This is a genomic window from Vibrio sp. 10N.247.311.49 (assembly GCF_041467655.1).
Lineage (GTDB): Bacteria > Pseudomonadota > Gammaproteobacteria > Enterobacterales > Vibrionaceae > Vibrio > Vibrio crassostreae_C.
On the sequence record NZ_JBFSVA010000005.1, the window covers coordinates 195,909 to 251,928 of the forward strand.

47 protein-coding genes, 2 tRNA genes and 1 riboswitch are annotated in these 56,020 nt (G+C 44.5%); of the genes, 24 read left to right on the forward strand and 25 right to left on the reverse strand.

The annotated features are described in order from the left end of the window. Positions 1-112: 112 nt before the first annotated feature. Together AB6E54_RS07870 and yfbV are read right to left on the reverse strand one after the other, a co-directional pair. Positions 113-1,078 (reverse strand): ABC transporter substrate-binding protein, encoded by a 966-nt coding sequence (locus AB6E54_RS07870; RefSeq protein ID WP_017062167.1) that lies wholly within the window; start codon positions 1,076-1,078, stop codon positions 113-115. Between the two features lie 302 nt (positions 1,079-1,380). Continuing rightward, complete coding sequence (gene yfbV, locus AB6E54_RS07875; protein WP_017062168.1) at positions 1,381-1,833, reverse strand: terminus macrodomain insulation protein YfbV; 453 nt, start codon at positions 1,831-1,833, stop codon at positions 1,381-1,383. A 341-nt stretch (positions 1,834-2,174) separates the two neighbouring features. Between yfbV and AB6E54_RS07880 the strand changes: the two genes are divergently transcribed. Then, complete coding sequence (locus tag AB6E54_RS07880; RefSeq protein WP_010437209.1) at positions 2,175-3,371, forward strand: acetate kinase; 1,197 nt, start codon at positions 2,175-2,177, stop codon at positions 3,369-3,371. Positions 3,372-3,518: 147 nt separating this feature from the next. Continuing rightward, positions 3,519-5,684 (forward strand): phosphate acetyltransferase, encoded by a 2,166-nt coding sequence (gene pta / locus AB6E54_RS07885; protein ID WP_017069189.1) that lies wholly within the window; start codon positions 3,519-3,521, stop codon positions 5,682-5,684. Between the two features lie 82 nt (positions 5,685-5,766). Here the strand turns inward: pta and AB6E54_RS07890 are convergent, their stop codons facing one another. From AB6E54_RS07890 to moaA, 11 genes are all read right to left on the reverse strand, one after another. Beyond that, a complete protein-coding gene (locus AB6E54_RS07890) occupies positions 5,767-6,705 on the reverse strand; it encodes a glutathione S-transferase family protein (RefSeq protein WP_136978363.1) in 939 nt (312 codons plus the stop codon). Positions 6,706-6,910: 205 nt separating this feature from the next. Further along, entirely contained in the window at positions 6,911-7,897 is a 987-nt protein-coding gene (oppF, locus tag AB6E54_RS07895) for a murein tripeptide/oligopeptide ABC transporter ATP binding protein OppF (protein WP_009848634.1), read from the reverse strand. Next, positions 7,894-8,865: an ABC transporter ATP-binding protein gene (locus AB6E54_RS07900; protein WP_012603544.1), complete on the reverse strand. Its 972-nt coding sequence runs from the start codon at positions 8,863-8,865 to the stop codon at positions 7,894-7,896. The genes oppF and AB6E54_RS07900 overlap by 4 nt, the downstream gene beginning before the upstream one ends. Before the next feature lie 42 nt (positions 8,866-8,907). Further along, positions 8,908-9,810, reverse strand: coding sequence for an oligopeptide ABC transporter permease OppC (gene oppC / locus AB6E54_RS07905; protein ID WP_017062173.1), 903 nt, complete (start codon positions 9,808-9,810; stop codon positions 8,908-8,910). Positions 9,811-9,825: 15 nt separating this feature from the next. Beyond that, positions 9,826-10,746: an oligopeptide ABC transporter permease OppB gene (gene oppB, locus AB6E54_RS07910; protein WP_017062174.1), complete on the reverse strand. Its 921-nt coding sequence runs from the start codon at positions 10,744-10,746 to the stop codon at positions 9,826-9,828. Positions 10,747-10,860: 114 nt separating this feature from the next. Then, positions 10,861-12,492 carry an ABC transporter substrate-binding protein gene (locus AB6E54_RS07915; RefSeq protein WP_017062175.1) on the reverse strand — a complete coding sequence of 544 codons (1,632 nt, stop codon included), beginning with the start codon at positions 12,490-12,492 and terminating at the stop codon, positions 10,861-10,863. A gap of 652 nt (positions 12,493-13,144) precedes the next feature. Next, positions 13,145-13,600, reverse strand: a complete 456-nt coding sequence (gene moaE, locus AB6E54_RS07920; RefSeq protein WP_372107068.1) for a molybdopterin synthase catalytic subunit MoaE — start codon at positions 13,598-13,600, stop codon at positions 13,145-13,147. A gap of 2 nt (positions 13,601-13,602) precedes the next feature. Then, on the reverse strand, positions 13,603-13,848 hold the full coding sequence (gene moaD, locus AB6E54_RS07925) for a molybdopterin synthase sulfur carrier subunit (RefSeq protein WP_017063465.1): 246 nt from the start codon (positions 13,846-13,848) through the stop codon (positions 13,603-13,605). Further along, positions 13,845-14,324, reverse strand: a complete 480-nt coding sequence (moaC, locus tag AB6E54_RS07930) for a cyclic pyranopterin monophosphate synthase MoaC (RefSeq protein ID WP_372107070.1) — start codon at positions 14,322-14,324, stop codon at positions 13,845-13,847. The genes moaD and moaC overlap by 4 nt, the downstream gene beginning before the upstream one ends. A gap of 12 nt (positions 14,325-14,336) precedes the next feature. Beyond that, entirely contained in the window at positions 14,337-14,849 is a 513-nt protein-coding gene (gene moaB / locus AB6E54_RS07935) for a molybdenum cofactor biosynthesis protein B (RefSeq protein ID WP_004734027.1), read from the reverse strand. 86 nt (positions 14,850-14,935) lie between these two features. Then, complete coding sequence (moaA, locus tag AB6E54_RS07940) at positions 14,936-15,925, reverse strand: GTP 3',8-cyclase MoaA (RefSeq protein WP_372107071.1); 990 nt, start codon at positions 15,923-15,925, stop codon at positions 14,936-14,938. Then, positions 15,914-16,066, reverse strand: a riboswitch (molybdenum cofactor riboswitch). It overlaps the preceding gene by 12 nt. Before the next feature lie 194 nt (positions 16,067-16,260). Here moaA and AB6E54_RS07945 point away from each other — a divergent pair. Then, positions 16,261-17,148 carry a YvcK family protein gene (locus AB6E54_RS07945; RefSeq protein WP_017062178.1) on the forward strand — a complete coding sequence of 296 codons (888 nt, stop codon included), beginning with the start codon at positions 16,261-16,263 and terminating at the stop codon, positions 17,146-17,148. A 74-nt stretch (positions 17,149-17,222) separates the two neighbouring features. Here AB6E54_RS07945 and luxU read toward each other — a convergent pair whose 3' ends face one another. From luxU to uvrB, 3 genes are all read right to left on the reverse strand, one after another. After that, positions 17,223-17,567, reverse strand: coding sequence for a quorum-sensing phosphorelay protein LuxU (gene luxU / locus AB6E54_RS07950; RefSeq protein ID WP_017062179.1), 345 nt, complete (start codon positions 17,565-17,567; stop codon positions 17,223-17,225). Positions 17,568-17,591: 24 nt separating this feature from the next. Further along, positions 17,592-18,980: a quorum-sensing sigma-54 dependent transcriptional regulator LuxO gene (gene luxO / locus AB6E54_RS07955; RefSeq protein ID WP_004734031.1), complete on the reverse strand. Its 1,389-nt coding sequence runs from the start codon at positions 18,978-18,980 to the stop codon at positions 17,592-17,594. 302 nt (positions 18,981-19,282) lie between these two features. Then, a complete protein-coding gene (gene uvrB / locus AB6E54_RS07960; RefSeq protein WP_372102871.1) occupies positions 19,283-21,313 on the reverse strand; it encodes an excinuclease ABC subunit UvrB in 2,031 nt (676 codons plus the stop codon). A 508-nt stretch (positions 21,314-21,821) separates the two neighbouring features. On the opposite strand from uvrB, the gene AB6E54_RS07965 reads away from it, so the two are divergent. From AB6E54_RS07965 to nth, 8 genes are all read left to right on the forward strand, one after another. Then, positions 21,822-21,897 (forward strand) — tRNA-Asn (locus AB6E54_RS07965). Between the two features lie 487 nt (positions 21,898-22,384). Further along, the gene (gene rsxA / locus AB6E54_RS07970) at positions 22,385-22,963 is read left to right on the forward strand and encodes an electron transport complex subunit RsxA (protein WP_004734039.1); all 579 of its coding nucleotides are present in this window, start codon (positions 22,385-22,387) and stop codon (positions 22,961-22,963) included. 2 nt (positions 22,964-22,965) lie between these two features. Continuing rightward, a complete protein-coding gene (gene rsxB / locus AB6E54_RS07975) occupies positions 22,966-23,559 on the forward strand; it encodes an electron transport complex subunit RsxB (protein ID WP_004734040.1) in 594 nt (197 codons plus the stop codon). 11 nt (positions 23,560-23,570) lie between these two features. After that, positions 23,571-26,006, forward strand: coding sequence for an electron transport complex subunit RsxC (gene rsxC / locus AB6E54_RS07980; RefSeq protein ID WP_372107073.1), 2,436 nt, complete (start codon positions 23,571-23,573; stop codon positions 26,004-26,006). Then, positions 26,006-27,052: an electron transport complex subunit RsxD gene (gene rsxD / locus AB6E54_RS07985; protein WP_017063459.1), complete on the forward strand. Its 1,047-nt coding sequence runs from the start codon at positions 26,006-26,008 to the stop codon at positions 27,050-27,052. The genes rsxC and rsxD overlap by 1 nt, the downstream gene beginning before the upstream one ends. A gap of 13 nt (positions 27,053-27,065) precedes the next feature. After that, complete coding sequence (rsxG, locus tag AB6E54_RS07990; RefSeq protein WP_017061171.1) at positions 27,066-27,695, forward strand: electron transport complex subunit RsxG; 630 nt, start codon at positions 27,066-27,068, stop codon at positions 27,693-27,695. After that, on the forward strand, positions 27,695-28,387 hold the full coding sequence (locus tag AB6E54_RS07995) for an electron transport complex subunit E (protein WP_372107075.1): 693 nt from the start codon (positions 27,695-27,697) through the stop codon (positions 28,385-28,387). Before rsxG ends, AB6E54_RS07995 begins: the two co-directional genes overlap by 1 nt. A gap of 164 nt (positions 28,388-28,551) precedes the next feature. Further along, on the forward strand, positions 28,552-29,187 hold the full coding sequence (nth, locus tag AB6E54_RS08000) for an endonuclease III (protein WP_017061172.1): 636 nt from the start codon (positions 28,552-28,554) through the stop codon (positions 29,185-29,187). A 180-nt stretch (positions 29,188-29,367) separates the two neighbouring features. Here the strand turns inward: nth and AB6E54_RS08005 are convergent, their stop codons facing one another. After that, positions 29,368-32,121 (reverse strand): cation-transporting P-type ATPase, encoded by a 2,754-nt coding sequence (locus AB6E54_RS08005; protein ID WP_017061173.1) that lies wholly within the window; start codon positions 32,119-32,121, stop codon positions 29,368-29,370. Positions 32,122-32,892: 771 nt separating this feature from the next. On the opposite strand from AB6E54_RS08005, the gene gloA reads away from it, so the two are divergent. Together gloA and AB6E54_RS08015 are read left to right on the forward strand one after the other, a co-directional pair. Beyond that, complete coding sequence (gloA, locus tag AB6E54_RS08010; RefSeq protein ID WP_004734046.1) at positions 32,893-33,309, forward strand: lactoylglutathione lyase; 417 nt, start codon at positions 32,893-32,895, stop codon at positions 33,307-33,309. A 199-nt stretch (positions 33,310-33,508) separates the two neighbouring features. Continuing rightward, complete coding sequence (locus AB6E54_RS08015; protein ID WP_004734047.1) at positions 33,509-33,943, forward strand: DUF2753 domain-containing protein; 435 nt, start codon at positions 33,509-33,511, stop codon at positions 33,941-33,943. 95 nt (positions 33,944-34,038) lie between these two features. On the opposite strand, the gene motY is transcribed toward AB6E54_RS08015, so the two are convergent. Further along, the gene (motY, locus tag AB6E54_RS08020; protein WP_017063457.1) at positions 34,039-34,920 is read right to left on the reverse strand and encodes a flagellar protein MotY; all 882 of its coding nucleotides are present in this window, start codon (positions 34,918-34,920) and stop codon (positions 34,039-34,041) included. A gap of 188 nt (positions 34,921-35,108) precedes the next feature. On the opposite strand from motY, the gene rnt reads away from it, so the two are divergent. Both rnt and AB6E54_RS08030 read left to right on the forward strand, forming a co-directional pair. Then, positions 35,109-35,753: a ribonuclease T gene (gene rnt / locus AB6E54_RS08025; protein WP_372107077.1), complete on the forward strand. Its 645-nt coding sequence runs from the start codon at positions 35,109-35,111 to the stop codon at positions 35,751-35,753. 65 nt (positions 35,754-35,818) lie between these two features. After that, complete coding sequence (locus AB6E54_RS08030) at positions 35,819-37,144, forward strand: Na+/H+ antiporter family protein (RefSeq protein ID WP_029235135.1); 1,326 nt, start codon at positions 35,819-35,821, stop codon at positions 37,142-37,144. A 191-nt stretch (positions 37,145-37,335) separates the two neighbouring features. Here the strand turns inward: AB6E54_RS08030 and AB6E54_RS08035 are convergent, their stop codons facing one another. Together AB6E54_RS08035 and AB6E54_RS08040 are read right to left on the reverse strand one after the other, a co-directional pair. After that, the gene (locus AB6E54_RS08035; protein WP_372099925.1) at positions 37,336-37,965 is read right to left on the reverse strand and encodes a DsbA family protein; all 630 of its coding nucleotides are present in this window, start codon (positions 37,963-37,965) and stop codon (positions 37,336-37,338) included. A 98-nt stretch (positions 37,966-38,063) separates the two neighbouring features. After that, positions 38,064-38,402, reverse strand: coding sequence for a Grx4 family monothiol glutaredoxin (locus AB6E54_RS08040; protein WP_004741702.1), 339 nt, complete (start codon positions 38,400-38,402; stop codon positions 38,064-38,066). A 269-nt stretch (positions 38,403-38,671) separates the two neighbouring features. Here AB6E54_RS08040 and sodB point away from each other — a divergent pair, with 269 nt between their 5' ends. The 3 genes from sodB (at position 38,672) to AB6E54_RS08055 (ending at position 40,969) form a co-directional block, all read left to right on the forward strand. Then, positions 38,672-39,256, forward strand: coding sequence for a superoxide dismutase [Fe] (gene sodB, locus AB6E54_RS08045; protein WP_004734050.1), 585 nt, complete (start codon positions 38,672-38,674; stop codon positions 39,254-39,256). Between the two features lie 247 nt (positions 39,257-39,503). Beyond that, positions 39,504-40,007: a VC2046/SO_2500 family protein gene (locus tag AB6E54_RS08050; RefSeq protein ID WP_372107079.1), complete on the forward strand. Its 504-nt coding sequence runs from the start codon at positions 39,504-39,506 to the stop codon at positions 40,005-40,007. 278 nt (positions 40,008-40,285) lie between these two features. Next, positions 40,286-40,969 carry an SDR family oxidoreductase gene (locus AB6E54_RS08055; RefSeq protein WP_372107080.1) on the forward strand — a complete coding sequence of 228 codons (684 nt, stop codon included), beginning with the start codon at positions 40,286-40,288 and terminating at the stop codon, positions 40,967-40,969. A 186-nt stretch (positions 40,970-41,155) separates the two neighbouring features. Here AB6E54_RS08055 and adhE read toward each other — a convergent pair whose 3' ends face one another. Continuing rightward, positions 41,156-43,861, reverse strand: coding sequence for a bifunctional acetaldehyde-CoA/alcohol dehydrogenase (gene adhE, locus AB6E54_RS08060; protein ID WP_372107081.1), 2,706 nt, complete (start codon positions 43,859-43,861; stop codon positions 41,156-41,158). Positions 43,862-44,499: 638 nt separating this feature from the next. On the opposite strand from adhE, the gene AB6E54_RS08065 reads away from it, so the two are divergent. Next, entirely contained in the window at positions 44,500-45,138 is a 639-nt protein-coding gene (locus AB6E54_RS08065) for a YchE family NAAT transporter (RefSeq protein WP_004734056.1), read from the forward strand. 149 nt (positions 45,139-45,287) lie between these two features. Beyond that, positions 45,288-46,130, forward strand: a complete 843-nt coding sequence (locus tag AB6E54_RS08070) for an ion transporter (RefSeq protein ID WP_029235134.1) — start codon at positions 45,288-45,290, stop codon at positions 46,128-46,130. Positions 46,131-46,282: 152 nt separating this feature from the next. Here the strand turns inward: AB6E54_RS08070 and asd are convergent, their stop codons facing one another. Continuing rightward, positions 46,283-47,401 (reverse strand): aspartate-semialdehyde dehydrogenase, encoded by a 1,119-nt coding sequence (asd, locus tag AB6E54_RS08075; protein WP_017629874.1) that lies wholly within the window; start codon positions 47,399-47,401, stop codon positions 46,283-46,285. Between the two features lie 500 nt (positions 47,402-47,901). On the opposite strand from asd, the gene nhaC reads away from it, so the two are divergent. Then, positions 47,902-49,338 carry a Na+/H+ antiporter NhaC gene (gene nhaC / locus AB6E54_RS08080; RefSeq protein WP_017063453.1) on the forward strand — a complete coding sequence of 479 codons (1,437 nt, stop codon included), beginning with the start codon at positions 47,902-47,904 and terminating at the stop codon, positions 49,336-49,338. A gap of 96 nt (positions 49,339-49,434) precedes the next feature. Here nhaC and AB6E54_RS08085 read toward each other — a convergent pair whose 3' ends face one another. From AB6E54_RS08085 to yejK, 3 genes are all read right to left on the reverse strand, one after another. Further along, on the reverse strand, positions 49,435-50,613 hold the full coding sequence (locus AB6E54_RS08085; protein ID WP_372107082.1) for a chemotaxis protein: 1,179 nt from the start codon (positions 50,611-50,613) through the stop codon (positions 49,435-49,437). 76 nt (positions 50,614-50,689) lie between these two features. Next, positions 50,690-52,060: an Hpt domain-containing protein gene (locus AB6E54_RS08090; RefSeq protein ID WP_017079529.1), complete on the reverse strand. Its 1,371-nt coding sequence runs from the start codon at positions 52,058-52,060 to the stop codon at positions 50,690-50,692. A gap of 105 nt (positions 52,061-52,165) precedes the next feature. After that, positions 52,166-53,170, reverse strand: a complete 1,005-nt coding sequence (gene yejK, locus AB6E54_RS08095) for a nucleoid-associated protein YejK (RefSeq protein ID WP_017061190.1) — start codon at positions 53,168-53,170, stop codon at positions 52,166-52,168. A gap of 84 nt (positions 53,171-53,254) precedes the next feature. Here yejK and AB6E54_RS08100 point away from each other — a divergent pair, with 84 nt between their 5' ends. The 3 genes from AB6E54_RS08100 to AB6E54_RS08110 all read left to right on the forward strand — a co-directional run bounded on the left by AB6E54_RS08100 (position 53,255) and on the right by AB6E54_RS08110 (position 55,548). Beyond that, positions 53,255-53,482, forward strand: coding sequence for a YejL family protein (locus tag AB6E54_RS08100; protein WP_004734063.1), 228 nt, complete (start codon positions 53,255-53,257; stop codon positions 53,480-53,482). A gap of 28 nt (positions 53,483-53,510) precedes the next feature. Then, positions 53,511-55,319 (forward strand): DUF3413 domain-containing protein, encoded by a 1,809-nt coding sequence (locus AB6E54_RS08105; protein ID WP_017065981.1) that lies wholly within the window; start codon positions 53,511-53,513, stop codon positions 55,317-55,319. A gap of 138 nt (positions 55,320-55,457) precedes the next feature. Beyond that, a tRNA-Ser gene (locus tag AB6E54_RS08110) sits at positions 55,458-55,548 on the forward strand. Positions 55,549-56,020 lie beyond the last annotated feature (472 nt).

Genomic DNA, 56,020 nt, shown 5'->3' on the forward strand with positions numbered 1-56,020 from the left:
AAAATAGAGAAGCGCCAACATATAGAGCAGGTGAGTTTGTTATCTGAGCCCATTTCAATGCTGTTAATAATATGACTTATGGCCTATTAGCTCACCTAACACCAAACTCAATTCACCGGCTAATGACCGCACGCTCAATCACAGATTGAGGCACTGTCACGCCAAGCTCACGAGCAGCATCTAGGTTGACCACCAGCTGAGAGCTCTGCGCAGTTTTGACACTCAACTTCCCGGGCTTCTGTCCTTCCAGAATGGCTGCGACATAATCCGCGGTCTGAACCCCAACATCATAATAATCTAGACCTAAACCAGCAATCGCTCCCTTTCCGACATAAGATGTGGCGCCTGCGACGACTGGCGTATCTGCGTGGTTAGCCGCTTTGATAAGACCCTCCATGCCGCTTGCAACCGTATTATCGGTCAAGGCATAGATAACATCGGACTTCTTAGCAATGGATTCTGCTTTTGCTTCGACATCGTCAACAGTCAGCGCTTTTTCGGTGTGAAGTGTATAACCGAAATCTCGAGTTGCCTTTCTCAATAACCCAACTAACGCAACGGCATTTGCTTCTGCTGGGTTGTAAACTACACCGATTGAATTAGCTTCAGGGAGCAGTTCTTTGATTAATGACACATGCTGAGTGATCGGAGATAAGTCAGAAAGCCCCGTGACATTACGCCCCGGCTTTTCTAATTGTTTAACGAGCCTAGCGCCGATAGGATCCGTAACCGCGGTAAACACGATAGGAATCGAGCGAGTCGCCGACACTAAGGCTTGTGAAGTCGGTGTCGCGATACCAACAAGTACATGTGGATTTTCACTGACGAGCTCTCTGGCAATCTTGGCTGCCTGAGCCGGGTTACCATTCGCCATTTCATAGGAGAATTCTAAGTTCTTACCGGGTTCATAACCATTGGCTCTCAATCCTTCAAGAAGCCCTAAACGTGTCGCATTCAGATCTGGATGGTCAACAACTTGTGAAACCGACACTTTGGCAACGTTTGCCATTGCATTGCCAGTCCATAGCAACATCAAGCAACTTAAAACCGCTGCCAATACCTTTCTTACAGAACTCATTATCGCTCCCTGAATCAAGCTCTACCCGTCATTACTCGCTCAAAGAGAACAACATCAAAATCACTATTGACATTATTACCAGTAACCATTGATAACTTGAAGTGATATTTAACAAAAATACAACAAAGCTCGAGTTATGTGAGAAAGGTTATATTGACTTCGGAGGAAGGTAAGAAACCAAGTGAATAAGGACAGGTAAGCTAAACGGAAAGTAAGCGAGGTAACAAAAAGAGGAGCAAATCTGAGAACAAGCTATAGAAGATGAATAGTTGTTCTCAGACAAGAGGGAGAGCTGGGATTCTTTAGAACCAACGCTCCATTGAGGATTTATCTAACTGACGAAAGGCACGATTTAAAATGATTGCCAATTCTTTATAGCGAGGGCGCGGCTTCATAGGCTCTAACGCAAAACCCGTTTCAGTGATCTTTTCATGCAGTTCGCGGTACCACGATACTAGCGCCGGCGGAAGTTGTGTATTTGAGCGATTGCCCAACCACCACATACCTTGTAGCGGCAAGCTGATCGCAAACAAAGCCATAACCACAGCCTGTGGCATCGCTTGGTAATTATTAAAGACCATTTGTGTAAGAACACTGATAGCGGCAATCGCAGGCATCACTTTCACGCCAAAACGGGTCGCTTTAATAATGCGTTGTTCTGGGAAGATCGCGTTTAACTCTTTTCGGACGGGCCAGAGATCCATGTACTTTTGGCCATCTTTTAAACTACTAGCTAAACCAACTCTATTGCTCATATGAGTCTCCCATTAAAAAAAAGTTGAAATCATCAACTAAAAACACAAAAATTTGACGAAAAATAATATTCTTTCAAATTTTTTTGTTATATTTGCACAATATCGCTATTATTTGCAGACCTCAATCTCATTGTTGCCCTTATTTACAATTTAAGCAACTTTGAGAAGACTTCTGCAAGGAATGCACAAGCCTCTTTTTGATAAAGAGCGCTTTCACTTTATACGGAAATTAACGTTTTTTTGACCAAGGTTAGTACGCAAGCCTATGTGCTTCGACTATTCTTGAGATTAATTTTCATCCTTAACTGATTTCGATCAGAAAAATAAACAGGTAGTCATTAATGTCTAAGCTAGTTTTAGTTTTAAACTGTGGTAGTTCTTCTCTTAAATTCGCTGTTGTTGATGCAGAAACAGGTGCAGAGCACCTAACTGGTCTTGCTGAGTGTCTAGGTCTTCCAGAAGCTCGTATGAAGTGGAAACTTGATGGCAAGCATGAAGCACAACTAGGCGCGGGCGCAGCTCACGTAGAAGCACTATCTTTCATGGTAGAAACTATTCTTGCTTCTAAGCCTGAGCTTAAAGCTAACCTTGGCGCTATCGGTCACCGTATCGTTCACGGTGGCGAGCAGTTCACTTCTTCTGCACTTATCACTGATGAAGTGCTTAAGGGTATTCAAGACGCTGCGACTTTCGCACCTCTTCACAACCCAGCTCACCTTATCGGTATTGAAGCGGCTCAACAAAACTTCCCAGGCCTTAAAAACGTTGCTGTTTTTGACACTGCATTCCACCAAACAATGCCTTCTGAGTCTTACCTATACGCTCTGCCGTACAACCTGTACAAAGAGCACGGCATCCGTCGTTACGGCATGCACGGTACTTCTCACCTATTCATCACTCGTGAAGTTGCAGGCCTACTAAACAAGCCAGTTGAAGAAGTTAACATCATCAACTGTCACCTAGGTAACGGCGCTTCTGTATGTGCAATCAAGAACGGTCAATCTGTAGATACTTCTATGGGTCTTACTCCTCTTGAAGGTCTTGTAATGGGTACTCGTTGTGGTGACCTAGATCCTGCGATTATCTTCCACCTACACGATGCTCTTGGTTACTCTGTTGAAGAAATCAACAACATGCTGACTAAAGAGTCTGGTCTTGCTGGTCTAACTGAAGTGACTTCTGACTGTCGTTTCGTTGAAGACAACTACGGTGAGAAAGAAGAAGCAACTCGTGCAATGGACGTGTTCTGTCACCGTCTAGCTAAGTACGTTGCTGGTTACACTGCAACTCTAGAAGGTCGTCTAGACGCAATCACTTTCACTGGCGGTATCGGCGAGAACTCTGGCCCAATCCGTGAAATGGTTCTTAACCGCCTAGGCATCTTCGGCATCGAAGTTGACGGTGAAGCTAACCTTAAAGCTCGTTTCGGCGGCGAAGGTACTATCACTACAGCTAACAGCCGTATCCCTGCAATGGTTATCTCTACTAACGAAGAGCTAGTAATTGCTGAAGACACTGCGAAACTAGCAGGTCTTTAATTGATTTTCCTGACTAGCTTCACTCGAAGCTAGTCAGTTTTTCATATCAAGAAAATGGGGCTCAACTTCTATTCCTACCCCAATTTTAATATCGGTGGGAATAGCAGTTGAGCTTTTTTTATTTCCAATAGTTAAAGGTGTTCGTCAATGTCCCGTACTATTATGCTTATCCCTACAAGCGCTGGTGTTGGTCTTACTAGTGTTAGCATGGGTGTTCTTCGCGCTATGGAGCGTAAAGGCGTAAGTGTTTCTTTCTACAAGCCAATCGCTCAGCCTCGTAGCGGTGGTAACCAACCAGATCTAACGTCTACTATCATCAGCGCAAACAGCGACATTAAGATTGGTGAGCCAATCGCAATGACTAAAGCTGAAGCTTTGATCGGTAGCGAAAAAATGGACGAGCTTCTTGAGTCTGTTGTTGAGCAATACAACAAGATCAACAAAGACGCAGAAGTAACGCTAATCGAAGGTCTAGTACCTACTCGTAAGCACCCATTTGCTAACCAAGTGAACGCGGAAATCGCAAAAACACTTGGCGCGGAGATCGTATTCGTTGCGACTCCTGGTACTGACAACCCTACGCAGCTTAAAGAGCGTATCGAAGTAGCATGTTCTAACTTCGGCGGTACTAAGAACAAAAACATCAAAGGCGTAATCATCAACAAGCTTAACGCTCCTGTTGATGAAGCTGGCCGTACTCGCCCTGACCTATCTGAAATCTTTGATGATGCAGACAGCGCTCAGCAAGCGAACCTTGAAGTAATGCAAATCTTCAATTCTAGCCCTATCCGTGTTCTTGGCTGCGTGCCATGGAGCATCGACCTAATCGCAACTCGTGCGGTTGATATGGCTAAGCACCTTAACGCTGAAATCGTTAACGAAGGTGAAATCTCAACTCGTCGTATTAAGAGCATCACTTTCTGTGCACGTTCTCTACCGCACATGATTGAGCACTTCAAACCAGGCTCACTGCTAGTAACTTCTGCAGACCGTCCTGACGTTATCGTTGCTGCGGCTCTTGCTGCGAAAAACGGTGTTGAGATTGGCGCAATCCTGCTTACTGGCGGTTACGACATTCCAGAAAGCATTGCTAACCTTTGTGCACCAGCATTCGCTTCAGGTCTACCGATCTTCAAGGCTCAAGGTAACACTTGGCAGACATCTCTAAACCTACAGAGCTTCAACCTAGAAGTTCCTGCAGACGATAAAGAGCGTATCGAGTTCGTTAACGATCACGTTGCAAGCCACATTGATGGCCCTTGGATTGATTCTCTATCTGAAGGTACTCAAGGCATCCGTCGTCTAAGCCCACCAGCATTCCGTTACCAGCTAACTGAATTTGCTCGTAAAGCGGCTAAGCGCATCGTTCTTCCTGAAGGTGATGAGCCACGTACAGTTAAAGCTGCGGCTATCTGTGCTGAGCGCGGTATCGCAACGTGTGTACTTCTAGGTAACCCTGAAGAAATCCGTCGCGTTGCAGCGCAGCAAGGTGTTGAGCTTGGCGCTGGCGTTGAGATCATCGATTCTGCATCAGTTCGCGAAAACTACGTAGCTCGTCTAGTAGAACTTCGTGGCGCTAAAGGTATGACTGAAGTTGTTGCTCGTGAGAAGCTAGAAGATTCAGTATTCCTAGGTACTATGATGCTTGAAGCTGGCGAAGTTGACGGCCTAGTTTCTGGTGCTGTTCACACAACGGCGAACACTATCGTTCCTCCGTTCCAGATCATCAAGACTGCTCCTGATGCTTCTATCGTATCTTCGATCTTCTTCATGCTTCTGCCTGATCAAGTTCTTGTATACGGTGACTGTGCGATCAACCCAGATCCAACAGCTGAACAGCTTGCTGAAATCGCTATCCAATCTGCAGATTCTGCTGCGGCATTCGGTATCGACCCACGCGTTGCTATGATCTCTTACTCTACTGGTGAATCTGGTAAGGGTGCAGACGTAGATAAAGTACGTGAAGCAACGAAACTTGCTCAAGAGAAGCGTCCTGATCTAGTGATCGACGGTCCTCTACAGTACGATGCAGCAATCATGGAAAACGTAGCCGCTTCTAAAGCGCCTAACTCTCCAGTTGCAGGTAAAGCGACAGTATTCGTATTCCCAGACTTAAACACGGGTAACACGACTTACAAAGCTGTACAGCGTTCAGCAGATCTAGTATCTATCGGTCCAATGCTTCAAGGTATGCGCAAGCCAGTAAATGACTTGTCTCGTGGCGCTCTAGTAGACGATATCGTTTACACAGTAGCTCTAACGGCTATCCAAGCAGACCAAGCTGCACAAGCTGAAGAAAAAGTAATTAACTAATTTTTCTTTTGTAAAAAGCAAAAACCCTAGATGTTTATCTAGGGTTTTTTTATGTCTGGAGTAAAGGAACTACTTGGTAAGCCTAGCCTCGACCATGTGGTGATTCTAAGTCTAGCTCTGGTCCTTTGGGTACAACTTGAGTCGGATTGATACCAGTGTGGCTGTAGTAGTAGTGACGCTTGATATGATAGAAATCGGTCGTCTCTTTAATACCCTCTATTTGATAGAGCTCTTTTAGATAACCTTGGATATGTTTGTAATCCGCAATTCGTTGCTTGTTACACTTGAAGTGACCCACATACACAGCATCGAATCGAACCAAGGTCGTGAACAACCGCCAATCCGCTTCAGTAATCTGCTCTCCCGCTAAATAACGTTTCTCACTAAGATGCGCATCCACTTTATCTAACGCTTCAAATAACGCTTCATACGCCTCTTCGTAGGCTTCTTGTGTTGTCGCAAAGCCGGTTCGGTATACGCCGTTGTTGATGTTTGGGTAGATATAATCATTCCACTCATCAATCTTCTTGGACAACTCCCACGGGTAGTAATCATCGGTGTTACCCGTTAGCTCGTTAAACTCTGAGTTAAACATGCGAATGATTTCAGACGACTCGTTACTCACAATGGTGTTGGTTTTCTTATCCCACAGCACAGGTACCGTTACTCTACCCGAGTAGTCAGGCTTGGCTTGAGTGTAGATTTGGTGCATGCGGGTATGGCCAAATAGAGGTTCAGGTAACCCCATTTGCCAACCTTCACTCATCATGTCTGGGCAAACAACCGTCACGTCAATGTGATCGGTTAGGTCTTTCAGCTCGCGGAAGATAAGGGTTCGGTGCGCCCAAGGGCAAGCTAACGATACGTATAAGTGATAACGGCCGCTTTCCGGCTCAAACTGCGCGCCCGGTTTGTTCTCTACCCAATGACGAAAGCCCGCATCTTCACGAACAAACTTACCACCGCTTTCTTTCGTGTCGTACCACACATCATGCCAAACACCTTCAACTAATTTGCCCATATCCAAACCTCTGTGATGCTAACTTTTCTCTAGTATAAAAAAAGCCAACTTTTTCAAAACTAGAAAAAGTTGGCTTAGTTGTTCGAATTATTTGATGAAGCTGTTGAGCAAAATATAGGAACTAGGTCTGCAGTACAAAAAAAGCGCGACTCTAAAAACTAGTCGCGCTTAAGCCTGTCACAGGCTGAACCGTTTTAAATTGGCTCTAGACTTGCACGTGCAAGCAAGATACTGCGTGTACGTCATCGCCTTGGATAGTTGGCTTAGTTTGCGCACACGCCTCTGTTGCTTGTGGGCAACGTGTACGGAACACACAACCTGATGGAGGATTGATTGGCGATGGTAAATCACCTTCCAACATCTGAATCGTTTTGTTGCGCTCTAGACGAGGGTCTGGAATCGGAACGGCAGACATCAACGCCTTGGTGTACGGGTGCTTTGGATCAGAGAATAAGGCATCTGATTCACCAAGCTCTACCGCGTTACCTAGGTACATCACCAAGACACGGTCAGAAATGTGTTTAACCACTGACAAATCGTGCGCGATGAATACCAAAGACAAACCAAGTTCTTTCTGTAGCTCTTTCAGAAGGTTAACTACTTGAGCTTGGATAGATACATCGAGTGCAGAAACCGGTTCATCACAAATGATCATCTTAGGTTTCAAGATAAGCGCACGTGCAATACCAATACGCTGACACTGACCACCAGAGAATTCATGTGGGTAACGGTTGATTACGTTTGGTAGTAGACCAACCTTTGCCATCATCTCTTTAACTCTGTCCTTCACTTCTTGTTTAGAAAGTTCAGGGAAGAAAGTCTCTAGAGGCTCAGCAATGATATCGCCTACTGACATACGTGGGTTAAGCGACGCTAGCGGGTCTTGGAAGATCATCTGAATCTCTTTACGAGTCTCACGACGCTTCACTTCCTGCATCTTAGTTAGGTCTTGACCTAACCACATCACTTGCCCTTCAGTCGCTTCAACCAAGCCGATAATCGCACGGGCAAAAGTCGACTTACCACAACCAGACTCACCTACTACACCAAGCGTTTCGCCTTCGTAAAGGTGAACATCAACCCCATCAACCGCTTTAAGGTTTGATGGTTTTGCCCAAGGCCAAGCAGACTTAGCTGCAATGCTAAAGTGAACTTTCAGGTCTTTAATATCTAATAGTAATTCTTTACTCATTTTGTCCAAGTCTCCCAATCTGAAAAACAAGCACGCTGACGGTCTTTAGCAAATGGCTGCAAAATCGGTGCTTCTTGCTTACAACGGTCCATTACACGGTGACAACGGTCTTGGTAAGGACAACCTGTTGGTAGGCGAAGTAAGTTAGGTGGGTTACCTGGAATCGTCGGTAGAATTTCACCTTCGGTATCCAAACGAGGAATCGCTTTAAGCAGGCCTTCCGCGTATGGGTGGCTTGGCTCGTAGAAGATTTCATCAACCGTGCCGTACTCCATTGTACGACCCGCGTACATCACAAGTACTTTGTCACAAGAACCAGCAACAACACCCAAGTCATGGGTGATCATAATGATTGCTGTATTGAACTCATCTTTTAGTTCGTTCAGCAATTCCATGATTTGCGCTTGAATGGTTACATCCAGTGCCGTTGTTGGTTCATCAGCGATAAGCAATTTAGGACGACACAGCAGTGCCATTGCGATCATCACACGCTGACGCATACCGCCCGAAAACTCGTGCGGGTACATAGTGATACGCTTGCGTGCTTCAGGGATTTTCACCGCTTCAAGCATGCGTACTGATTCTTCAAACGCTTCTGCTTTACCCATGCCTTTATGCAGCATAAGTACTTCCATCAGCTGATCACTTACTTTCATGTAAGGGTTCAGTGAGGTCATTGGATCTTGGAAGATCATCGCGATCTGTTCAGCACGAACCTTGTTCAGTGCTTTTTCAGGCAGGTTGAGAATTTCATTGCCTTCAAACTTTGCACTGCCTGAGATGATGCCGTTCTTAGCCAGCAGCCCCATCAGTGCAAATACCGTTTGTGATTTACCTGAACCCGACTCACCAACAATACCCAGCGTTTCGCCTTGGTTAAGTGAGAAGTTCAAGTCGTTTACTGCGGTTACGATACCATCTTGTGTGGTAAATTCGACGCGCAGATCTTTGACATCTAATAAGCTCATTATTGCTTCCTTAATCTTTTATAGCTTTTAATTGCTATTTCGTTATCTGTCTTTTGGATCAAGCGCGTCGCGCAGACCATCACCTACGTAGTTAAAGCAGAACAGCGTAACTACCATGAATGCCGCAGGGAATGTCAATTGCCAGATTGCAACTTCCATTGTTTGCGAACCTTCTTGAAGCAATGCGCCCCAGCTTGTCATAGGCTCTTGAACACCAAGACCAAGGAAAGATAAGAATGATTCTGTAAGGATCATGCTTGGAATAAGCAACGTAGAGTAAACCGCTACGATACCCAGTACGTTCGGTACGATGTGACGTGTAATGATCTTCCATTTGCTTACACCACATACGTGTGCAGCTTCAATGAACTCTTTACTACGTAGGCTCAACGTTTGACCACGTACAATACGCGCCATATCTAGCCAAGCAATCGCACCAATAGCAACGAAGATTAGGACGATGTTACGACCAAAGAACGTTACCAGTACGATTACTAGGAACATGAATGGCACTGCGTACAAGATCTCTAGGATACGCATCATCACTCGGTCAGTACGACCGCCGATGAAGCCTGAAGCTGCACCGTAAAGCGTACCAATCAGTACCGCTACGAAGGCACCCATCACACCAACCATCAATGAGATGCGGCCACCGACAAGAGTACGAACGTACAAATCACGACCTAAGCTATCGGTACCAAACCAGTGATCCGCATTCGGACCAACGTGCATTGCGTACCAGTCAGTATCATCATAAGTGTACTGAGCCAGCATTGGTAAGAAGATAACTGCCAGTACCATAAGCGTAAGAATGAACAGACTCACCATCGCAGCTTTGTTTCGCATGAAACGAATGCGCGCGTCCTGCCACAAACTACGACCTTCAATCTCTAAGCTCTCAGAGAACTTTTCGATCGCTTCTAAATTTTCTTTTTTCTTCAACATAACCATGCGTCCCTGTTAGTAGCGAATTTTCGGGTCAATAAGCGCTAGCAAAATATCAACGATTGCGTTGAACAAGATGAATAGGAAACCAATCAAGATGGTTACACCCATTACTAGCGAGTAGTCACGGTTAAACGCGGCGTTAACAAACAGCTTACCGATACCTGGTAGGCCGAAGATGGTTTCAACAACAACTGAACCTGTGATGATACCTACGAACGCAGGTCCCATGTAAGAAACAACAGGTAGCATTGCTGGCTTAAGTGCATGTTTTAGAATGATATAACGGTAGCTTAGACCTTTTGCACGTGCAGTTCGGATAAAGTTACTGTTTAGCGTTTCAATCATGCTACCACGAGTAATACGAGCAAAGGTTGCTACGTAAAGAAGAGACATCGCGATAACAGGCAGCACGATGTACATGAATGTACCGCCATGCCAACCACCTGCTGGGAATATGTTCCAGTGCAGGGAGAAAAGGTAAATAAGCGCCGGTGCCAACACGAAAGATGGCATTACCACCCCGAGCATGGCGGTCGACATTATGGTGTAGTCGACCCAGGTGTTGTGCTTCAAGGCGGCAATGGTTCCGACCGTTACCCCCATCAATAATGTGAAGATAAAAGCAACGAAACCTACCTTCGCAGATACTGGAAGTGCAACCGCGATCAGCTCATTTACTGTGTAATCTTGGTATTTAAAAGAGGGACCGAAGTCACCTTGTAAGATATTTGTCAAATACGTGGTGTATTGTTCAAACACTGGTTTATCTAAGCCGTATTTAGCTTCGATGTTAGCCATAACTTCTGGCGGTAATGGACGCTCGCTTGAAAACGGGTTACCCGGTGCGAAACGCATGAGAAAGAAAGATATAGTGATCAACACCAACATGGTTGGAATCGCTTCAAATATCCTTTTCATAATGAATTTAAGCATAAACTCACTCTTTCAGTCTGTGACAATTAAAATTAGAAAGACGCTACATGCGCGCCCTGCGCATGTAGTGCCTGTATCGTTATAGTTATATTAACTTTTTAGAATCGAAGCTTATTATTGAGCTTTGATGTATAGGTCTTTCGAGAAGATCTTGTCTTCCGCGTTGTTGATTGGGAAACCACCAACATGCGGGTTAAGTAGACGAGATTTCACGTATTGGTAGATAGGAGCAATTGGCATGTCGTTTGCCATTAGCGCCTCAGCTTCTAGGTAAAGTGCTTTACGCTCTTCTTCTGAAGTTGAGTTAAGTGCTTTATCGATGATCTGGTCGTAAGCCGCGCTGTCGTAGTGAACACCACCGGTAGTGTTGTTACTCTTCATTAGCGTTAGGAACGAAGACGCTTCATTGTAGTCACCACACCAACCAGCACGTGCTACTTCGAAGTCACCAGAATCTTTAGAAGATAGGTACGTTTTCCACTCTTGGTTCTCAAGTGTTACAGAAAGACCCAGTGTTTTCTTCCACATAGAACCTAGCGCTACAGCAATCTTCTTGTGGTTCTCTGAAGTGTTGTAAAGCAGGTTGAATTTAAGTGGGTTGTCTTTACCGTAACCCGCTTCTTCAAGAAGACGTTCCGCTTCTGCGTTACGCTCTTTCTGAGACATCTTGCCGTAAGCAGGTAGCTCAGGATCGAAGCCAGCTGTGATTTCAGGCGTTAGGAAATACGCAGGTTTTTGACCTTGCGCTAGGATAGCACCTGTTACGATATCACGGTCGATCGCGTAAGAGATTGCTTGACGAACACGAACATCATCAAATGGTGCTTTCTTCGTATTGAAGATGTAGTAGTAAGTACATAGGTTACCCGCTACAGATACATCTTCTGCGTACTCTTTTTGAAGACGCTTGAAGTGCTCAGTTGGAAGTTCGTTTGTGAAATCGATTTCACCAGATAGGAAACGGTTCATTTCCGCTACTTGGTTTTCGATTGGTAGGAACGTTACTTTGTTAAGAACTGTTTTATCGTTGTCCCAGTACTGTTCGTTACGCTTGAGTACTAGACGCTCGTTAACAACCCATTTATCAACAGAGAATGCACCGTTGCCAACAAAGTGCTCTGGCTTAGTCCACTGGTCACCGTATTTTTCAACAGTTGCCTGGTGTACTGGCTTCATTGTTGTGTGGCCCATCATCATTACGAAGTATGGTACCGCTGTTTCTAATTCAACAACTAGAGTGTTTGCATCCACTGCTTTAACGCCTAGTTCACTCTTGTCTTTCTTACCCGCTACGATATCTTTCGCATTCGCCATCTTGGTGTATTCCATGTACCAAGCGTATGGAGAAGCCGTTGCAGGATCAACTGCACGTTGCCAGCTGTATACAAAATCTTGAGCTGTTACAGGATCGCCGTTAGACCATTTTGCGTCTTTGCGTAGGTGGAAAGTGAATGTTTTGTTGTCTGTCGTTTCCCAGCTTTCCGCAACACCAGGGATAGTGTTGCCGTCGCCGTCTTGGTTCACTAGACCTTCTAGAAGATCACGAATTACGTGAGATTCTGGTACACCTTGAGATTTGTGTGGGTCGATAGTTGCAACTTCAGTACCGTTACCGCGAACAAGTTCCTGAACTTTTGCCAGTTCTGTGCCTGCTGGAACTTCAGCAGCGATAGAAAGAGTAGAAGAGGCAGCCACTGCCAAACCAGCACCTAGAAGAAGGGCCTGAGTGATTTTATTCTTGTACATTTAATAAACTCCAAGTTTTATGTATTGCATCCATGACTTCTTTGCTTGGTTCACTGAACGGCAGTGATTTAGATTTATTTAGCTCAAAATTTAAGCATAAAAATCTAAAACCTTACAAAGATTGAGGCACACACTATCAACCATTGAAGTAATTTGCCACAAACAAGTCGCAAAAAATCGGATAATTCTCCGAAATACTTAAGGTATCAGTGTAAATATCTAAAAAACCCCAAATCAGTAGTGACTTGCGTAGAGGGATTAATTAAAAAACAGCCTTTAGTGTTGATGTATCTGTGTTGATACTTTTTTTTAGCATCTTATGCTAGAACACTGAGCGCAAATTAACATTAATGCCACATGAAATCTAATTGCACATCACATATCACCTAAACCGTCTACACTATTTGTGAGGATAATCACTTTATACAAGACAGCATAATGCTCTGCACCAAACCGGGTTATCCAATGCACCAATTAAGACAAAATTACGCGCTGAATTTATATGCAACCACAATGAATTATCATTTGTCAAATCAATGATTATCTATAAATAGATTTATAGCAGGTACAAAAAAACCGACCTAAGTGGTCGGTTTTTGACTGTCTCATATACAAATGAGTGAATGCTGAAGCAACATCACTTTAAGAGAAATTACTTCTCCCAGCGTTCCGCTGCTTTCGTGTCTGAATCACGAGAATCAACCCAACGCGTCGTTTCGGTCGTGCGTTCCTTTTTCCAAAAGGGAGCCTTGGTTTTCAGGAAGTCCATAACGAATTCACAGGCTTCAAATGCAGCACCACGGTGTGCACTGGATACACCAACGTAAACAATCTGGTCGCCGATATCTAAGTCACCTATACGGTGGATAACACGCATCTTCTGAATAGGCCAGCGAGCCTCAGCTTGGTCACAGATCTCGCTCAGTGATTTTTCTGTCATACCCGGATAGTGCTCCAGAGACAAACCAATCACATTGTCGCCAAGGTTCATGTCGCGAACTTTACCAACGAACGTCACAATCGCTCCGGCAGCTGTACCTTGAGCCAAGTAGTCGTATTCGTCGCCTACCGAGAAGTCCTCAGCTGTCACTAATACTCTTGGATCCATGCTTAGCCTCCAGTCACTGGTGGGAAGAAAGCCACTTCGTCGCCGTCTTTCACTTCAGCTGTCAGAGGTACGATTGATTGGTTAAGTGCAGCCAGAAGCTTCCCCTCTTCCAATGCGATATCCCATTTGCCTTCTTGTGTCACAAGATGACTACGAATCGCTTCAATCGTCTTAAATTGTGCATCAACTTCAACGCTGTCCACACCAACAAGTTCACGAGTTTGAGCAAAGAAAAGTACTGTAATCATGACTCCACCTTAAAGTGACCAGATTTACCACCTGTCTTCTCTAGCAGGCGCACGTTTTCGATAACAATGTCTTTCTGAACAGCTTTACACATATCGTAAATCGTTAACGCAGCCACAGAAGCAGCCGTTAGCGCTTCCATCTCTACGCCCGTCTTACCCGCAAGCTTACAAACAGATTCGATGCGAACCTTGTTTTCAGACTCAATAGCGTCAAGCTGCACTTCTACTTTAGTTAATAGCAGAGGGTGACACAGGGGAATCAGATCCCACGTCTTCTTCGCCGCTTGAATACCCGCAATACGTGCCGTTGCGAAAACATCACCTTTATGGTGGCTACCAGAGACAATCAGCTCTAGCGTTTCTGCCGACATTTGAACGAAGGCTTCCGCTCTCGCTTCACGTACTGTTTCCGCTTTAGCCGATACATCGACCATGTTTGCTTCGCCAGACGCGTTAATGTGTGTAAATTGGCTCATACTCAAACCGCCTTATACAGAAAGGTGTGGCATGAAGTTACAAGGACGGTGGCTAGCATCCATCTGTTGCTTGATGATCTTAGTCCAACCGGTGCGGCAAGCGCCTGTAGAACCTGGCATCGCAAAGATAACCGTGTGGTTAGCAAAACCCGCAATCGCACGAGATTGAATTGTCGAAGTACCGATCTCTTCGTAAGATACTTGACGGAATAGCTCACCAAAGCCTTCTACTTCTTTGTCGAACAGTGGCTTAAGCGCTTCAGGCGTGCTGTCACGAGAAGTGAAACCAGTACCACCCGTGATCATGATAGCTTGTACGCTTTCATCAGCGATCCATTTAGATACGATCGCACGGATCTTGTACATGTCATCAATAACGATTTGCTTATCAACCACGTTGTGACCCGCTTCTTTAGCATGCTCTGCTAGGTAACCGCCTGAAGTGTCGTTTTCTTCTGTACGAGTATCTGAAACCGTTAGTACTGCGATGTTTGCTGCTTGGAATTTGCTTTCTGCGTGACCCATTTGTTCACCTATATAAATTTTTCATTAGACTGATTCGCCCAGCCTGAAGAAGCTGAGCGATAAAATGCTTTAGAGTGTGTAGCGGGTTAACCGCCGATTGACGCCAAGTTTGGAGTCATGCCGCTGTTGCCATCGTGTAAGAAGTGGCTAACGGACTTGGTTTGAAGCTGAGCCTGAATTCGATCAATGAGTTCTTGCTCTTGTTGATCTTCTTGAATCAGATCTCTCAGTTCAACACCATGGTCGCCAAACAGACATAAGTGAAGTTTACCGGTCGCAGAAACGCGCAGTCGGTTACAACTCTCACAAAAGTCTTTCTCGTAAGGCATGATCAAACCGATTTCACCCTTGTAGTCTGGGTGGACAAACACTTGCGCCGGGCCATCGTTAACGGCTTTGACTTTTAACAGCCAACCATTAGCAATAAGCTGGTTGCGAATCGCAACGCCAGACACATGATGTTTATCGAACAACTCGTCCATCTCGCCGGTTTTCATCAGCTCGATAAAACGTAATTGAATAGGTTTGTCTTTGATCCAATTAAGGAAGGCTGGTAATTCCTGACTATTGAGGTCTTTCATTAATACGACGTTGACTTTGACTTGTTCAAAGCCAACCTCAAACGCTTTATCAATGCCTCGCATAACCTGAGTAAACTTATTCTCACCAGTGATCTGATGGAACATGCGCGAATCTAAACTATCCACGCTCACGTTTATATGGGTTAAACCAGCATCACGCCATTGCCCTACTTGTTTCTCCATGCGGTAGCCATTCGTTGTGGTGGCTACTTTTTCGATGCCTGGAGTAGAAGCAACGGTATGTATGATTTCAGGAAAGTCTTTACGCAGACTCGGCTCTCCGCCTGTAATGCGGATCTTTGAGGTACCACAATCTGCAAACGCTTTAACAACGCGTTTGATCTCGGGAACACTTAAAAAAGACGAGTTTTTTTGCCCTGACGGTTTGTAACCATCTGGTAAGCAGTAAGTACATTTAAAGTTACAGACGTCTGTAACCGACAAGCGCAAGTAATAAAACTTGCGATGGAATCTATCTTCGAATTGTTGCGCCACGGAACACCTTTCCAAACACGGGAGGCATAATCATTTCCAATTAAGCCCTTGTGACAACATGTCACTGGCTCTTGATGCGTATCGGTACAGCAAATACCACTGTGCGACTTAGCATGCGAGAGCTCGGAGTTATGGCAACTGAGCGTTATATTCACACGCGCAGTAGCTGAGTAATAAAATACTTAATATTTGTACGTGAATCTAGCTCTGATGGTAAAAAACGGGTCACATCGGCAAAAAAAACGTATCAAACGCTCAAAATAACTCTTGTTGAGTATATAGCGAGAAGCATTTAACCTAAATTATAGTTGGTAATAACCTAACAAGAACAATAAATGAATATTTACTCTTCAAAGAAAGTCGTAGCAATCGGCGGTGGCCATGGCTTAGGTCGCATGTTAGCTGCATTAAAAGACTTTGGTAACAACGCAACTGGCATTGTTGCAACGACAGATAACGGCGGTTCCACCGGACGTATTAGAGATTGCCAAGGTGGCATCGCATGGGGAGATACACGCAACTGTATCAACCAATTAATCACAGAGCCTTCAATCAGTTCGATGATGTTCGAATACCGCTTTCGTGGTCAAGGTGAGCTAGACGGTCATAACTTGGGTAACCTAATGCTGACGGCGTTAGACAACCTTTCCGTTCGCCCATTGGAAGCAATTAACCTGATTCGAAATATGCTCAAGGTCGATGTCAATATCGTGCCGATGACTGAGCATCCTTCAGACCTCACGGCTCTATCAATGGACGGCCGCTGGGTTACCGGCGAAACCAACGTTGATGACATGACGGAAAAGCTGCGCATGATGGACTTGTCTCCAGAAGTGCCAGCAACCAAAGAAGCCGTTGCTGCCGTTGAGCAAGCAGACTGCATTGTCCTTGGCCCTGGAAGCTTTTTAACCAGTGTGATGCCCCCTCTTCTCCTTCCAGAGATTGGCAAAGCAATCTCTGAGAACACCAAGGCAAAAGTTATCTTCGTTGAAAACCTTTCACCAGAGCACGGTCCCGCAGGGAAAATGACGCTTCAAGAGCAATTGGAGTGGTGTGAACGTACCTGTAAGGCAAGGAAAATAGACATCGTGTTAGGCAATGAACCTCACCCGGAACTAGAAGTGCAATGGAATTGTGTGACCACAGATCTTGCATCGGCAAACCGAGATTGGCGACACGACCGTGTGAAGCTTCAACAAGCCATTGAAGCCCAGTTGGCGTAGCCATAGGTTCAAGCGACAAACAACAAAAAAGGAGCATGCTGCTCCTTTTTTAATCTCAGTAATAACTCGCTGTTTTAAAGGTCCGTCATCAACTGCTGATATTCAGTGTACGTCGATAACAGGAGGTCTTGCATATCTTGAAAATCAATCTCGGTTACAGGCAACGCTTGCTTCACTTTTGCGTCTAAGCTAATCGCAAAACTACACAAAGAATCCGCACCAAAGCTTGCTGCGCTGCTCTTAAGCGCATGACTGATATCAGCCAAGTACTTAGAGGTATCCGACTCTTTATTTATCTCTAGGTGTTCGTAGTAGCCTTTCAACTCACCTAAAAAGATTTCCAGTAAAACCGGGACATTCTCTTGGCCTATTTCGCCGGCAAGCTCATCAACTTTTTGCTGATTTAATACTTTCGTCATTATTATTTTCTTATTGTTTGTTGATTACTGCTTCGCATTCCACGTTTGCAACTTACGGTATATCGTCGATGGACTGACATCTAAGAAACCTGCCGCACGAGGGATGTTGCCATCACACGCTTTAATGGCCTGCTCGATAGCCGTTTTCTCAGTGATCCACAATGGGAAAATATCTTTTACCGTGATGTCTTCATTCTGCTTCTCTTTCAATCGCAGACTGTTTTCAATCGGTTGGTTCAACGGTGGTGGAAGCATGTTGAGAGTAATCTCTTTGCCGTTATTCAAAACCACCACGTTCCGCAACACGTTTTGTAGCTGACGAACGTTACCCGGCCACTCATATTGATTAAAGCGATCAAGTACTTCCTGAGCAAAACGTACAAACGCCTTCCCCTCCTCGACCGACATATAGCCTAGCAGAGAATACGCGATCTCGATGACATCTTCACCACGCTCACGCAATGGCGGCAAGTGCAATGGAATCACGTATAAACGATAGTATAAATCTTCTCTAAAGCGACCTTCTTGTACTTCTTTCCAAGGGTCACGGTTGGTCGCACACACAAAACGAACGTCGACACTCTTCATCTTCGAAGAGCCGACTTTTTGGAAAGTACCGGTTTGGATAAAGCGCAGCAGCTTGGTTTGCAGCTCTAAGTCCATTTCGCACAGTTCATCAAGGAACAGTGTTCCACCATCAGCAAGCTCAGCAGCACCTTGGCGATCGGTCGCAGCACCGGTAAAGGCACCTTTAACGTGGCCAAACAGCTCACTTTCAATCAGGTCTTTAGGGATAGCGGCACAGTTAATCGCGATGAACGGCTTATCGCCACGCTTACTCGCCGCATGAATGGCTTCTGCACATACCTCTTTACCGGTACCACTTTCACCAGTAATGAAAATGCTCGCCTTACTCGATGCAGCAGAATCGATAGTTCGGTAAACCTGCTGCATGGTTTGGCTGCTGCCGATAAAACCTTGGTAGTTCTGGTTTCCCGGGTGTTCCGAGCTATTTTTAAGTTTGGTGGCTTTGCGGATCGCATTATTCACCGTAATACGGAGTCGGTCGGCTTCACACGGTTTGATAAGGAAATCTTGAGAGCCATGACGCATCGCTTCTACAGCGGTATCGATAGAGCCGTGAGCCGTCATGAAGATAACTGGAACTTCAGGGTATTTTTGTTTTACAGCAAATAGTACGTCCATACCCGTCATATCAGGCAGACGTAGATCTAATAAAATAAGGTCTGGGATTCGATGATTCAAACTCTCGATTGCATCGCGGCCAGTGCCGACAATGTTGATATCAATTTCGAGCGGTGTAAGATACGAGCGATATAAAGCTGCTACCGAAGCGGTATCCTCTACCATCAACAAATACTTCGATTTGTTATCTAGCGTTTTTGATTGCATATCCTAGCCATTTATAATTTGCATTTCTTATTATAGTCGCATTCCGCTTTGCATTATGCAAATTAGCCACAGTATTTGTAGTGTGTTTTTTTACTTGCTTCAAACAATCAATGTTTTATCTATCTGGCACGAACGATGCAACGGTATAAATGGCCTTCGGGTCACCTAGCCAACTGACGTTGTTAGTGGACCGATTGTTCACAAACGTAAGCCAGTAGAACATTTACTACTGGCTGTTTTTTTGTCTGAAACACTCTCAATTCTTGTGTTGAGGGGGATCAATTCTCGAGCGAAAAGTGAGATTAGCTGTTGGTAATAAACTGCTTTCTTAACTGCTCAATTTCATCACGCTTCTGTGCGGCCAATTCAAATTCCAGATTCTGAGCATGCTGATACATCGCAGATTCTAGCTTGCTGATCTCTTTATCAAGCTGTTGCGGCGTAAGTACTACATAACTTTCAGAAGGCTCTGCCACCTTAGATAGTGGAACTTGTTTCGATTGGCGCTGCTGCTTCGACTTGGTTAGATCACCCAGTTCCATAATGTCTTTGATATTGCGTTTCAACGCTTGCGGAGTGATGCCTTGCTCTTCGTTGTAGGCTTGCTGTTTCTCGCGACGACGATCGGTTTCATCAATCGCTTTTCTCATCGACTTAGTAATCGAATCACCATAAAGGATTGCTCGACCTTCCAAGTTACGAGCAGCACGACCAATGGTTTGAATCAGAGAACGCTCAGAACGCAAGAAGCCCTCTTTATCTGCATCAAGAATCGCCACCAGCGACACTTCAGGCATATCCAAACCTTCACGAAGTAAGTTAATGCCCACTAACACATCGAACTTGCCCAAACGTAGGTCTCGGATGATCTCTACACGCTCAACGGTATCGATATCCGAGTGCAAGTAACGCACTTTAACGCCGTGCTCACTTAGGTATTCGGTTAAGTCTTCTGCCATTCTCTTGGTCAACGTGGTAACCAAAACACGCTCTTCTTTCACTGAACGGATTCTGATTTCAGACAGCAAGTCATCCACCTGCGTCGCGACAGGTCTTACTTCGATGATTGGGTCTAACAGACCAGTAGGACGTACCACTTGATCAGCAATCTCGCCATCTGATTTTTCAATCTCGTAATTACCTGGTGTTGCCGACACAAAAATCGTTTGTGGGGCTATAGACTCAAATTCTTCAAACTTCATTGGACGGTTATCCAATGCAGAAGGCAGTCTAAAACCAAACTCGACCAAGGTTTCTTTACGAGAACGGTCACCTTTATACATCGCACCAATTTGCGGCACAGTCACGTGTGACTCATCGATGATCAGCAAACCATCATCAGGCAGGTAGTCAAATAACGTTGGCGGCGCTTCCCCTTCCGCACGGCCGCTCAAGTATCGTGAATAGTTTTCGATACCGGAACAGAAGCCAAGCTCAGTCATCATCTCAATATCAAACTGAGTTCTTTGAGAGATACGCTGCTCTTCCAAAAGCTTATTGTTGTCTTTTAAGTATTGAGCACGATCGCGCAGTTCGTCCTTGATGTTCTCAATCGCCTCAAGGATTTTTTCTCTTGGCGTTACATAGTGAGTTTTTGGATAAACCGTAAAGCGCGGCAAGTCTCTTTGTTTCACCGCACCAGTCAGAGGATCAAAAATACTAATGCAGTCCACTTCGTCATCGAACATCTCAATTCGAACCGCATCTTGGTCAGATTCAGCCGGAAAGATATCAATCACCTCACCACGAACACGAAACTGACCACGTTCAAAGGCGACATCGTTTCTTGAATATTGCAGCTCAGCCAATCGACGCAGGATGTCTCGCTGATCCATCACCTCGCCACGACTCAAATGAAGCATCATCTTCAAATAAGACTTAGGATCACCCAGACCGTAGATAGCCGACACAGAAGCCACAATGATGGCGTCTTTTCGTTCTAATAAGGCTTTGGTTGCCGAAAGCCTCATTTGTTCGATATGAGCGTTCACAGACGCATCTTTCTCGATGAACGTGTCCGTGGTTGGAACGTAGGCTTCAGGTTGGTAGTAATCGTAGTAAGAAACGAAATACTCAACGGCATTGTTTGGAAAGAAAGATTTCATCTCACCGTAAAGTTGAGCCGCCAATGTCTTGTTAGGCGCTAACAGAATCGCAGGTCTTTGAGATTGGGAAATGACGTTGGCAAGGGTAAAGGTTTTACCTGAGCCCGTTACCCCTAGTAGAGTTTGATGTGCCAAACCAGAATCTAATCCGTCTAGTAATTTGGTTATCGCTGTCGGCTGATCACCGGACGGGCTGTAGTCCGATACCAAGTCAAAGAGTTTACTCATAGGTCGCCATTTCCATACTGTTTTTTTAATCAGGTCATTGTCACTCTAGGAGGAGTGTCGTTGCAACAATTATCTAGAGAAATGCATCTTAAGATCAGAGATCAGTTATAGCTTTTATTTTTAGAACTTGGTATTATCCGTGCCCTGCAAAGTTTCCCCAGCTAAATTACTCGAATTTTAATCCACTACTTTTCCCCAAAAAACCTAAAAATACCGCTTGTTTTACTGTTCGTTTTATAATCTACAAAAGTTATACAATTGCGACATTTTGCTATAAATCTTTTAAATACATTACGTTAGATAAGGTTTTTACATTTTTCGATTTATCCCGATTATTGTTGTTAAAGTTTCACACACACACTTATCCACAATTTTGGTGGATAACTAAAGCAAAGCTAAATCCTATAAGGCGTTCAAGAAAGTAAAGTTTTTTATCTTACTTTTTTCTGATATTTTTTATTGACAGAAATCCGGACAATTATTAGAATTCGCGTCGCTAACAAGCAATTCCCCTTTAGTTCAGTTGGTAGAACGGCGGACTGTTAATCCGTATGTCGCAAGTTCAAGTCTTGCAAGGGGAGCCAAATTCAGAAAAAAGCTCAATCGAAAGATTGGGCTTTTTTCGTATATAACTGCGACTAACTTGTTCCAAGTTAATGTCACAAACCTAGCCGCCCGCGTTCAAGTCTCGACAAGGGGGCCAAATTTAAAGAAGCCGCATCACTCGATGCGGCTTTTTGCGTTTTAGTGCTTTGGGCTCGTATTTTACTCGCCTCTTTCACTCCTCTTTTTGATAGTTCTGAGCACAAAAAGCCACAAATATGACCCTATTCGTAGGAAGCAAATCGAGTTCAATTCAAGAATGATCTTATGAAAGATCCAATTCAACTACTCCTACAAACTTGTCTCACGAAGTAAAAATTGGCCGTCTATACTTACGGTAACTTTAATAATCAATCGATTACCTGATGTTTTTTTCACCAAGTGTCTAAATCCCTAGTGATCCTTGGTTGTTATTAGGTGAGCAAAGCAGGATAATATCGGGATCGGAATCTCAAGAATTAATCCATTATGACCGAATACCTTTTGTTGTTGGTTGGCACAGTGCTGGTCAATAACTTTGTGCTAGTGAAGTTTTTAGGGCTATGTCCTTTCATGGGAGTCTCCAAGAAACTGGAGACTGCGATTGGCATGGGCCTCGCGACGACTTTCGTTCTGACGTTAGCGTCGGTATCTGCATACCTAGTAGAAACCTACATCCTTACCCCTCTGGGTATTGAATACCTGCGTACCATGAGCTTCATTTTGGTTATCGCGGTGGTCGTTCAATTTACGGAAATGGTCGTTCACAAAACCAGCCCGACTCTTTATCGCCTATTGGGTATCTTCCTGCCTCTTATCACCACCAACTGTGCGGTATTAGGTGTGGCACTTTTGAACATCAATGAAAACCACAACTTCATTCAGTCGATCATCTATGGTTTTGGCGCTGCGGTCGGTTTCTCTCTTGTATTGATCCTATTTGCTGCGATGCGTGAACGTATTGCGGTTGCTGATGTTCCAATGCCCTTCAAAGGCGCATCGATTGCGATGATCACAGCAGGCTTAATGTCTTTGGCATTTATGGGCTTTACTGGGTTGGTGAAATAAGCATGAGTACCATTTTAATTGCGATCATTGCGCTAGCCGTTTTAGCCGCTGTTTTTGGCGCTATTTTGGGCTTTGCTTCTATCCGCTTTAAAGTTGAAGCCGATCCTATCGTCGATCAAATCGACACCATCTTACCGCAAACTCAATGTGGTCAATGTGGCTACCCAGGTTGTCGCCCATACGCAGAGGCGATTGCTAACGGAGACAAGATCAACAAATGTCCTCCGGGCGGCCAAGCAACTATTGAGAAGCTAGCAGACTTAATGGGCGTAGAAGTTGAAGACTCCGCTCATGATTTAGATAACAAAGTAAAAACCGTTGCCTTCATTCATGAAGATATGTGTATCGGCTGTACTAAGTGTATTCAAGCCTGCCCTGTTGACGCCATTGTTGGTGGTACCAAGGCACTACACACAGTAATTAAAGATGAATGTACAGGTTGTGATCTATGTGTCGCACCGTGCCCTACTGACTGTATCGAAATGATTCCAGTGGCAACAACGACTGAAAATTGGAAATGGCAGATGAACATCATTCCTGTTACTGATATCACTAACCAAGCCACTGATGCGACTGCATCAGAGCCAAAAGCATAGGGTTAGTTGGTATGATCTCTTTAATTGAACAAATTCGCACGGGCTCTATTTGGGATTTCCCGGGCGGCGTGCATCCTGCTGAAAACAAAAAACAGTCAAATACTACCGATATCACCCATGCAAGGCTTCCTGAAGAAATCGTTCTTCCAGTGAAACAGCACATCGGTAAGCCCGGTAACCTATTGGTTGCTGTTGGTGACACCGTACTAAAAGGTCAACAACTGACGGCCTTAGATACGGGTTTTACTTTGCCAGTACATGCACCAACTTCGGGTGTGATTACCGCTATTGAACCAAGAACCACCGCTCACCCTTCAGGTCTGAGCGAAATGTGCGTGGTTATTAAACCTGATGGCTTAGACACTTGGATTGAAAAAAATCCAGTTGAAGACTTTTCTAAAAAAACCTCTGACGAACTGCTGGATGTGATTCGCCAAGCCGGTATTTCAGGCATGGGCGGCGCGGGCTTCCCTACGGCTAAGAAGCTTCAATCAGGTTTAGGTCGTACCGACATTTTGATCGTCAACGCTGCTGAGTGTGAACCTTACATCACCTCAGATGACAAGTTGCTTCAAGAGCATGCCAACGAAGTTTTAAAAGGCATTGAAGTGGTTGAACATATCCTTCGACCAAAGCTGACCGTTATCGGTATTGAAGACAACAAACCTGATGCAATAAAAGCACTTGAGGTTGCAGCGAAAAACAAAGACATCGTCATTCGAGTTATCCCAACTAAATACCCTTCGGGTGGTGAGAAACAGCTCATCAAGATCCTCACCAATAAAGAGGTTCCAGCTGGTGGTATACCTGCAGATATTGGTGTTTTGGTTCAGAACGTCGGCTCTCTTTACTCGATTAAGCGAGCGGTAATTGACGGCGAACCTGTGGTTAACCGCGTTGTGACATTAACCGGTAAAACCTTTAAGCAACCTCGTAACGTTTGGGCGCTATTAGGCACACCAGTACATGAGTTACTTGAAGAGTTTGGCTACAAAGCAGATAAAAAACTGCCGCGTTTAATTTTGGGCGGCCCGATGATGGGCTTTACCTTGCCGCATGCCAATGTGCCAATCACCAAAACGTCGAACTGTATTTTGGCGCCAACGCGTCGTGAGATCTCACCAAGCACTTACGAGATGGAATGTATCCGTTGCAGCGCATGTGCTGAAGCTTGCCCTGCGTCTCTACTTCCTCAACAACTGCAATGGCACGCCAAAGCCAACGAGTTGGATAAGTGTGAAGAGCTAAATATTAAAGACTGTATTGAATGTGGTGCATGTGCATTTGTCTGCCCAAGCGAAATCCCTCTTGTTCAGTACTATCGCCAAGCAAAAGCTGAAATCAAAACTCGAAAAGATGAAGCCGCTGCTGCAGAACGCGCCAAGATTCGTTTTGAAGAGAAGAACGCTCGTATGGAGCGTGATAAAGCCGAACGTGAAAACCGCTTTAAAAAAGCCGCAGATAACCGCCGTAAAGATATGAAAACATCCGGCGGTGATGATGCTATTGCTGCTGCGATTGCTCGTGTTAAAGCACAAAAAGCCGCTGCGGATCAGGCTCCGAATGAAGAACCAGCAGTGAAACCTGCGGTTGCTGCCGCTATTGCGAAGGCAAAAGCGAAACAAGCTGCAGCTCAAAAAGCGGAAGGCGCTGAACCAGACAACTCTGAAATGTCTAAACTGCGTGAAGAGCGCAAGCGTCAAGCGAGAGAGCGCAAGGCACAACAAGCAGCAGCCGATACTCCTGCAGAAAGCTCAGGCGATACGAAGAAAGACGCCGTTGCTGCTGCGATTGCTCGCGCTAAAGCGAAGAAAGCACAGCAAGCGGAATCTGCTTCGGATGCTCCTGTTGAAAGCTCTGGCGATGCTAAGAAAGATGCTGTCGCTGCGGCCATTGCTCGTGCTAAAGCCAAGAAAGCTCAACAAGCTGAATCTGCTGCTGAAGCTCCTGCTGAAAAATCCGGCGATGCCAAGAAAGATGCTGTTACTGCCGCTATCGCTCGTGCTAAAGCCAAAAAAGCCCAGCAAGCGAAGCAAGCAGAAACATCTGAACCAGTGGTTGAAGTTGAAACCGAGACTCAATCGGAGCAAGTCGACCCTAAGAAAGCTGCTGTTGCTGCGGCCATCGCTCGCGCTAAGGCTAAGAAAGCACAGCAAGCGACACAAGAAACAACCGAAGCTCCTGAACCTGCAGTTGAAACTGAAGCTGGAAGTTCTGGCGATGCTAAGAAAGACGCCGTTGCTGCCGCTATAGCCCGTGCTAAAGCAAAAAAAGCACAGCAAGCTAAGCAAGCAGAAACATCTGAACCAGTAGTTGAAGTAGAAACTGATACTCAATCTGAACAGGTCGATCCGAAGAAAGCTGCTGTTGCTGCCGCTATTGCTCGTGCTAAAGCGAAAAAAGCCCAGCAAGAGCTAGATAAAAAGAACAATGAGGAGAAAGAGTAGTGGCCTTCTTTATCGCCAGCTCACCGCACGCGCATAGCCGTAGAAGCACCCCAGATCTAATGAAATGGGTGGCTATTTGTGCATTGCCAGGTCTACTAGCTCAAACCTACTTCTTTGGATGGGGTACCCTCATCCAGTTAGTATTTGCTATTGCACTTGCTGTTACCTTTGAAGCAGCCGTCATGCTATTGAGAAAACGCCCGCCAGTAATGGCACTGCGTGATTACAGTGCTGTTGTAACCGCTTGGCTACTGAGTGTCGCGATTCCCCCACACTCTCCGTGGTGGATCCTCGTCATTGGTATGTTCTTCGCTATTATTATCGCGAAACACTTATACGGCGGCCTAGGGCAGAACCCATTTAACCCTGCGATGGTCGCTTACGTTGTTTTGCTGATTTCATTCCCAGTTCAAATGACCAGTTGGAATGCTCCCGCGAGCCTGACAGCAGAAGCAACAAGCTTTATTGACTCATTCTTGATGATCTTTACTGGCTTCAATAACGAAGGTTTGTCTCTGCAACAAGCACGCCTTGGCATTGATGGCACCACAATGGCGACGCCGCTTGATGCATTCAAAACGGCATTAACGGCAGGCAATACTGCCTCAGAAGCACTATCTCAACCTCAATTTAGTTGGTTAGCTGGCGTAGGCTGGGAGTGGGTAAACCTTGCTTACCTAATCGGCGGTTTAGTGCTGATTAAGCAACGTGTTATTCAATGGTATATCCCTGTGGCTTTCATCGGCAGTCTTACTCTGTTTAGCTTAGTGTTCTTAGTGCTCACTCCTGGTGAAACCGCTTCTCCAACCATTCACCTTCTGTCTGGCGCGACTATGCTTGGTGCATTCTTTATTGCAACCGACCCAGTTTCAGCATCCACGACAGTCAAAGGTCGCTTAGTGTTTGGCGCTCTGATCGGCGGTTTAGTCTTTATCATCCGCAGTTGGGGTGGTTTCCCTGATGGCGTGGCGTTTGCTGTATTGTTAGCCAACATGTGTGTTCCACTGATTGACTACTACACCAAACCTCGCACATACGGTCACTAAGGGAGCGGATACCATGCTAAATGCAATTAAGAAAAACGGCCTTGTACTCGCGATTTTTGCGTGTGCTTCGACGGGTTTGGTCGCGGTAACTCACTACCTGACCAAAGATCAGATCAAACAACAAGAACAGGCTCAGTTACTGTCTGTTCTTAACCAAGTGATCCCACACGATCAGCACGACAACGAGCTGTTTTCGTCTTGTACTTTGGTTCAAGCAGAAGAGCTTGGTACTGAGCAAGCGATGCCGGCTTACATTGCTAAGCTTAATGGTGAGCCAAGCGCGATTGCGATCGAAGCGATTGCACCAGACGGCTACAATGGCGCGATTAAAGTCATTGTTGGAATGAAAACTGACGGTACTATTTTAGGTACTCGCGTGCTTTCTCACCAAGAGACTCCGGGCTTGGGTGATAAGATTGATCTGCGTGTGAGTGATTGGATTCTTTCGTTTGCAGGTAAGCAAGTGACGGATTCTAATCTAGACCGTTGGAAGGTTCGTAAAGACGGTGGTGATTTTGACCAGTTTACTGGCGCTACTATCACGCCAAGAGCAGTCGTGAAGTCAGTCAAACAAGCGGTCCAGTACGTTAACCAAAACAACCAAGCATTGCTTGCTCAACCTCTAAATTGTGGTGGTGAATAATGAGTGACCATAAAACATTGATCAAAAATGGCATGTGGGCCAATAACCCTGCCCTAGTGCAACTTCTTGGGTTATGTCCGCTGCTGGCTGTATCGTCAACAGTCACTAACGCACTTGGGCTAGGCATTGCTACCTTGCTTGTACTGGTCGGCTCAAACGTTTCTGTTTCTTTGGTTCGTAATCATGTGCCAAAAGAAGTACGTATCCCAGTATTCGTAATGATCATTGCCTCGCTAGTAACCTGTGTTCAATTGCTGATGAACGCTTACGCCTATGGGCTTTACCTCTCTTTGGGTATCTTCATCCCGCTGATCGTAACCAACTGCATCATCATTGGTCGTGCGGAAGCCTTCGCTTCAAAAAATGAAGTGCTACCAGCGGCTCAAGATGGTTTCTGGATGGGTCTAGGCATGACATCAGTATTGGTCGTGTTAGGTGCGATGCGTGAGATTATTGGTAACGGGACCCTATTTGATGGCGCAGACCTGCTGCTTGGTGACTGGGCTTCGGTGTTACGAACCCAGATATTCCAATTTGATAACAGCTTCTTGTTAGCCCTGCTTCCACCGGGTGCCTTCATTGGTGTTGGTTTCTTAATTGCTTTGAAAAATATCATCGATAACCAAGCAAAATCTAGACAACCAAAACAAGAAAAACCAGTCATTGAACGCGCTCGCGTTACCAATGCCTAATAAGTTAAATTAGCTTAAACCTCGCTGAGTTAGCTCAACCACTCAGCGGGGGAAATCAGATCTAAACAGTACATATAATAATGACGCTCATAAGAGCGCGTAACCGATGATAAAGCAGAAGCAATCCAAGCTTCATGCCCTAACTATTTGAAAGTAATGTCGCTATGAACAATGTAAAACGAGTAGAAATACTTGAGCGTTTAAGAGAAAACAATCCAAAGCCAGAGACTGAGCTTAACTGGAACAGCCCATTCGAGCTGCTGATTGCCGTTCTATTGTCTGCACAAGCAACCGATGTCAGCGTGAACAAGGCGACGGATAAGCTGTACCCTTTAGCCAACACTCCGCAAGCAATTTTCGACCTAGGTGTTGATGGCTTAAAAGAGTATATCAAGACCATCGGCCTATTTAACTCAAAAGCAGAAAACACCATCAAAACGTGTCGTATGCTGCTTGACCTACATAATGGTGAAGTACCGGAAGATCGCGCTGCATTAGAAGCCCTTCCAGGTGTCGGTCGTAAAACAGCAAACGTAGTGTTAAATACCGCATTCGGTTGGCCAACCATTGCCGTTGATACTCACATCTATCGTGTATCAAACCGCACTAAGCTAGCGATGGGTAAAACCGTCGACGATGTCGAAGCAAAACTACTTAAAGTTATCCCAAAAGAATTCAAACTGGATGTCCACCATTGGCTCATTCTTCATGGACGTTACACCTGTGTCGCACGTAAACCACGCTGTGGCAGCTGTATCATTGAAGACCTCTGTGAATTCAAAGAAAAGAGCGAAGATTAGTCTTTCCGTTCACAACGATTAATCAATACGGCAGCGCTTAAAGCGCTGCTTTTTTATTGCCACTCTCTAGAATCCGCCTCTACATAAGTTTTCACTTCTAATTCTGCGTTCCCAAGACAACAGGCATAAAAAATCCCGCCTTTTATGGCGGGATTCAATTATTTAGCTAAGAAGTCTGTCTTAGATAAACTCCACTTTAGTCACTTCTTTGATAGCAGATAGAACAAATGTTGGTACTGCTGCAATGAAGATTAACGATATTAAGTGATTAAACTCTAGCGCTTCTGTGCTGAATACCAACTGACCGAAGCTTGTGTACACAACGCTTAAAGACAAGATAGCCGATACTGCCACCGCACCAAGTAGGTAGTGGTTAGTGAACGGATTCTTACGATAAATCGTTGTAAACGTACGTGCATCGAACAAGCTCCAAAGTTGAGCAAAGATCAGTGTTAAAAACGCAACGGTTTGTGCGTATTGAGCACTGTAACCACCGTCGAGTGCGTAAGAGAATGTCACAAAGCTTAGACCACCTAATGCGAGACCACGAGTTAGGATACGAGCGCCTAGACCATTAGAGAAGAAGCCTTGGTCACGTTTGCCTGGCTTACGCTCCATGAGATCTTTCTCTTCTGGCTCAACACCGAGTGCGAGTGCTGGTAGACCATCAGAAACGAGGTTAACCCATAAAATCATTAGTGGAGTTAGCGGAAGTACTACATCTGGTCCCATGAGTAGGAATGCAAATAGGATTACCGAAACCTCACCCACGTTCGCTGTAAGTGCTTGGCGGATAAACTTACGTAGGTTATCGAAAATTTGACGACCCTGACGTACCGCCTTCACGATAGTACTGAAGTTGTCATCCAACAGGATAAGGTCACCTGAGTCTTTCGCAACAGACGTACCTGTAATACCCATCGCAACACCAATGTCTGCACGACGCAGTGCTGGCGCATCGTTCACGCCGTCACCGGTCATAGAGGCAACTTCATTGTTCTCTTGCTGCGCTTTTACGATACGCAGCTTGTGCTCTGGAGTAACACGGGCAAATACTGCAACCTGAGAACAGATAGACAACAGCTTCTCGTCATCCATTTGGTCAAGCTCAGCACCCGTTACCACTAGATCGTCTTCGCTACGGATGATTCCGATTTCACGAGCAATCGCTGCTGCCGTGACTGCGTGGTCACCGGTAATCATTACCGTACGAACACCAGCGCTATAACAGCTATTTACTGCATCGCGTACTTCTGGGCGTGGTGGATCCATGATGCCATAGATACCCAGGATGCTGACGTCTTTTTCAAGCTCAGGGAAATCTAACTCAAGCTCTTCTTCTTTTAATTCACGGAAACCAACGGCAAGTGTACGCAGAGCATCACCACCAAAGGTTTGGATTGCCGCTTCAAAGTTTAAATGAAGCTCTTGAGACGGTGCGGTATCGAGAGCCAAGTTGCCTGAAACTTCACAGCCAACCGTTGGTACGAAACCACCGTCAACCATGAAGCTGGTTGATTTACCAAGAACAACATCTGGCGCACCTTTCAATGCTAGGAAGTGCTTACCCTGTGGGTCACGAACGATAACAGAAGCCATCTTACGACCAGAATCGAACGGGAACTTCTTAACGATTGAGTAGCCACCCGTTGATAGCATTTCATCTTGTTTAAGACCTGCTTTTGCAGCTGCAACAATTAGTGCACCTTCTGTCGGGTTGCCACGAACCGTCCATTTACCATCAGCATTTACATATTCAGCATCGTTACAAAGCGTTGCAACAACAAGACCTTTCATCATTGCAGGGCTGTTTGTCGCTTCGACATTGTGACCTTTGGTAATGAATTCACCCTTAGGATCAAAACCTTTACCTGACACATCCCAGTAACGACCAGACACATCGTACGCTTTCATCACCTGCATTTGGTTTTGTGTTAGCGTACCGGTTTTATCTGAACAGATAACGGTTGTAGAACCAAGCGTTTCGATTGCTGCTAGCTGTTTAGCCAAAGCATTATTCTTAACCATCTTAGTCGAGCCCATCGTTAATACGATAGTAACCACCGTTGGTAAACCTTCAGGAATAGCGGCAACCGATAAAGAGATACCTGTTGTTAGGATTTCTAACCATGGCATACCGTGGTAAACACCGATAGCACAAACAATAGCAACAACCACAAGAGCAACAACCAATAATGCGAGTGCGATGGTGTCCATACGCTCTTGCATTGGTGTTTTCGTCTCTTCCGTTTGGTTCATCATATCAGCGATGTGACCAACTTCAGTTTGCATACCTGTGCTTGTTACCACAGCAAGGCCTGTACCTGTAGTCACGATTGTTGTCATGAAGCCCATGTTCTTCTGATCGCCAAGACCAAGGGTCTCATCTTCAAGGCGTTCAGACTGCTTATTCACTGGCTCAGACTCACCGGTCAGTGCAGCCTCATCTACCGTCAGACGGTTTGACTCAAGAATACGAACATCAGCAGGCAGAATATCGCCAGTATTAATTTTGATGATGTCACCAGGAACGAGGGTTTTAGCTGGAACACTGATCCATTTACCATCGCGCATCACTTCGGCTTCTGGAGCTGCCATTTCTTTTAGCGCTTCCATCCCTTTCTGAGCTTTAAATTCTTGCCAGAACGCGATACCAGTATTGATAAGGATAATCACTGCAATAGCCATAGCATCAATCGCGTGGCCAGTAGACCAAGAAACGATTGCACCAACAGCTAGAATAAAAATCAGTGGGTTTTTATATTGATGAATATACAGTTCCCACGCAGAAGCTGACTCTTGTGCAGTCAGTTCGTTAGTGCCGTGCTTCTCTAAGCGTGCATCCGCTTCAGAAGTTGATAAACCTGTCGTTTGATCTGCGTTCAGTTCGTTTAAAACATCTGAACTTTGTTGTGTAAACCATTTACTCGTCATTTGAGTACTCCACATCAATGCCTCACGCCGAGGCTAATGTAATAAAATAATACTTATTCTTATGTGATAGAAAAATCGCACAAATCAAAAGTGAATATTTAGTCGATTTGATGCGCTTGAAAAACTATATAGTAAGGATTGTCTATTTAGCAAAGATCGCAAAAGATACACTTGATACACACTTGACAACTACTTTGAAAACACAACCACATCAAACATCAAACATAAAACATAAAACAAACAATACAAGCCCAAACTATTGTTTAAAAAAGATAAGCACAAAAAATAGACACCCTTTGCACTTTCGTAAAAACCATTGGTTATCGGCGTATTTTATCGAAAATTCCTTAATAACGAAGTAAAACATCGGAATAACCTTTCTATAAACAGGGAGATGTTGACGTAATCATAAATTGATAAAATGGAAAGTTAGATGCCAATTTTAAAAACGAAAGGAAATCAGCAACAAGATGGAGATATAAGTCACAATTCAACAACCAAGGCCATTCTTGGCCATTACAAAAAAGACCAACACTCAAACTTACTATTTATGCAAAACTGTGAATTAAGCGCTAGTGACTGACAAATTAATAAGCCCTCGCTCTTTAATTTCTTGTAATACAAATAAGAAAAAAGGTAGAGGGGGAGAGTAAGATAGATGATGAGAATAAGAAAATATGACCAAACTCATCATCTCTTTGGTGTTGCTTATGAGCTTGCTCATATATAGTGCTATAAAAGAAACAACCAATAACAAGCTAGGAGCAAATCATGTCAAACGGTCGTATTTTACACACCATGCTACGCGTGGGTGATCTAGACAAGTCTATCGAGTTCTACACCAATGTAATGGGCATGCAGCTATTACGTAAGAACGAAAACAAAGAGTACGAATACACACTGGCTTTCGTTGGCTTTGGCGACGAATCTCAAGGCGCAGTGATTGAGCTGACTTACAACTGGGGCACCACGGAATACGATCTTGGCTCTGCTTTTGGTCACGTTGCTATCGGTGTTGATGACATCTACACAACGTGTGATGCGATTAAAGCAGCTGGCGGCAACGTAACGCGAGAAGCGGGTCCGGTTAAAGGCGGCTCTACACACATTGCGTTCGTTAAAGATCCTGATGGCTACATGATTGAGCTGATTCAGAACAAACAAGCAAGCGCAGGTCTAGAAGGTTAATTCCTTAACCTCTTTGAGAAGTTGAGTTTGAACGCCTGATGAAATAAAAAAGAAGCGAGCACTATGCTCGCTTCTTTTTTATCACTCTCCCCATAATAGATATGCTTCACCAATTATTCTTAACAATCTCATTGATGAAACTTTACATGATAATAATTATTATTTAAATTAACCACCTATTGATTAATGAGGTAATACAATGATTAGCGAATGGGAAAAACACACGTTACTTGCCGATACTGCATTGCAGCTCGACGATCCTGTACGAAGTATTCTTCATTATCAGCAGGCTTTGAACTTAAGTGAAGAAATTACAGAACGCACCGATATTCAAGCCGATGAGCGGTTACTGATTTCGGTGATTTCTTGCCACAATCTTGCTCAATTCTGGCGTTGGGCTGGCGACACTGAATACGAGCTCAAGTATCTTCAACTGGCTTCTGAAAAGGTACTCACACTGATCCCTCAGTGCCCTAATACTCAATGTTCAAGCTTTATCGATTCTATTGGTTGCTGTAAGAAAGCGCTGATCGATTTCATGAAACGCCACCCAAACCCTAAAATTGCCTCTATGGTGGAGAAGATCGATACCGCGACCAACTGTGAAATGATCGCCCGCTTCCGCTTGAATTAAACAAGTTCCGTTAAAACAACGACTCCAAATTTAAAACATAAAAAAGCCCGTCATCAAGACGGGCTTTGTCATTTCAAAACAAGCTGTTGTTTAGCTTAAACCTGTGTGCGACCTAAAGAGATCACAACACGTCGGTTCTTATCTTTACCAATTGGCGAGTTATTGTCCGCAATCGGACGACGCTTACCATAGCCTTGCACTTGGATACGATCTTCTGGCAGGCCTAGAGATTTGAAGTACTCTCTTAACGATTCTGCTCTGCGCTCTGAAAGGTTTTGGCTAATCCCTTTGCTGTCGACAGAGTCGGTGTACGTTGCCACCAGCACAAGGTCGATGTCTTGGTTATAGCGAACGTAATCGGCAATCTGGCTCAGCCTTTTGCGCGACGACTTGTTCAGCTGGTCGCTGTTGCGGTCGTAATGCAAAATAGTGAAAGAGATATCTTCAAAGCTGTAAGGCAGCAGGTTAGCAACACAGTCACTGAACACATTGTATTTTTCTTGGAACAACACCGACGACAACGACACTTCGATACGTTGATCTCGGCTCTGCCACTCTTGGTAGCTGAATGTCGGATAACGCCCTTTCTCCAACTCACTCAAGATGCCCCAAGCTGTTTGACCGCCGACATAGCCGTCAAATTGCTGGAAGAACTTAATGGTTGTCATACGATCAGCACTTTCACCCGGACGCCAAGGTGGCGGCATAGAGATCAAGCTTACATTGCGCGTCGCACCCATTGGACGGCGCATTTTAAGCTCAAAGTCCAAAATGATTTTTTTACTCGCGCGAGATGAGAACTCAGCATCACCAAAGTTTGGAATTGGGTGGACCAAGCGACATTCAAGTGGCGTGTTGGCTACCATCTCCCATGTCGACTGTTGAGGAGATGCTCCGTAACGCTTTTCTTGTGCCATGACCGATGACGACACAAGTAGCGAAAATAGCATTGAACCTGTTATGAGTTGTTTCTTCATAAAGTGGAGTATCTCTTAAGCAATTCGTTTAACAATGCAGCCAATTGCCGCATTTTTCTCTCACGTTTAAATATGCAATTATCAAGCCGCAATGGGTTAGGTAATTTAAGATTTATTGCCCTTCCCTAGTTTTTATCACTGCTATTATCTGCAATAATGCAGCCTTAATCACACTTATTTGGGCTAACATGACTGTAGAAAACGAAGCTCTGACCCTAAAAAAACGCTTTCGCGGCTATTTTCCAGTGGTCATCGACGTGGAAACCGCAGGGTTTAACGCTGAAACCGATGCATTATTAGAAATCTGTGCCATTACATTAAAAATGGATGAGAACGGAGATCTGCACCCTGCATCAACGCTTCATTTTCACATTGAGCCTTTTGAAGGCGCAAATATAGAGCGGGCAGCATTAGACTTTAACGGAATTAAAGACCCATTTAGCCCATTACGTGGTGCTGTGTCGGAACAAGAAGCCCTTAAAGAAATCTACAAGCTAGTGAGAAAAGAACAAAAAGCTTCAGATTGCAGTCGCGCAATCATGGTTGCTCACAACGCTACATTCGATTTGAACTTCGTTAATGCGGCAAGTGAGCGCTGTAAGCTTAAACGCGTCCCTTTCCATCCATTTGCTACTTTTGACACTGCAGCTCTTAGTGGTCTTGCCTACGGTCAAACCGTTTTGGCTAAAGCTTGCCGCACTGCAGGGATGGAATTTGACAACAAAGAAGCACACTCTGCTTTGTATGATACGCAAAAAACCACAGAGTTATTTTGCGGCATTGTAAACAAATGGAAAGCCCTTGGTGGTTGGCCTCTTGTTGACGAAGAATAAAAAATAGAGTCGGTAAACGTTTTTTCGTATTGCCTTCATAAAAAACACAACATCCCGAGAATAATATGAATCCTGTTGTAATTTCAGTTTGCATCATGCTTGTTTTAGCTTTGATGCGCGTAAACGTAGTCGTTGCTCTGACGTTCAGTGCAATTATCGGTGGCGTAGCCTCTGGTATGAGCTTGAACGACGCAGTCGCGGCTTTCGAAAGTGGATTAGGCGGCGGTGCAACGATTGCACTTAGCTACGCTATGCTTGGTACATTCGCTGTTGCTATCTCACGTTCTGGTATCACAGATCTCCTTGCTCAAAGTGTTATCAAACGCATTCACGGCAAAGAGAACAGTGCGGCATCGACTGGTCTTAAATACGGCATGCTTGCGTCGTTGATCTTAGTGACCATGTCTTCGCAAAACGTGATTCCAGTACATATCGCCTTCATCCCAATCTTAATCCCACCTCTACTAGGCGTATTCGCAAAAATGAACCTAGACCGCCGTCTAGTTGCGTGTGTACTTACTTTTGGTCTGATTACACCTTACATGGTGCTACCGATTGGTTTTGGTGGCATCTTCCTAAACAACATTCTGCTTAAAAACCTTCACGACAATGGTCTTGAAAACGTAGTAGCAAGCCAAGTGCCAATGGCGATGTTGTTACCCGCTGCGGGCATGATCTTCGGTCTTCTTACTGCAGTATTCTTTACTTACCGTAAGCCTCGCCAATACAAAGAAACCTCTCACACTGTTGTTTCAACAGAAGTGAAAGAGATCAACAAGAAGCACATCCTAGTAGCAGCAGCTGGTATCGTAGCAGCGCTAACAGTTCAACTATCGACTGGCTCTATGATCATCGGTGCTCTAGCGGGTTTCATGGTATTTACCTTCGGTGGCGTTATTGCTTGGAAAGAGACACAAGATGTCTTCACCAAGGGCGTTCACATGATGGCAATGATCGGTTTCATCATGATTGCAGCAGCAGGTTTCGCGGCAGTTATGAAGCAAACAGGTGGCGTTGAATCTCTGGTTGAAGCACTTTCAACAAGCATCGGCGACAACAAGCCTCTAGCAGCACTACTTATGCTAATTGTTGGTCTATTGGTTACTATGGGCATTGGTTCTTCGTTCTCTACGATTCCAATCCTTGCAACTATCTACGTTCCACTAGCAGCAGCATTTGGCTTCTCGCCAATGGCAACAATCGCTCTAGTAGGTACAGCTGCTGCACTTGGTGATGCGGGCTCTCCGGCTTCTGACTCAACATTAGGTCCAACGTCTGGTCTAAATGCTGATGGTCAACACGAGCACGTATGGGAAACCGTAGTACCGACGTTCCTGCACTACAACATCCCACTGATCGTATTCGGTTGGATTGCAGCCATGGTTCTGTAATTAGGTTCTGTAGTTAAACAGTCCTACGCTTACTTTTATAAAGACCGCCTCGTGCGGTCTTTTTTGTCTCTGAGATTCATTCTACTCTTCCTTCCGCTCACTCTCATTGAACTAGCGACACCAAACAAAAAAGGCTTACTCTGATGAGTAAGCCTTAGAAATCATTGCGAATACAGATGACTCTCGCTGAATTACGCAGCGGGAGCATTACTCACTAAAATTTCGCGAATAGACTTAAGCGTCGCTTCCGTTGAATGATAATCCAATTCAACTTCACTAAAGATGCCGTTCACTTCAAGCATTAAGGTCGGGTAAGAAAATACACCCATCGCTTCTTTAAAGCCTAGCTGGTCATCTAACTCACTTTCCAATAACTTGCTAGAAAGGTCATTTTCCAACTGTTGAACATTCATACCTAGCTCTTCAGCCAACTGCAAATGTGTGTCTTGGCTATGTGGCAACATCGCACGAAGGTAGTAAGCATGTTGAATCGCTTCAAGCATCGCTTCGTAGTGGTCTTGAAAACCTGCAGCAATCACGGCACGGCACGCAGGGTAAGTACTGCGAACAGGTTGGCACTCTGTCCAAAAATCATGGTTAAACTCAGTACCCAACTTAGCTTCGATCTGCTTCCAAATCGCTTGCAGCTTGCCTTTCATCTCTTCTGACATTGGCTCATCAGAATCCGGGGCCAAACCACCCACTACATAGTTAAACTCAATGCTCGCAGGCAATTGTTGTTTCAATAACTCAAGTGTTGGCTTGTAACCCCAACACCAGCTGCACATTGGATCATGCACATAATGAAGTTTTACGTTCATTGTTCATTCCTTATCGAGTCAATGATTCGATCAATTCAAACAAAAAAGGAGCCTGATTAAGGCCCCTCATTTTAACTATTCAGCGCAAAGGCTAGAACTTATTCAGCGTCATCGCCAGCAACTTTAGCCGCTGCTTCTTTGATGATTGGCTGAAGTTCGCCTTTTTGGAACATCTCAAGAATGATGTCACAACCACCGATTAGCTCACCTTCAACCCAAAGTTGTGGGAAAGTTGGCCACTGTGCGTAAGCAGGAAGCTCTGCACGGATATCAGGGTTTTGTAGGATATCTACGTAAGCAAATTTTTCGCCACATGCCATTAGAGCTTGAGACGCTTGAGAAGAGAAACCACAGCTAGGTAGCTTAGGAGAACCTTTCATGTACAGTAGAATAGTGTTTTCTTCAATTTGCTGTTTGATTTTATCGATAGTTTCCATTGCTTCCTCGTTAATGGATTACGGCTTTTATTGCCTTTATTCTACCCCAAACTAAAAGAATAAAAACCATATAAAAAAAGCGGTTAACAAGCTAAGCTAACAATTCACACAAAAGTAATGAAATAAGCTTTTAATAAAGTAAAAACTTGCTAAACTATATCGCAAGTCAGCAAATTGACCATGGTTGGCAGTATAGCGAGCCATGAATAATAATATCACTGGAAGCAATCGAAAGAGTTAACTCTTTCATATCAATGGAGAATTGAGCAATGGCATTTGAACTACCGGCTCTTCCTTACGCGAAAGACGCGCTAGAACCACACATCTCAGCAGAAACGCTAGATTTCCACCACGGTAAGCACCACAACACTTACGTTGTTAAGCTAAACGGCCTTATCCCAGGTACTGAGTTTGAAGGCAAAACACTAGAAGAGATCGTTAAGACTTCTACTGGTGGTGTTTTCAATAACGCTGCTCAAATCTGGAACCACACGTTCTACTGGCACTGTCTTGCTCCTAAAGCGGGCGGCGAACCAACTGGCGCTGTTGCAGAAGCTATCAACGCTGCATTCGGTTCTTTCGAAGAATTCAAAGCGAAATTCACTGATTCAGCAATCAACAACTTCGGTTCTTCTTGGACTTGGTTAGTTAAGAAAGCTGACGGTTCTCTAGACATCGTTAACACTTCTAACGCTGCTACTCCTCTAACAGAAGAAGGTGTTACTCCACTTCTAACTGTTGACCTATGGGAACACGCTTACTACATCGATTTCCGCAATGTTCGCCCTGACTACATGGCTGCATTCTGGAACCTAGTAAACTGGTCTTTCGTAGAAGAGAACCTAGCTAAGTAATTATTGCTTACGCTGCGCTATTTATAGCGAGTTATCTATTGAAAGCTCATGCCTCGGCGTGAGCTTTTTTGTATCTGTCGTGTTCCACAAAATCTAAACATTTCGTAATAAACCCGCCAATAGCGCTTACTTCTCGAACTATTGATAGCCTTCTTCCCAACCCTACATAAATTCTCTATTTGCCTGTAATTAAACACTAAAGTTTGCCGACTCCATGCCGTTAAAGGTGTATCCAATGAGAGGCGACATGCAAATACATACTTTAGACAAAGCAGGAATCATCAACGAACTGAAGTTCGGCATCGGGATCAGCCAAGCGGTTGAGCAAGGTCGCCGTGCAGATTTCGCGTTGCTGTTATCTATGTTTTCTAATGATGTCCGTGATTGCACGCCAATTGACACCATTGAAATCACAGAGACAAATGAAGATCGCCTGCGCAAACAATTTGGCGTAGCAGAACCTCAACAACTGCGTTCAAACCAGTCTTCATATGAGATTTCAGCTCAGCAATCTAATCATTTTCATCAAGCTAGCCTTGCCAGCGCCAAACTCAGCCATTACTTGAAACCTGAAGCGCTTGCCTTCATGCCTGAAGATACAGCCGACTTACCCGAAGAGGTTTACCAAAACCTTTCTGGTCATGACCGACGCAAACTCGAAAACAAGCATTTACCTGATTTGCCACATGCCACGCTCTACAATGAGCTAACCACCGCGCAACGTCGGTATCAAATTCAAGCTCAAGTATAGCGATCACCTACCTTTCCCTTTTTCGCTGTCTATCCATAGCTCTTCTTCGACTAACTCGCACACTTCAAAGTATTCACACGAATGATATGAACCACTAGCCTTAGGCAACCTAAAAACACCTGATGTCGGTTACCGCTTGAAGTTACTACAAAATGTGACGTGCCACTAAGTTCATAAAAACTTATTAATTGGCACACCTTAGTTTGAACCAATTCACACCCGTTGTATAAATTTTAACCCATCCTTATCCGACATGGACGATTTGTTTAGGTACTGGGATGGAAATAAAAAGCTCAATCATATTGGTGACATCTGCCGGCTCGCGACTGGGGGGGGCGATTGCGAACCACTTTGTTAACCTTGGAGCCACCGTCATCCTTTGTGATAAAGACACGGAAGCACTTAAAGCGACGTATCTACAGTGTGCCCGGTTTTCTGACTCTGTTTACCACTACACGCTCAAAGGCAATGACAGCCAAGCGATTCTCAGCGTATATGATTTTATTCAAACCACCTTCAACACGACACCCGATGTGCTGGTCAATAACTGGATAAGCTCCCCAATGCCTAGCCTAATTGGCGATCAGCCTGTGAGCAGCTTTATTAATGATCTCTCATCGATGGCATCGACCCTGTTCGAGTTTGGGCAAATCAGTGCTGAGAGATTGCGAGAGGAAGATAAGGAAGGCGTGATTGTGAATGTGATATCTCATGATGACTTTCACGATGTGTCTGGCTTAGAGAGCGCAAACTCAATGATCACTGGCTTTACCCATAGTTGGGCGAAAGAGCTGACTCCCTTTGGCATTCGAGTCGGTGGCGTTGTTCCCGCCGTTCATAACTCCGATGGCAAGCTCAACCGATGTCACTGGGCGCAGCTGCAAGACGAGCTGACCAGAACAACCGAATACATTGTCTCGAATGACTACTTCAGTGGGCGAGTTGTCGCGGCAGAGGTTTAACTCCCTATTCCAATTGAACATGACTGGCTCAGCTCATATTAAGTAGCAGAGCTATTGCCTCTCAATCCGTTTTACAAACGAACCAAACATAAAAAAAGCCCCAGTCTCTCGACTGGGGCTTTCATCTTTTCCCGATAGATAAGTATCGTGCTAGCGAAAACTTATCTCAAAACTAATGCTTACTTATTATGCGTTAGCTTTTTCTTTTTTAGCTTTTGGCGTTTTCGCTTCAGCTGGCTTTTGGTCTGCTTTCTTAAGGATAACTGTAGTACCTTCGAAAGTTTCGCCTTCAACGTATGGTTGGCCGAAGTAAGAAGTTGTTAGAACTTCTTTTAGCTCAGTGATTAGAGGGTAACGTGGGTTAGCACCTGTACACTGGTCATCGAACGCTTCAACAGCTAGCTCGTCTAGTTTAGCGATGAAGTCAGACTCGTTAACACCCGCAGCTTGGATAGATAGTGGGATGTCTAGGTCAACTTTAAGCTCTTCTAACCAAGTCAGTAGACGTTCAATCTTCTGAGCTGTACGGTCACCAGCTTGGCTTAGGCCTAGGTGGTCAGCAACTTCAGCGTAACGACGACGTGCTTGTGGACGGTCGTACTGAGAGAATGCAGTCTGCTTAGTTGGGTTATCGTTCGCGTTGTAACGTACAACGTTTGAGATAAGTAGTGCGTTAGCAAGACCGTGTGGTAGGTGGAACTCAGCACCAATTTTGTGAGCCATTGAGTGACACACACCTAGGAATGCGTTCGCAAATGCTACACCAGCGATAGTTGCTGCGTTGTGTACTTTCTCACGAGCTATTGGGTCAGCCGCACCATTTTTGTAGCTTGATGGTAGGTATTCTTTAAGCATCTTAAGAGCTTGAAGAGCTTGACCGTCTGAGTACTCGTTCGCTAGAACAGATACGTAAGCTTCAAGAGCGTGAGTTACTGCATCGTAACCACCGAACGCTGTTAGAGACTTAGGCATGTTCATTACTAGGTTCGCATCAACGATAGCCATGTTTGGCGTGATTTCGTAATCAGCTAGTGGGTATTTAGCACCAGTCTTGTCGTCAGTAACAACAGCGAATGGAGTAACCTCTGAACCTGTACCTGAAGTTGTAGTGATACATACAAGCTCAGCTTTTTGACCCATTTTAGGGAACTTGTAGATACGTTTACGGATGTCCATAAAGCGCATTGCTAGTTCTTCGAAGTGAGTTTCTGGGTGCTCGTACATAACCCACATGATCTTAGCAGCATCCATTGGAGAACCGCCACCTAGAGCAAGGATTACGTCAGGTTGGAAGCTCTTCATTGCTTCAGCGCCTTTCTCAACAACAGATAGCGTTGGATCCGCTTCTACGTCGAAGAAAGTTTGAACTTCGATGCCTTGTGCTTTAAGCAAGCTAACTACGTCATCTGCGTAACCGTTGTTGAATAGGAAACGGTCAGTTACTAGGAATGCGCGTTTCTTACCTTCTAGGTCGCTCATTGCGATTGGAAGGCTACCACGACGGAAGTAGATAGACTTAGGTAGTTTGTGCCACAACATGTTTTCAGCTCGCTTCGCTACAGTTTTCTTGTTGATAAGGTGCTTAGGACCTACGTTCTCAGAGATAGAGTTACCACCCCATGAACCACAACCTAGAGTTAGAGAAGGTGCAACGTTGAAGTTGTACAGGTCACCGATACCACCGTGAGTAGTCGGGATGTTGATTAGGATACGAGCAGTCTTCATCTTATCACCGAAGTAACGGATGCGGTCTGCGTTAGTATCTTGGTTAGTGTAAAGACCAGATGTGTGACCGATACCACCGATTTCAACCATAGTTACCGCTTGAGCAACTGCGTCTTCGAAGTCATCTGCGCGGAATAGACCTAGAGTTGGAGATAGTTTCTCGTGAGCGAATTCGTCATCGTAAGAAACTTTACCAAGACCTTCACCTACAAGTACTTTTGTATCAGCAGGAACTTTAACACCAGCCATTTCAGCGATTGCTGGAGCAGGTTGACCTACGATTTTAGCGTTTAGGTTGCCGTCGATAAGCAGAACTTTACGTACTTTATCAGCGTCAGCTTTAGATAGAACGTGAGCTTTGTGAGAAGCGAAACGCTCTTTAACTTCGTCATATACTTCGCTAACTACGATTGCAGCTTGCTCAGAAGCACATACTACGCCGTTATCGAAAGTCTTAGACATAAGGATAGATGCTACAGCACGTTTGATGTCAGCTGTTTCATCGATAACGACAGGAACGTTACCAGCACCAACACCGATAGCAGGCTTACCAGAAGAGTATGCTGCTTTAACCATGCCTGGACCACCAGTAGCAAGGATAAGTGCGATACCGTCGTGCTTCATAAGCGCGTTAGAAAGCTCTACAGATGGTTGGTCGATCCAACCGATGATGTCTCGTGGAGCACCCGCTGCAACAGCTGCGTCTAGAACTAGTTTCGCTGCGTCGTTAGTTGAGTTCTTTGCACGTGGGTGTGGCGAGAAGATGATGCCGTTACGTGTCTTAAGAGAAATTAGAGATTTGAAGATTGCTGTAGAAGTTGGGTTCGTTGTTGGAACGATACCACAGATGATACCTACAGGCTCAGCGATAGTCATTGTGCCTAGGTTGTCATCTTCTTCTAAGATGCCACATGTTTTTTCGTCTTTGTATTTGTTGTAGATAAATTCAGATGCAAAGTGGTTTTTGATAACCTTATCTTCAACAATACCCATTCCAGATTCAGCAACTGCTTGTTGAGCAAGTGGAATACGAGCGTGGTTAGCAGCAAGAGAAGCTGCGCGGAAGATTGCATCTACTTTCTCTTGAGAGAATGTTGCAAACTCTTCTTGTGCTGCTTTAACGCGAGCTACTAGAGCATCAAGTTCCGCTAAGTTAGTTACAGGCATGGTGGATCTCCTAAAATAATAAATATTAAAAACTTTTTATTAAACTCGCTGCTTGCCGTTAACCTTAAACACCAACGTTCTTAGTAAATTGCTTTCAGGGCTGAGTATATTATTTCACTGTGTGAAAAAAATTGACCCAGATCAGTTACCCAAAAAGAATTAACCAGAAAGTAGTAAGGCAATCGCAAAAATTAACTTAAGAGCATGATTTATATAGATTAAACTCACACTTTTCGTTCGCGAAAAAAACAAGCAAACAGACAACTTTTTTCTACATAGCGTAATAAACTGTAAAAAAGTTTCATTTTTAGTCCGTTAAATTACATGTATACAGCTATATTCGTGCTACTGAGAGTATATCCATACCGTTGTACGGGCTAGATTCTGACATAATTTTTATTAATTTCGTGCGTCGGTTAACAGTTACTCAATAATAAATTACAAAATGAAACACTACCAACTAGCTTGCAACAGGCTTAAAACAAAAGTGAGATTCAATTAGTTTTTCTAAAAAGAATCACCCATTTCAAGTTAGTTTTTTTCATTCGCGTAAATCGAGTTTGTCCCTTACATTACGCGCCTAAACTATTCACAGATCAACCCTTCAACCTTAAGTACGCTAACTGGAGATCGCTCTCATGCAAGGCTTAGAACTCGCAATTTTTATGCAATTCTTCCTTGGGCTTGTTGCTGCCGTAAACCCAATCGGCATCATGCCTGTTTTTGTTTCTCTTACTGCTCATATGCCGCCAGAAGAGAGGAACAGGACAGCCTTACAAGCAAACATTGCTGTTGCCGTGATCCTCATTGTCTCTCTTGTTGCGGGGCAAATGCTGCTTGATATGTTTAGTATCTCGCTGGACTCATTCCGTGTTGCAGGTGGTTTACTATTACTGAGCATCGCATTTTCGATGATGAGCGGTAAGCTCGGTGAAGATAAGCAGAACAAACAAGAGAAGTCTGAATACATCAGCAAAGAGCAGATCGGCGTTGTTCCACTTGCTATGCCGCTAATGGCAGGCCCAGGTGCAATCAGCTCGACCATTGTTTATGGTTCTCGCTACCCTGCTGCTATTGATACGGTCGGCATCGGCATTAGCATCATCGCATTCGCAACGTGCTCTTGGCTTTTGTTCCGTTCAGCGCCGGTTATCGTTCGCTTTTTAGGTCAAACGGGTATCAACGTGATCACTCGTATCATGGGTCTGATTCTTGGCGCATTGGGCATCGAGTTCATCGCCAATGGCCTACGTAATCTGTTCCCAGGCTTGGCATAACGTTTAACAACATTTCGGTTGCTCTATAAAGGGCAACAATATTGAAATATAGATGAGGCGAGTAAAGCAATTGGGCTTTCACTCGCCTCGTTATTATGAAGCTTGTATAATGACTGTTAATGCATTTAACAGAAGACGAACCTCTCCTTATGTCACGCAAGCCACTCAAGCATCATTTGTACGTCATTATCTTTGGTACTCACACGCCAGCCGGACGTGCATTTGATATAACTCTGATCGTTGCAATCTTGGCTTCGCTGTTGGTTCTGATCTTAGAATCCATCCCTAATGTGATGACCGAATGGTCACAACAGCTGCGTTATATCGAATACACCTTCACTGCACTCTTCACTCTTGAGTATTTGTTAAGGCTCTATTGCTCCCCAAAGCCAAAATCTTACGCCACCAGTTTTTATGGTGTCGTTGACCTATTGGCGATTCTTCCGACCTACCTAGCAATCATCTTCCCAGGCGCTTCATTTATGGGTGTGGTGAGACTGCTGCGTGTGATGCGTATCTTCCGAATTCTAAAGCTGGTTCGCTACCTGCAAGATTCCAATATTCTGTTGCGCTCACTATTAATGGCACGACGAAAGATACTGATCTTCTTTAGCACCGTCGGCATCTTGGTGGTTATCTTTGGCGCCTTGATCTTTGTTATTGAAGGTCCTGACAATGGCTTCACCAGTATTCCTCACAGTATCTATTGGGCCATCGTGACTATCACTACGGTAGGTTATGGTGACATGGTGCCGCAGACCGCGCTTGGTAAAGCCATAGCATCACTGACCATGCTATTGGGTTACTCTATCTTAGCAGTGCCAACCGGGATCATTACTGCAGAACTCAGTAATGAGATGAACTCGCACAAAGAGTTGGTTAAGTGCCCGAATTGTAACCGAGCGGGTCATGATTCAGACGCCATGTATTGCAAGCACTGTGCTAGCGAATTAGCGGATCCAGACAAGCGTGTCGTCACCGACGAGAAATAAAAGCAGACACGAGATTCGAGTAGCGAGATGCGAAGAGATTTAAGGGCAGTTTCGAGGGCCGAATAACGAGGTAGCAATAAACTAAAAAGGGTTGACGTTTGTCGTCAACCCTTTCGGTTTATCAGCTAATAGAATTTAAGCAATCTTGCCTATTACGCTTTCTCAGCAAGGATAATGCGCAGAGTACGACGTAGTGGTTCTGCAGCACCCCAAAGTAGTTGGTCACCAACCGTGAAGGCGTTTAGGAAGTCGTTACCCATCGACATCTTACGCAGACGACCGACAGGTACAGACATTGTGCCTGTTACTTTCGCTGGTGTTAGCTCCTGTGCCGTGATGTCGCGGTCATTAGGAATCACTTTAACCCAATCATTGTGCGTTGCGATGATCTCTTCGATCTCGTCCATTGGCACGTCTTGCTTAAGCTTGATCGTTAGTGCTTGAGCGTGACAACGCATTGCACCGATTCGTACACAAGTACCATCAATTGGGATTGGCTGACCATCTAGACCAAGAATCTTGTTCGCTTCAACACCGGCTTTCCACTCTTCTTTACTCTGACCGTTTTCACGCTTCACATCGATCCAAGGAATCAGTGAGCCTGCAAGCGGAGCACCAAATTGGTCTGTTGGGAATGAAGATGAACGAATCGTATCAGCCACTTTCTTATCGATATCAAGAATTGAGCTTGAAGGGTTTGCTAACTCAGAACTTACGCTGTCGTTGATCACACCCATTTGTGAGATCAGCTCACGCATGTTCTTAGCACCCGCACCAGAAGCTGCTTGGTAAGTCATGGCACTCATCCACTCAACCATGCCTTTCTCGTACAGACCACCTAGAGCCATAAGCATTAAGCTCACAGTACAGTTACCGCCAACGAACGTGTTGGTGCCGCTGTGAATGCCTTGCTGGATTTGAGCCAAGTTAACAGGATCAAGAGTGATGATTGAATCAGCATCCATACGCAGAGTAGATGCTGCATCAATCCAGTAACCTTTCCAACCTGCTTGACGCAGTGCTGGGTATACTTTTGATGTGTAATCGCCGCCTTGACAGGTAATCACAGCATCAAGCTGTTTTAGGCTATCAATATCAAAAGCGTCTTGAAGTAGACCCGCATCTTTACCACCTAAAACAGGGGCAGGAATACCAATCTGAGATGTGCTGTAATAAACAGGCTCAATCAAGTCGAAGTCTTTCTCTTCAACCATACGTTGCATCAGTACAGAACCAACCATACCGCGCCAACCAACTAGACCTACTCTCATCGCTCACTCTCCATGTATAAATTAAAAATTGCTCTCCCCCATCTATAAGTTTTTCAGAAACAGAACTCAAGTGCTTTTTGTCAAAAAGTGTAACTTTTTCGTTTCTTTTAAGTGAACGTAATGAATCGTGCAGTTATCTCTGTATCGACATTCCATCTCCACCTCATTGATTAAGCGTCCATTATCGTCAAATTCAAACATTTACATCGCCAAAGTCGATTCAATCGACGCTCATCACAAACAGTAAATCCCTCTTTTAAACCAAGGTTAATCAGAGTTTTATTTTACAAAACGAAAACAACGTGCGACAAATTTCAACATGTAACAATCATGAATGTAACAAAAATTTAGATTATGAAACCACAATTGATTGAGTTAACAGTCAAATATCACAACTTGGGCGTATTTTTTCGATATAATAAACTAATTACTGTAGTGTCCGTTTTGCACCACACACTATAACGAAGCACTATAAATGCTCGAAATCACAAGAGGCTTTTATGAAGCAGAGTAAAACTCGCCTACCGAACCTATTGCAGGTATTCATCGCGTTAGGACTATTTCTATCCCTTGCTTTTTCCTTTACTGCAAAGCTTGACCTTCCAATTCAACTTGCCTTGTATATTGGCTGGTTCATTATCATGGTTCTTGGTATTCGTCTTGGACACCAATACAAAGACTTAGAAAAAGCAGCACTCAAAGGAATATCCAATGGCTTAGGCGCGGTTTTAATACTTTTAGCCGTTGGCGCTCTTGTTGGTACTTGGATCTCAGGCGGGATCGTACCTACTATCATTTACTATGGTCTGAAAGCTATCCACCCTTCTATCTTCCTTTTAGCGACCATGATCATCTGTTCTCTAACTGCATTGGCGACCGGTACTTCTTGGGGTGCTGCGGGTACAGCAGGTATCGCGATGATGGGTATCGGCCAAGGCCTAGGTGTTCCAGCACCGATTACTGCAGGTGCCGTGCTGTCAGGCTGTTACTTCGGTGACAAGATGTCTCCTCTTTCTGATTCAGTGATTCTGGCTTCTTCAATGTCTGGTGTTGAAGTGGTTGAACACATCAAAGGCATGCTTCCAGTTGCGTTAATCAGCTACGTGATTACAGGCATCATGTTTACTGCGTTTGGTTTCCACTACGCGGGCAACGTTGACATGAGCCAAGTAGACTCTGTCATCAAAGCGATGGAAGTTCAGTTCTACATCACGCCTTACTCATTCGTTCCGGTACTTATCGTGCTTGGTCTGTTGGCTTTCCGTATGCCTTCATTCCCGGTCATCAGTTTTGGTTCTCTGCTGGGTATTATCTGGGCAGTCATGATCCAAGATATCGACTTCCTAACGGCATTCAACACTGCTTGGGCACCGTTCTCAATCTCATCTGGCGTAGAGTTTATTGATTCGATTCTTAACCGTGGCGGCATGTCTTCAATGCTAGGTTCAGTTGCGGTTATCGTATTTGGTCTAGGTTTCGGTGGCTTACTGGATAAAGTGGGCGTACTAGAGACAATCGCTAAGGTGTTTGAGCGCCGCGTAAACAGCGCAGGTTCACTAGCGACTAGCACAATTGGTACGGCTTTCATGGGTAACGTATTCGGTTCTGCAATGTACGTATCGTTAATCCTTACACCAAAAATCTGTGCGAAAAACTACGACCGTTTAGGCTACAAACGTAAGAACCTATCGCGTAATGCTGAGTTTGGTGGCACGTTAACGTCGGGTATGGTTCCGTGGAGTGATAACGGTATCTACATGGCGAGTATTCTTGGTGTTGCGACGCTGTCTTACGCACCGTTCATGTGGTTAAGCTTCATCTGTATCATCGTGACTATCGTGACATCTTACATGGGTTGGTTCGTTGATAAGTGTGAACCAACAGCACCAGCGTTTGAAGCTGAAGAAGCAACAGAGTTAAGCAAGCAACAAGCTTAAGTTCAGGAGCTAACGCTTTCGAACATAACTCAAAACGTTAATGGTTAAATGCAAAAAGAGCGCCCTAGGGCGCTCTTTTTTGATCTGCTGATTTACTTATTTGTTGGCGGTTCGTTTACCCAACCAGTAACCGATACCTAACGGAGCAAAGAACACCACTAAGATAAACAGGATGAAGTAGATAATCACACTTTTGATTAACTCCATCAGCTTATCAATCGCCAGTACCACCACCTCTTGAGATACGCGGTCAAGGTCTTGCGTAAACAACTCCCTTTCTGAAGTCACGATACCTGCAATCTCAATGCGCTCTTTCGCAATCATCTCTACCAGAGCTTCTCTCTCACGTGTCACCATTTTTTCTAATGCCACACGTTCATCACTCAGCATCGCTAATTTTTGGTCTGTTTTATCGCTAAGATCGTTGAGCAATGGCTGCATTTCTGTCGACATAATAGAAGCCAATGTTTGCATGTACTCAGGGTTATTCTCAATGAAGTCCTGCATACTTGCTGATGTTTGACGAAGGCTTTCCAGCGTCATCGATAGGTCTTCACCCGTTAGCGAGCTGTTTAACGCAACCAGCTCCGCCTTCCACGACATTAGTTTAGGCGTCTGATCAGCCATCAAACTTAAACGATCGGATGCGTCACTCATGGCTTCTGGCATAGTGCCTAAGCTCTGGACAATTTGCGACTCGTCTTTACCTAGGTAACTCAGCCATTCACGGTAAGCGGGTGTGTTTCTGAATGTGAGGTCTTTAAATGGGTGGCTAGCAGCAAACTGCGCAACGAACACTTTACTGTTCTTGAAATCACTGGAGCTCAATACACCCTTTGCCAGTTTTTCTGCTTCTTGATCAAGAAAACGAGCAGTCTCTACCGCATCATCCGTCGCGAACAGATCCGCGCCATCGCCTTGGCGATAAAACTGATTCATTTGGGCAGTGAACACCCACGAGTCGATTAAGGCAGACATAGGTGAAGTTTGATAAGCCGCTTGCTGTAAGCCCTGCTCCGCATGGATCTTCCAAAGCAAGACGTAAGATTGATGTAAGGTGTCATCAGCAGGATAAGATTGAGCAATGAGATCGGCTGAGTCTTCTACTCGCATAAAAAACATCTTGGCGTATTCACGCGTCATGATTCGAGCATTCAGCTCTTGTTGAGTGAGAGGCGTCGTCTGAGTATCTAACTTAACTTCTAATAGAGAACAACCACTTAGCACAATACTAAGCACCAACACCATCCAACGTCGACTCGAAAATCGTAACATGTAAACCTCTGACAAAGACTAAGGGCGCGGATTGTATGAGCACTTCGTCAGAGTATTGTCAAAATTCCTACAAAAGTTAACGCTGCTTATCTAAATATTCAAACGCAGCATTTATAGAGGCTTTTATTGCCGCCTCTAGTTCTTCTAAATCGTGTTCACTGATCGCTCTAGACTGTTTCATTGTCATTTCAATGGTTGCTGCAATGATGGCTAATCGAGACGCTTTGATACTGCCAGCCACACCTTTTAAGCTATGTACAATACGAGCAGCAGAGGTTTCATCTTTAGTGAGAAGAGATTTGAACTTCGTGTAATCATCAGCGTGATCTTGTACAAAAACACCAAGTAGCAATTCGACAGACTCAGCATCACCATCAAGCGTTTCTAGCATGTCTTCAATATCAATCGCAGGCTTTGAATCAGTGACACTTGCGATGTGTTTCTCTGCCACTGGAGCTTCCTCAGTGTTCTGCTGAACAATTTTCTGGCTTGTTACGTTAACGCCCTCTTGAGGTTGAAGGTCGGGATGTTTGCTCGTTGGCGTAATCTCCAATACGGAAGAGTCATTAGTTGGTTGCTTCACCGCAGAGGAAGCATTTTCCTTACTTGAATCAGTAACTGGTTCAGGGCTCAGTTCTTTGTCTGCTTGTTGAATCAATTTTCTCGATCTAACGCCCCACAACACTAATGTGATCATCGTTACCAAGCTTAAACCTAGCATCACTAGCAATAGGTTAAACTGACGGTCATGGAACTCAGCTTCAAGTTTAATGATCTGTTCGTTCACCGAGTTTTTCTTGATTTTATCGACTAAATAATTGAGCTGAGCGTAATCACTCAACAACGCTGAGGCATCAGCCAATAACTGTTGCAGTGCGTCTTGCTCTTCAGTTTTTAATGAATATGATTTTTCTAGAATGGAATCAAACGCGCGATAAGTCGCTGACGAGCTTTGATTGTCAGAATACATCGCTTCAAAGACAACAACGCCGAATTCGTTGAGTAGCGGTTTTAGTTTAGGGGAAAGCTCTTTATCAGCGCGCAGTATCTTAATATTGTCAACGATGTCTTGAACCTGACTTTCTATCGGGATGAACTCATCAAACTTTTCTAGGAACTGATCGGCTACGTAAAGCAGTTGATTCACATCAGGGCGAAACAAGGCGTGTTGAAAATCCGATTCAATCTGCAGTCGGATCGAATAAACCAACTGAGCATCAAGTGCTAACTCATTGATACGAGAGACTCGCAGCGGCTCAGAGAAATAAAGCGATTGCCTCAATTCATTGACGCGAATGCCGAGTTCTTCAATTTGAGCAAGAGAATTGGTGTAGGAACGGCTTAGATTAAGGAGAGCCAATGAAGGAAGTAGCCACAGAGCCAAGAGCACAACCAAGAAAGTGGCCGGTTTTTTAAAGCGTTTGGGCTTTGCTACTGATTGTTCCATCTATATTCCTTGTGCGTGTTAACTTGAAGCCATGACACTTGCTAAAAGACTAAGCACAAAACAAGCGACAACATCTTGCTGCCGCTTTTACTCATTAACTTCGGACTATGACTTATTGCGAGTCAGTTGGTCACGTAAGTTCGGTGGAGTGCCTTTAATCGTTAGCGTGTCTGTCTCCGGATCGTAAAAGATACGTTCGCCTAGAAGCAGACTATCAAAACTAACATTCAAACCGCCACCAGCACCAACAAATTTTGTTAGTTTACGCATAGTTGCGCGATCAGCAGGGAAACTGTCTTCTAACTCGTAGCCTTGCTCACTAGTATAGTCAAAGAAGCTTGTACCATCTGTGCTTGCTGGCAGTTCTCCAGAAAGTTCACGAACTTGAACTTCATCGCCCGCTTTTAGCTGTTCGTTACAGTAATCCGCAACCTGCTTTTTATAGCTGATCGCTTCTTCTTTCTCTAATTTAGAGTCAGAAACGAAGTCTTCTACCGCTTGCATCAGTACTTGGTTCTGCTGTTTCGCATCCAAACCAACTTCAGCTTGTAAGAAATCTAAGAAGAAATCCGCGACTTTACGGCCAACACGTCCTTTAATGTAAGTTAAGTAACGGTTTGATTCTTTATCAGTCTCATAAGTTGAAAGGTCTAGACGAGCCGCGATATCCATTTTTGAGATATCAAGGTAGTCAGTCGCACTAATATCAAGCCCTTCAGTTACCTTTAGGCTTTGGTTTGAAGGCAATAAACCAATGAAAAGGTAATCTGTTGCAAGTGACTGATATTCAGCCATTACCAAGATACCTTCGTCAGCGAATGGGTACTTTGATAGTTCGTCTTTTAGACGTTGCGCACTCTTTTGAGAAAAATCGTAAAAGTTTGTCTCACCAGCACGAAGTTGATGCAACCACTGCTGGAATTCGCTGTCAGATTTGAAAGAACCAAACCCTTTGCCTGCTTTTGAATTAAAAACACGGTGAAGTTCAGCAACTAGGCTTTCAGATGAAGCATCGTTTTCTAGAGATTCAGCACGATAGTTAACAATCAGCTCATCCTGATCGTTCTTGCTCAGCTGGTGTAAAATTACGTTGGAAAGGTGAAGGCTCATAGTGAAAATATTACCGTTCAGGTTTCAGTTGTCGTGCATAGTAGGTTATCATAAGCCGCTTTTACTATCATTATTAGAGTCCTTATGCCGATTATATCTAAATACACAGATGATCAAGTTGAAAAAATCCTAGCTGAAGTAGGTGCTGTACTAACTAAGCACAAAGCTTCGCCAGAACTTTCACTGATGATCGCTGGAAATATCGCAACCAATGTCTTAAATCAGAATGTTGCTGCTTCACAACGCAAAGGAATTGCTGAAAAATTTGCCGAGGCTTTAATTTCTTCTCTTGAAGATAAAAAGTCTCACTAAATTTGATTGACGGATAAAAGAATTATAAATGGTAGACAGCGCAAACTCATATAGCGATCGTGTATCTCGACTGGTTGGTTGGGGTCACTGGTTTGCATTTTTCAACATCATTGCTGCGATGTTGATTGGTACTCGTTATATTACTCAATCTGCTTGGCCAGAAACCTTGCTAGGCCAATTCTATTTGGCTGCATCGTGGGTTGGTCATTTTGGCTTTTTAGTGTTCGCGCTCTATCTATTAGTGCTGTTCCCGCTCACTTTTATTCTTCCGTCGAGGAAGTTATTACGTTTGGTTGCCGTTATCTTCGCGACCATAGGTTTAACTGTCCTACTGATTGATACCCAAACGTATCAAAATATAAACCTCCACCTGACGCCTGTCGTGTGGGAGGTTTTATTCAGTGGAGAGGAATCTGCATTCACGTCTGATTTGCAGCACCTCTTCATTGTTATGCCGCTTATCTTCTTGCTGCAACTCGGTCTATCTGAGTGGGTTTGGCGTAAGCAGCGTAAACTGTCTCATAAACACATTGGCCGTCCGATTACTGCCGTCTTCTTCTTGTGTTTCATCAGCAGCCACTTGACCTACATGTGGGCTGATGCGTACTTCTATAACCCAATTACTAGCCAGAAAGCGAACTTCCCACTGTCTTACCCTATGACAGCGAAAAGCTTTATGGAAAAACATGGCCTATTAGACCGTGAAGAGTACCTTGAGCGTTTAGAAGCGAACAAAGAGAATGTAAACCTAGTTAGCTACCCGCTAGAAAAAATTCAATACAACCGCCGCAGTGATGATCTTAATATCCTGATGGTGAGTGTGAACAACCTTCGCTCTGACGCACTTAATGCGACGGCGATGCCAAACAGCTATGCCTACGCGCAACAGTCGATCAACTTCACCAACCACTACAGTTCAAGTAACGATATGTTCGGTATTTTTGGTTTGTTCTACGGCCTACCGAGCAGCTACGCAAGCAGCATTGAAGCTCAGGGGTCAAGCGCAGTATTGCTCGATGTTTTAGAGAATCACGATTACAAGTTCGCTGCTTTCAGTGGCGACAACTTTAGCGATGCACTTTACTCGGATATTATCTTCCGAGGCCGTGATGTGATGCCAGAGCAAGCAACTTATGATGACCAGAGTGCCATAAAAGCTTGGTCTAACTGGATTCAATCACCGCAAGCTAAACGCCCTTGGTTTAACTTTATTGAATTAACCACACTGGATAACTTCGCCAGCTACGATTCAAGTTCAGAGTCGGACTCTACGCTAACGACAGCAGAGCGTTTTGCAGCAGACTATCAAAAGTCGGCGACAGCGGCCGATGCTCAGCTAGCAACTATCTACGCTGAACTGGAACGCTTAGAGCTTGCCGATAACACGGTGGTTATCATTACCTCTAACCACGGTACTGAGTTTAACGAAACCAAAACCAACAGCTGGGGTGCAAACTCCAACTACAGTCGTTATCAGTTACAAGTACCACTGTTTATCAGCTGGCCTGGCAAGTCTGCTTCTGAATACACCCACCGTTCTAGTCATCTAGACGTGTCAGTAACACTGATGCAAGAGCTATTGGGTGTATCTTCGAACCCAACAGATTTCAGTAGTGGTCGCAGCCTGTTTAATGAACGTAACAGAAAGTGGATTCTCGCGGGCGACTCTCGTGAACTTGCTCTTGTTACTGACCAGCAAACAACGGTGTTGGATAAATTTGGTAACTACAAATTGTACGACCAAAATTACAAGCGCCTGAAAAACGTAAGCCCTCGCTTACCTGTGTTGATGCAAGGCCTGACAGAGCTACAGCGTTTCTACACAAAAAATGACTAAATAATCAGCAAACAGCAAAGGGAAGCCAATGGCTTCCCTTTTTTATTGCCGTGAATGATTAGAAAACAAGCAACAAAACAAAATTATGAAAATTAAGGGTTTACAAGATCCTCCACCCCTTATATTATTCACGCCACTGGAGGGATGGCTGAGTGGTCGAAAGCACCGGTCTTGAAAACCGGCAACCGTTAATAGCGGTTCTAGGGTTCAAATCCCTATCCCTCCACCACTTTAAAGAAAGCCGCTGAGAAATCAGCGGCTTTTTTGCATCTGAAGCTTTTTAAAATATAAAGCTCATCTAACAAAACTCTCTACAGTCCCAGTTTCAAACCCATTCACTTTATACCTAGTTTTAAATTCCGATCTCACCGTTCTAAACTAAAAGTTCATGCGCCTAAGCCACTCCCCTCATAACTTTACCTGCAAGCCAATTAGATACTTTCTTTTTTAATAGCACAGAAACACTTCACGTATAACAAAAGTTGGGAATACTTGGCTTATTGAATATTAGATTTTGTCGGCTTCTTAATAAACCGAACAATAAATAATCATTCAGAACAAAAATACCAAAAAGCGTTCATAAAAAAAGCAGTCAGTTAATAAGGGTATTTACAAGCGAAAGCCACCCTTATATTATACGCGCCACTGGAGGGATGGCTGAGTGGTCGAAAGCACCGGTCTTGAAAACCGGCAACCGTTAA

Bases quoted from the DNA above. Each gene is read 5' to 3' on its own strand.
- AB6E54_RS07870 (WP_017062167.1), bottom strand. From the start codon at position 1,078: ATGAGTTCTGTAAGAAAGGTATTGGCAGCGGTTTTAAGTTGCTTGATG.
- yfbV (WP_017062168.1), bottom strand. From the start codon at position 1,833: ATGAGCAATAGAGTTGGTTTAGCTAGTAGTTTAAAAGATGGCCAAAAG.
- AB6E54_RS07880 (WP_010437209.1), top strand. From the start codon at position 2,175: ATGTCTAAGCTAGTTTTAGTTTTAAACTGTGGTAGTTCTTCTCTTAAA.
- pta (WP_017069189.1), top strand. From the start codon at position 3,519: ATGTCCCGTACTATTATGCTTATCCCTACAAGCGCTGGTGTTGGTCTT.
- AB6E54_RS07890 (WP_136978363.1), bottom strand. From the start codon at position 6,705: ATGGGCAAATTAGTTGAAGGTGTTTGGCATGATGTGTGGTACGACACG.
- oppF (WP_009848634.1), bottom strand. From the start codon at position 7,897: ATGAGTAAAGAATTACTATTAGATATTAAAGACCTGAAAGTTCACTTT.
- AB6E54_RS07900 (WP_012603544.1), bottom strand. From the start codon at position 8,865: ATGAGCTTATTAGATGTCAAAGATCTGCGCGTCGAATTTACCACACAA.
- oppC (WP_017062173.1), bottom strand. From the start codon at position 9,810: ATGTTGAAGAAAAAAGAAAATTTAGAAGCGATCGAAAAGTTCTCTGAG.
- oppB (WP_017062174.1), bottom strand. From the start codon at position 10,746: ATGCTTAAATTCATTATGAAAAGGATATTTGAAGCGATTCCAACCATG.
- AB6E54_RS07915 (WP_017062175.1), bottom strand. From the start codon at position 12,492: ATGTACAAGAATAAAATCACTCAGGCCCTTCTTCTAGGTGCTGGTTTG.
- moaE (WP_372107068.1), bottom strand. From the start codon at position 13,600: ATGGATCCAAGAGTATTAGTGACAGCTGAGGACTTCTCGGTAGGCGAC.
- moaD (WP_017063465.1), bottom strand. From the start codon at position 13,848: ATGATTACAGTACTTTTCTTTGCTCAAACTCGTGAACTTGTTGGTGTG.
- moaC (WP_372107070.1), bottom strand. From the start codon at position 14,324: ATGAGCCAATTTACACACATTAACGCGTCTGGCGAAGCAAACATGGTC.
- moaB (WP_004734027.1), bottom strand. From the start codon at position 14,849: ATGGGTCACGCAGAAAGCAAATTCCAAGCAGCAAACATCGCAGTACTA.
- AB6E54_RS07945 (WP_017062178.1), top strand. From the start codon at position 16,261: ATGAATATTTACTCTTCAAAGAAAGTCGTAGCAATCGGCGGTGGCCAT.
- luxU (WP_017062179.1), bottom strand. From the start codon at position 17,567: ATGACGAAAGTATTAAATCAGCAAAAAGTTGATGAGCTTGCCGGCGAA.
- luxO (WP_004734031.1), bottom strand. From the start codon at position 18,980: ATGCAATCAAAAACGCTAGATAACAAATCGAAGTATTTGTTGATGGTA.
- uvrB (WP_372102871.1), bottom strand. From the start codon at position 21,313: ATGAGTAAACTCTTTGACTTGGTATCGGACTACAGCCCGTCCGGTGAT.
- rsxA (WP_004734039.1), top strand. From the start codon at position 22,385: ATGACCGAATACCTTTTGTTGTTGGTTGGCACAGTGCTGGTCAATAAC.
- rsxB (WP_004734040.1), top strand. From the start codon at position 22,966: ATGAGTACCATTTTAATTGCGATCATTGCGCTAGCCGTTTTAGCCGCT.
- rsxC (WP_372107073.1), top strand. From the start codon at position 23,571: ATGATCTCTTTAATTGAACAAATTCGCACGGGCTCTATTTGGGATTTC.
- rsxG (WP_017061171.1), top strand. From the start codon at position 27,066: ATGCTAAATGCAATTAAGAAAAACGGCCTTGTACTCGCGATTTTTGCG.
- AB6E54_RS07995 (WP_372107075.1), top strand. From the start codon at position 27,695: ATGAGTGACCATAAAACATTGATCAAAAATGGCATGTGGGCCAATAAC.
- nth (WP_017061172.1), top strand. From the start codon at position 28,552: ATGAACAATGTAAAACGAGTAGAAATACTTGAGCGTTTAAGAGAAAAC.
- AB6E54_RS08005 (WP_017061173.1), bottom strand. From the start codon at position 32,121: ATGACGAGTAAATGGTTTACACAACAAAGTTCAGATGTTTTAAACGAA.
- gloA (WP_004734046.1), top strand. From the start codon at position 32,893: ATGTCAAACGGTCGTATTTTACACACCATGCTACGCGTGGGTGATCTA.
- AB6E54_RS08015 (WP_004734047.1), top strand. From the start codon at position 33,509: ATGATTAGCGAATGGGAAAAACACACGTTACTTGCCGATACTGCATTG.
- motY (WP_017063457.1), bottom strand. From the start codon at position 34,920: ATGAAGAAACAACTCATAACAGGTTCAATGCTATTTTCGCTACTTGTG.
- rnt (WP_372107077.1), top strand. From the start codon at position 35,109: ATGACTGTAGAAAACGAAGCTCTGACCCTAAAAAAACGCTTTCGCGGC.
- AB6E54_RS08030 (WP_029235135.1), top strand. From the start codon at position 35,819: ATGAATCCTGTTGTAATTTCAGTTTGCATCATGCTTGTTTTAGCTTTG.
- AB6E54_RS08035 (WP_372099925.1), bottom strand. From the start codon at position 37,965: ATGAACGTAAAACTTCATTATGTGCATGATCCAATGTGCAGCTGGTGT.
- AB6E54_RS08040 (WP_004741702.1), bottom strand. From the start codon at position 38,402: ATGGAAACTATCGATAAAATCAAACAGCAAATTGAAGAAAACACTATT.
- sodB (WP_004734050.1), top strand. From the start codon at position 38,672: ATGGCATTTGAACTACCGGCTCTTCCTTACGCGAAAGACGCGCTAGAA.
- AB6E54_RS08050 (WP_372107079.1), top strand. From the start codon at position 39,504: ATGCAAATACATACTTTAGACAAAGCAGGAATCATCAACGAACTGAAG.
- AB6E54_RS08055 (WP_372107080.1), top strand. From the start codon at position 40,286: ATGGAAATAAAAAGCTCAATCATATTGGTGACATCTGCCGGCTCGCGA.
- adhE (WP_372107081.1), bottom strand. From the start codon at position 43,861: ATGCCTGTAACTAACTTAGCGGAACTTGATGCTCTAGTAGCTCGCGTT.
- AB6E54_RS08065 (WP_004734056.1), top strand. From the start codon at position 44,500: ATGCAAGGCTTAGAACTCGCAATTTTTATGCAATTCTTCCTTGGGCTT.
- AB6E54_RS08070 (WP_029235134.1), top strand. From the start codon at position 45,288: ATGTCACGCAAGCCACTCAAGCATCATTTGTACGTCATTATCTTTGGT.
- asd (WP_017629874.1), bottom strand. From the start codon at position 47,401: ATGAGAGTAGGTCTAGTTGGTTGGCGCGGTATGGTTGGTTCTGTACTG.
- nhaC (WP_017063453.1), top strand. From the start codon at position 47,902: ATGAAGCAGAGTAAAACTCGCCTACCGAACCTATTGCAGGTATTCATC.
- AB6E54_RS08085 (WP_372107082.1), bottom strand. From the start codon at position 50,613: ATGTTACGATTTTCGAGTCGACGTTGGATGGTGTTGGTGCTTAGTATT.
- AB6E54_RS08090 (WP_017079529.1), bottom strand. From the start codon at position 52,060: ATGGAACAATCAGTAGCAAAGCCCAAACGCTTTAAAAAACCGGCCACT.
- yejK (WP_017061190.1), bottom strand. From the start codon at position 53,170: ATGAGCCTTCACCTTTCCAACGTAATTTTACACCAGCTGAGCAAGAAC.
- AB6E54_RS08100 (WP_004734063.1), top strand. From the start codon at position 53,255: ATGCCGATTATATCTAAATACACAGATGATCAAGTTGAAAAAATCCTA.
- AB6E54_RS08105 (WP_017065981.1), top strand. From the start codon at position 53,511: ATGGTAGACAGCGCAAACTCATATAGCGATCGTGTATCTCGACTGGTT.